The following is a 56,647-nucleotide window of genomic DNA, read 5'->3' as shown; positions in this document are numbered from 1 at the left end:
AGCACGAAGCGGGTCTGCGGCAGCGGGCCCTCGGAGGCGTCGACGAGCAGCACGACGCCGTCCACCATCGACAGGCCGCGCTCGACCTCGCCGCCGAAGTCGGCGTGGCCGGGGGTGTCGATGATGTTGATGGTGAGGTCGCCGTGCCTGACGGCGGTGTTCTTGGCGAGAATGGTGATGCCCTTCTCGCGTTCGAGGTCGTTGGAGTCCAGCACGCGGTCGTCGACGTCCTGGCCCGCGCGAAACGCCCCGGACTGCCACAGCATGGCATCGACCAGGGTGGTCTTGCCGTGGTCGACGTGCGCGATGATCGCGATGTTCCGCAGGTCGTCGCGGCTGTGCAAAGGCATGATTCAGTCTCGTTCTGGTCGTGGGGTTGGTCCGCGCCTCGGTGCCCGCTGGAGGTGAATCGGGGCGTGCAGAAACCGGGCCGCCTTCCCATTTTACTTGATCGTTATCGCGCTCGAATGCCGTAATCGGCGCGTTCGCCCGTCGCCGCCGATCGGACGCCCCCGCGCCGCCGCACCCGCGACGCCCTCGGTACCCTCGGACCGTGCCACTCGCTCCCGTGTTCGGCGCCATGATGCGCACCTCCGACGGCGTGCGGATCGACGCCGGGCACATCCCCGGCCGCTCCCTCGATCTGGGGATCGTCGTCGCGCACGGATTCACCGGATCGTGGCGGGAACGGGCGAGCCGCCGCATCGCGCACGCGCTGAGCGCCTTCGGCGGCGTGCTTGCGTTCGACTTCCGCGGCCACGGCCGCTCGTCGGGCCTGTCCACCGTGGGCGATCTGGAGATCCTCGACATCGAGGCGGTCGTCCGGCACGCCCGCGTGGTGGGATACCGGCGGGTGGTCACGGTCGGGTTCTCGATGGGGGCGGCGGTCGCGGTACGGCACGCCGGCCTGATCGGCGGGGTGGACGCGGTCGTGGCGGTGAGCGGCCCGGCCCGCTGGTACTACCGGGGTACCCGGCCGATGCGGCAGGTGCACTGGGCGATCGAGCAGCCGGTCGGGCGGCTGGCGGCGCGGCTGGTCAAGCGCACCCGCATCGGCGTCGGGCCGTGGGATCCCGTGCCGGTGCCGCCGCATGAGGCGGCGGGGCTGATCGCGCCGACGCCGCTGCTGATCGTGCACGGCGACGCGGACCGGTTCTTCCCGCTGGAGCACGCGCACCAGCTCTACGAGGGCGCCCGCGACCCCCGTGAGCTGTGGATCGTGCCCGGGTACGGCCACGCCGAGACGGCGGCCACCCCCGATCTGATCCGGCGGATCGGGCGATGGGCGGCGGAGCAGAAAAACTTTCACGAAAACTGAGAACTTTTCCCCCGCGGGCGTCGTCTACACATGCGGTTGAGACACAGCCGGCTGACAGGCACGGCGCGGGGGCGTTCGGGTGTTGCACGGTACGCGGCTGCCGTGCAACACCTGAACTATTTGTGCTACTGAGGCGGAAGTTCCCAAACTGCACTTTTGGGGCATGAGTTCGTCCGTTCCGGTGGCAGGGGTGAAGATCATCTTCTATAGTTCCCTCCGTCTGAGGAGGGGAGAGCGGCGTGAAACCAGGCCGGGTCCTCGCTCTGGCCGTCGTCCTCGCCGGGCTGGCCGCGGTCGCCGGCACGCCGGGCGCGCAGGCCGATCCCGATCGGCAGGCCAAGCTGAATCAGCTCACCAAGCAGTCCAAGGCGCTGTCCAAGGCGTACCGGGGCGAGATCCAGAGTCTGGAGGAGGCCAAGCGCGCCGCGCGCAAGGCGGACGCCCGGGCCAAGTCCCTCAAGAGCAGCGTCGCCAGCGCGGAGACCAGCCTCACGATGTACGCGCAGACCTCGTACATGAACGGCGGCCTCGACCCGACCCAGATGTTCACCTTCGGCAACGGCGACCTCAACCAGGCCGCCAAGCTCAACTACCTGGCGACGGAGCGGGCCGCGCGGCTCAACCGCCTCGCCGCGCTGCTCAAGGAGGCCAAGCAGGCGGAGAAGGCCGCCGACGACAAGATCGACGAGCTCGAGGACAACATCGAGGAGCTGCGGAAGAAGCGGCGGCAGGTGGAGCGGCTGCTCGCCCGCTTCGGCTTCCAGACCCCCGACGCGGGAACCGGCCTCACCCCGCGCATGATCAGCATCCGCAACCAGATCATGCAGAACTTCCCCATGCCGTACGGCGTGGGCTGCCTGCGCCGCGGCGACCCGGGCGAGCACGGCGTCGGCCGGGCCTGCGACTTCATGATGAGCCCCGGCGGCCGGCCCGCCGCCGGCGACGACCTCGAACGCGGCAACGCCCTGGCCGAGTGGTGCATCAAGAACGGCCGCCAGATCGGCATCATGTACATCATCTGGCAGCAGCGCTACTACGACATCCGCACCGGCGGCGGCTGGCGCATGATGGCCGACCGCGGCAGCCCCACCGCCAACCACTACGACCACGTGCACGTCTCGGTGCTCTAGCGTCTCCGGGCGCGGGCCCTCAGCCGGAGCGGCGGGCGATCTCCTCCCGGTACCAGTGGTAGGACGCCTTCGGCGTGCGCCGCTGGGTGGCGTAGTCCACGTGCACCAGGCCGAAGCGCTGGTGGTGGCCCTCGGCCCACTCGAAGTTGTCGGTGAGCGACCAGACGAAGTAGCCGCGCACGTCCACGCCCTCGGCGCGGGCGGCGTCGAGGGCCGCCAGATGGCCGTCGAGGTAGGCGATCCGCGCCCGGTCGTCGATCGTCCCCCGCTCGTCGGGGACGTCGGGCTGGGAGCAGCCGTTCTCGGTGACGTAGATCGGCGGGAGGGCCGGGCCGTACCGGGCGCGCAGGCCGGCGAGCAGCTCGCGCAGGCCGTCGGGGACGACCGGCCAGCCGAAAGCGGTCGTGGGGTACCCGGTGATGCCGGCGTCTTGGAAGGGCAGGCCGGGGGCGTCCGGGGCGGCGATGCGGGTGGGGTTGTAGTAGTTGACGCCGAGGCCGTCGAGCGGGGCGGCGATGAGCTCCAGGTCGCCGTCGCGGACGACCGGGGCGAGGTCCGTGCCGTAGGCCGACAGGTCGGGGTAGCGGCCGAGCAGGACCGGGTCGTTGAACAGGCGGTTGTGCAGGGTGTCGTAGGCGTCGGCGGCGGCGAGGTCCTCCGGGGCCCGCGACGCGGGCCACACCGGCGTGCAGTTGTTGGTGAGCAGCACGCGGCCGGCGTTCCTGGCCCGCAGCTCCCGTACGGCGAGGCCGTGCGCGAGAAGCTGGTGGTGGGCCGTGGGCAGGGCGTCGGTGAGCAGGGCGTGGCCGGGCGCGTGCAGGCCCAGGGCGTAGCCGTAGGCCATGTGCACGAACGGCTCGTTCAGCGTGATCCACAGCGGGACCCGGTCGGCGAGCCGGTCGGCGACGATCCCGGCGTAGTCGGCGAAGTACGCGGCCGTGTCCCGGTTGAGCCAGCCGCCCTTCTCCTCAAGCGCCTGCGGCAGGTCCCAGTGGAACAGGGTGAGCGCGGGCGCGATCGACCGCTCGCACAGCGCGTCCACCAGCCGGTCGTAGAAGTCCAGGCCGGCGTGGTTGACCGCGCCCCGGCCCGTCGGCAGCACGCGGGGCCAGGAGACCGAGAACCGGTAGGCGTTCACCCCCAGGCCCGCGAGCAGCTCGACGTCCTCGCGCCAGCGGTGGTAGTGGTCGCACGCCACGTCGCCGTTCTGGCCGTCGCGGATGTGTCCCGGCAAATGGGAGAAAACGTCCCAGATCGACGGCCCCTTGCCGTCCTCGTCGGGGGCGCCCTCGATCTGATACGCCGCGGAGGCGGCACCCCAGAGCATGTCGTCGAGCACCATGGCGAGCGCCTTTCCATCAACACGAGTTTGGCTCACGTTACGCGCCGGGTGCCGCGGATGTACATAATGGGCCTCGTGATGAAGGTCTCCACAGGGACGCTCCGGCGTCGCCCGGCCCAGCGGCGCAGCCTGGAGCGGGTCGAGCGCATGCTGGACGAATGCGCCCGGCTCCTGGACGAGGTCGGCTACGACGCGTTGACCACCAAGGAGGTGGCACGCCGGGCGGGAGTGCCGATCGGCACCTTCTACCAGTTCTTCTCCGACAAGCAGGGGCTCGTGCGGGCGCTCGCGCTGCGCAACCTGGACGCCTTCTTCGACCGGGTGAGCGCCCGGCTGGCGCGCGTGGAGCTGGCGCACTGGACGGACGCCGTCGACCTGATGATCGACGAGTTCGTGGACATGAAGCACACGATGCCCGGCTTCGGGGTGATGGACTTCGGCGAGGTGCTGGTCACCCCCGGCGGCCCCGCGCTGCGCGGCACCGAACGCCTGCTCGCCGGGGACATGGAGAACAACCTCGTCGTCGCCGACCGCCTGCGCGTCTTCACCGTCGAGCTGCTCGGCGCTCCGGCGGGGCCCGAGCTCGACCGTGCGCTCGTCGTCGCCGTGGAGGCGGCCGACGCGGTGCTCAAGCTGGCCTTCCGCGTGCGTCCCGACGGCGACCCCGACCTGATCGACGAGTGCAAGCGCCTGGTTCGCCGCTATCTGGAGGACCACCTCCCCTGACGGCGGCGGTGATCCGGCGGCGGTTCGGTCCGGGAGCGGCGCGACAGTGGAACGGAGGAGCGGATGGGCGAGCGCACGATCACCCGGGAGAACGGCACCTACACCCCCGGCCAGGTGGCCGACGAGACCGGGTTCAGCCTCGACACGCTGCGCTACTACGAGCGCATCGGCCTGCTGGAGCGCGTCCGCAGGAACTCCGCGGGGCAGCGCAGGTTCACCGACGATGACCTCGGCTGGCTCGGCATGCTCCGCTGCCTGCGCGACACCGGCATGCCGATCGCCGAGATGCTCCGCTTCGCGGAGCTCACCCGCGCCGGCGACCACACGATCCCCGACCGCGTCGCCCTGCTGGAGGCCCACGACCGCAACGTCGAGCTCCAGATCGCCAACCTGCGCGAGAAGCAGGGCGCCATCAAGCGCAAGATCGGTTACTACCGGGACCTGATGGCCCTCGACGGCGGCGGCTCCTCGTCGGCCTGACGGCCGATGGTCAGGCCCGGCGTCCGTCCTGAGGCGCGGGAACGGCGGAGGAGTCGGTGCCGTACGCCTGGGCCTGCAGGTTGTAGAGCTCGGCGTAGAGGCCGTCGAGGGACATCAGGCGCCGATGGGTGCCCTCCTCGACGACCTTGCCGTGGTCGAGGACGTAGATGCGGTCGGCGTAGCGGACGCTGGCGAGGCGGTGGGTGATGAGCAGGACCGTCCGGCCGCCGGAGTGCCGCCGGACGCGCTCGAAGAGGGCGTGCTCGGCGCGGGCGTCGAGCGCGGCGGTGGGCTCGTCGCAGATCAGCAGCGGGGCGTCGCGGTAGAAGCCGCGGGCGACGGCGACGCGCTGCCACTGGCCGCCGGACAGCTCCTCGCCGTCCTTGAAGCGCCGGTCGAGCAGCGTGTCGTAGCCGCGGGGCAGCCCGGCGACGACCTCGTCGGCCCCGGCCACCCTGGCCGCGTCGAGGATCGCCGCGTCGCCCTTCTCCAGGCCCATCGTGATGTTGTGGCGGGCGGTGAGCGGCCACCGGGTGTGGTCCTGGGCGATGACGGCGATGTGACGGCGCCGCTCCTCGGGATCGACCTCGGCGAGGTCCACCCCGTCCCAGCACACGCGGCCCGAGTCAGGCTCGTACAGGCAGGCGAGGATCTTGGACAGGGTGGTCTTGCCCGAGCCGTTCTCGCCGACCAGGGCCACCACCTCCCCGCGGCGCAGGCGGATCGACACGCCCCTCAGCGCGGGCGCGTCCGCGCCCGGATAGGTGAAGGCGACGTCCTCGACGGTGATCTCCTCGAAGGACTCCGGCGCGGGCCGGGTGCGGTCGGCGTGCACGCGCCGCTCGGCCTCCTCGCAGAAGGCGATGAAGTCGGTGAAGTAAAGCCCGTCCTCGTACAGGCGGTTGGTGGCGAACATGAGCGTGGACAGCGAGCTCTGGCCCGAGCGGATGGCGAGCACGGCCGTGCCCGCCACGGCGAGCGGGACCTCCCCCACCGCGAGCAGCACGCCCAGCGCGACGTAGACCAGCGCGGTGCCGACGCCGCCGAGCGCCTCGCCGACCAGCCGGGCGACCGTCTCGCGGCGGGCCAGATCGAGCATGACCTTCTGCTCGGCGCGGGCGACCCGGTCGTACATCGCCAGCAGGAAGCCGCGCATGGTGAACGACCGCACCTCGGCGGCGGGCTCGCGGGTGCTGAGCAGCTCGCCGATGATCCACTTGCGGCGGCGCGCGGGCATGATGCCGAACACCGCGGTGTAGCGCTCGCGGGCCGAGCGCACCGCCGCCCAGGCGTCCGGCACCACCGCGAGGACCAGCAGCGGAAGCAGCACCGGGTGCAGCACGCCGAGCACGCCCGCCACCGCCGCGATGCCGATCACGCCGGTGAGCACGTCGACGGTGGTGCGCACCACCGAGTCCGACATGTGCACGCCGCGCGCGTCGGCCCGCTGCAGCGCGTCGTGGAAGTCGGGGTCGTCGAAGGCGGCGAGCTCCACCCTGCTGGTCAGGTCGTACAGGCGCATCTCGGCGATGCGCGCCACCTGCGGGGCCAGGCGCGACTGCGCCCACCCGGCGGCGGCCTGGAGCGAGGTGCGCACGGTCGCGGCGATCGCGACCAGCAGCAGGCTGGGCAGCGCGGCCCTGACCCGGTCCGGCGTGGGCTGGGCGGAGAACAGCGCTTGGAGCACGCCGGTGGTGGCGAGCAGGCCGAAGGCGGTGAAGACGCCGCCGAGCAGGCTCAGCGTGATCGTCGCCACGGTGTCGCGCGGGCCGGCCGCCCAGGCGATGCGCACGGCCTGGGCGATCAGGGCGGGCAGCTTCCGCGCCACGGTGAGGAAACCGACGTCGGCCAGCGCGTCGGCGTGCGCATACCACTTGGGCATGTCGAGCTCGCCGAGCTCGTCGGGATCGCCTGCGGTGCCCGCCGTGCCTGCGTGATCCTCTCCGGGACGGTCGGCGGGTCGCTCGCCGGGCGAGCCCGGCCCGCCGGATGAGCCGCCGTCGCCGGGACCGTCCGGCTCGTCGTGGGGGTCTCGGTCGTCTGGGGGGCCGTCTGCGGGGCCGTCCGGGCGGTCGTCAGGGGGGTTCGTGGGGGTGGTGGCCATGCCCTCAGTCTGAACGCCGCCACCGACAATCCGCGATCGGTTAACGCCGGAGAGCGACGTACCCGGGCGAAGAGGAGCAGCTCGATTAACCGCTACAACGGCGATGATGTGCGGGTATGCCGAGACGTTACATGAAACGTTCTTGACTGTGTGCCTGCGGAGTGGCTTCATTGGCGGAGGTGACAACGTTGTCAACCCGTACATCGAAACCTGCGGGGAGTTTCGTGGCCGGGTCATGGAGGAGTCCGAAGGGATATGGCAATGCGGAGACGATGGATATCGGCCGCCGCGATCGGCCTGGCCGGCATTCTGGCCCTCGGCGCCTGTGGTGGCGGGAGTTCGGGAGACGGCGGCGGTGGCGGCGGGCAGAGCACCTCCCAGAAGCGGGTCGAGGTGTTCTCCTGGTGGACCGGGCCGGGTGAGGCCGACGGCCTCAAGGCGATGCGGGAGATCTTCGAGCGGCAGAACCCGAACTTCACCTTCTACGACGCCGCGGTGGCGGGCGGCTCAGGGGACCAGGCCCGCGCGCTGCTGTCGAGCAAGCTGCAGGCCAACCAGCCGCCGGACACCTTCCAGGGCCACGCCGGAGCCGAGCTGCAGGGCTACATCAAGGCCGGCAAGCTTGAGCCGCTGAACTCCCTGTACGACGAGCTCAAGCTCAAGGACGTCTTCCCGCAGCAGCTCATCGAGCAGATCACGGTCGCCGGGAACATCTACTCGGTGCCGGTGAACATCCACCGGTCGAACATCCTGTGGTTCAACCCCAAGGTGCTGAAGGACGCCGGGATCGCGGCCGCGCCGAAGACCATCGACGAGTTCATCGCCGACCTGGAGAAGGTGAAGAAGTCCGGGAAGATCCCGCTGTCGATCGGCTCCCAGTGGACCCAGGTCCACCTGCTGGAGAGCGTGCTGCTCGGCTCGCTCGGCACCGACGCCTACAACGCGCTGTGGACGGCGAGCGCCGACTGGTCCAGCGCCGAGGTGACCAAGGCGCTGGAGAACTTCAAGAAGATCATGTCGTACGCCGGCACCCCGCAGGAGGACTGGCAGCCCGCGGCCAAGCAGGTCGCCGACGGCGAGGCCGCCTTCAACATCATGGGCGACTGGGCCTACGGCTACTTCCACAACCCGCCGGACGGCGGTCTCGGCAAGACCTCCAAGACCGACTTCGACTGGGTCCCCTCGCCGGGCACCGACGGCACGTTCATGTGGCTCTCGGACAGCTTCACCCTGCCCAAGGGCGCCCCGAACCGTGACGGCGCGATCGCGTGGCTCAAGGTCGCGGCGAGCAAGGAGGGGCAGGACGCGTTCAACCCGCTGAAGGGCTCGATCCCCGCCCGCAAGGACGCGGACAAGTCCCTGTACAAGGACTACCTCGCCTGGAACCTGGAGCAGTGGGCGAACGACAAGCTCGCCGGCTCGATCCAGCACGGCGTGGTGGCCAACGACGCCTGGCGTACCGCGATCAACGACGCGGTCGGCCTGTTCAGCCAGGACCAGGACGTCGCCAAGCTGCAGACGGCGCTGGCGGACGCGGCCAAGGCCAGCGGCCAGTAGCCGGTGCCGACACGTCCCGCCGCCGTGCCCGCCCGGGCGCGCACGCACCCCGGGTTCGCGTGGGGCACGGCGGCGGGTCCGTACCCGAAAGGTGAGTTGTGACTGCCAAAACGGCACCCCCGAGGGCGCGGCGCGCGCCCAGGTGGCTTCCGGGCCTGCTGCTGGTGTCGCCGTCGATCGTGGCGATCGCCGTGTTCGTGTACGGCATGCTGGGCTGGAACTTCAAGGTCGCGCTCAGCGACCAGCACGACGAGATCACGCCCGGGAGGTTCGTGGGCGTGGAGAACTTCGTCAACCTGTGGGATGAGACGCGCTGGGGCATCTCGGTACGGCACGCGATCGTGTTCACCGTGGTGTTCGTCGGCGGCGCGCTGGTCCTTGGCTGGTTCCTGGCGTTCCTGATGGAGAAGGGGATCAAGGGCGAGGGCGGCTTCCGGGCCGTCTACCTGTTCCCGATGGCGATCTCGTTCATCGCCACGGGCGTGGTCTGGCGCTGGCTGATGAACAGCGCCACCGGAGAGCGTGCGGTCGGCCTGAACGCCCTGTTCGGCCACCTGGGGCTGGACTTCCTGCAGTGGCAGTGGTTCCGCGACCAGGACTGGGGGATGGCCGCGATGGCCATCCCTGCCATATGGCAAATGTCTGGATATGTCATGGCGTTGTTCCTCGCCGGGTTCCGCGGCGTGCCCGAGGAACTGCGCGAGGCGGCGCGGGTGGACGGCTGCAACGAGTGGCAGGTCTACCGCTATGTGGTGTTCGCGTTCCTGCGCCCGGTCACGCTGTCGGCGCTGATCATCCTGGGCCACATCTCGCTGAAGGTCTTCGACCTGATCGTGTCGGTCTCCGGCAAGCAGATCATCACCGACGTACCGGCGATCTTCATGTGGACCGCCGTGTACGACTCGCACGACCCGGCCAAGGGCGCCACCATCGCCGCCTACATCGTGTTGTCGGTGGCGGTCTTCGTGGTGCCGTACCTGATCTGGAACGCCCGCAGGGAGAAGCGACAGTGACGACGATCGCCAAGGCCCCGCCCACCGAGGCGCGGCCGCAGACCCCGGCGCCGAGGCCGAGGGACCGGGCGGCGCTGTGGCGCGGCGTGCGCCTCGCCCTGCTGCTCGTGTTCGCCGTGATCTTCCTGATCCCGGTGTACGTGCTGCTGGTGACGAGCTTCAAGCCGCTGTCGGAGGCCGACCCGGGCCAGGCGTGGAACCTGCCGCAGGTCTGGACGACCGAGGCGTGGCAGGTGGCCTGGGAGAAGCTCGCGCCGGGCGTGTGGAACAGCATCCTGCTCGCCGTGCCCGGGTCGATCCTGTCGGCGATGCTCGGCTCGATGAACGGCTTCGTGCTGTCCAAGTGGCGTTTCCCGGCCGCGGACGTGGTGTTCACGCTGTTCCTGTTCGGCATGTTCATCCCGTACCAGGGCGTCATGATCCCGCTGGTGCGGCTCATGGTGGGGTTGAACGACCTGACCGGCACGCAGCTGTTCTACGGCGCGATCCCCGGCCTCACGCTCGCGCACGTGGTATACGGTATTCCGATCTGCACGCTGATCTTCCGCAACTACTACGTGACGATCCCGGACGAGCTGATCGAGGCGTCCCGGGTGGACGGCGCGGGCATGCTGCGCACCTACTGGTCGGTGGTGCTGCCGGTGTCCGGCCCCGCGTTCGCGGTCGTGATCATCTGGCAGTTCACCTCGCTGTGGAACGACTTCCTGTTCGCGGTCTTCCTCACCGGCCCGCAGAGCTGGCCGACCACGGTCATGCTCAACAACATCGCGGGCGCCCAGACGGTGCCGTACAGCCAGCAGATGGCCGCGGCGATCCTCGCCTCGATCCCCACGATGATTATTTATGTGCTGCTGGGACGGTTCTTCATGCGCGGCCTCATGGCCGGTGCGCTGAAGGGTTAGCGAGCGAGTCGCCGAGCGGCGTGCGGTGGTAGAGCACGCTGCGGCCGGTGCGCACGCCGGCGATCAGGCCCGCCTCGCGCAGCGCGGCGATGTGGTCGCCGGTGCCGCCGATGCTGAGCCCGAGGCGGGCGGCGAGCTGGGTGGTGGTCGCGGGCACCTCAAGCTCGGTGAGGATCACGGTCCTGGTCCGGCCGATCAGCCGGGCCAGGCCGTTCGCCCCGCCCTGGGCGGCCGCCACGCCGCGCGCCGGGTAGATCAGCGCGTACGGCCAGGCCAGGTGAGCGCCGATGCCGTGCATGTAGGCGCTGGGCGTGTAGGCGCTGGGCACGAAGACGCTGGGCAGGAACAGCAGCCCCCGGCCGCCGAGGCGGTGCACGCCGTCGGCGGAGCCCGTGATCTCGATGTGGCCGCCGGTCGCGTCGCCGTCGCGCCAGCGCACCCGGGGGTTGAGGTCGTCAAGGGCGGCGCGCCAGCCGTACGTGGCGAGCTGGCCGGCGCGCTGCACCACGTCGCGTTCCAGGATGGCGTTGAAGCGCGGCCACTCGGGGGCGACGATCCGGTGCCAGACGGCCTCGAGCGCATCGGCGAACATCGTGACCACGTTACGGTCGCGCAGGACGCGCATGATCGGCTCGGGGGGCGGCTGCCGGTTCTGCAGGGTCCTGGCGATCTCGGCGTGGGTCGGCTCGGGCGGGGTCGCGCGCATCGCCTTGAGCTCGTCGTCGAAGGTGACGTTCACGCCGGTGGGCGGGGGCGCGATGACGTCGGCGCCGTAGTACCGGGGCACGTGCAGGGCCGCCAGCGCCCGCAGCGCGGGCTCGGTCTCGGACAGGCGGGCGTACGCCTCGCGCGAGCGGGCGACCCAGTTGCGCAGCGCGCCGGCCTCCTGTCTGCCGGCGAGCGCCCAGACCGCGTGCATGGTCTCGATGAGCGGTGAGATGGCGAAGCGGCTCGCCACGGCGTCCTGCGGGTCGACCTCGATACGCAGCATCTGATCACCACTCTTCAGGCAGGTGCGTAGAGCACAGTGTGCCTGGATCCGGACTCTTCGCGCCGTTCTAGCCCAAATGTTTCTGATTTTTCCGGAGTGGTGACCCGCTAGGCGGCGCGGGCGGGCGGCGGGATCTCCCCCGATCCCCGCGGGATGATCCGGGTCGGCAGCAGGATCCGCTCGGCCGGACCCCGGTGCCCGGCCAGCCGCCGGAAGAGCAGCTCGGCGGTGGTTTCGCCGAGCCCGGCCGGATCCTGGGCCACCACGCTCACCCCCGGCACGAGCAGGTCGGCGAGCTCGAAGTCGTCGAAGCCCAGGAGCGCGGGCCGGTCGGTGCCGCCGGGGCGCGCGGCGAGGGTGCGCAGCACCTGCGTGGTGAGGCGGCCGTTGCCGGTGAACAGGGCGGTGGGCGGGTACGGCAGCGCGGCCATCGCGTCCAGCGTCGCGCGCAGCCGCGCGGCGTCGGCGCCGCCCATGCTCACCAGCGCCTCGTCGTACGGCAGGTCGGCCTCGGCCAGCGCGTCGCGGTAGCCGCGCAGCCGTTCCCGCGCGGTGAAGATCGACGGGGCGTCGCCGAGGAAGGCGATCCGGCGGTGCCCGTGCCGGATCAGGTGGGCGACGCCCCGCGCCGCGCCCCCGACGTTGTCGGTGAGCACGGTGTCGGCCTCCAGGCCGGGGCCCGGCGGCCGGTCGGCGAAGACGACGGCGACACCCGCGGTGAGCTCGGGGCGCAGGTAGTCGTGGTCGGTCCCGGCGGGCACGATGATCAGGCCGTCCACGCGGCGGGCGCAGAAGGCCATGACGATCTCGCGCTCCAGGTCCGGGTCCTCCTCGGAGGAGCCGGTGAACAGCAGGTGGCCGTGCCGCCGCGCGACCGTCTCCACGGCCCGGCTGAGCCCGGAGTAGAACGGGTCGGAGACGTCCTCGATCACCAGGCCGATGCTGGACGTGCGGCCCTCGCGGAGGAAGCGGGCGCTCTCGTTGCGCCGGTAGCCGAGCCGCTTGATCGCCTCGCGCACCCGGTCCGCGGTGACGGGGTTGACGCCGGGTTCGTTGTTCACGACCCGGGAGACGGTCTTCAGGGCCACTCCCGCCGCGGCGGCCACGTCGTGCATGGTCGGCCGCCCACGTCTGGTGTCTTCCACGCTTCAGATCATCCCCCAGGATCGACAGTTAGACAACGTTGTCAAAGGGCGGCATGATCATGGGGCCCTCTGGAGAGTTTCGTGCCATATGAGATTATTAGTCGCCTTTGTCGTTTCGCAGCGGTGGCAGGGTGGCTTTTGTGATAGTCAGCCCCCTGTAAGAACAAGATGGGTGGCGAGCGGGCACGGCGGCCCCTCGGACGACCCCTGACCTCCGAAGGACGGCCCGATCGTGCGAACCGTACGGGACGCGGCATTCGACGTGCTGCGCCACACCGGCATGACCACGATTTTCAGCAACCCGGGATCGACCGAGATCCCGCTGCTGGCCGGGCTGCCCGACGACCTGACGTTCGTGCTGGCGCTGCACGAGGGCTCGGTCGTCGGCATGGCGACCGGCTGGGCGATCGCCCGCGAGCGGCCCGCGCTCGCGCTGCTGCACACCACCGCGGGGCTCGGCAACGCGGTCGGGGCGATCGCCACCGCGCGGGCCAACCGCGCCCCCCTGGTGATCGTGACCGGCCAGCAGGACCGGCGGCACCTGGCGCTTGAGCCGTTCCTGGCCGGGCGGCTCGCCGGGCTCGCCGGGGAGTACCCGGTGTGGACCGATCAGCCGGTGCGGCCCCAGGAGGTGCCGGGCGCGATCGCGCGGGCCTGCCACGAGGCGGTGACCCGGCGCGGGCCCGCGATCGTGGTCGTGCCGATGGACGACTGGTCCGCGCCCGCCGAGGACACCGTGCTCGCCGCGCCCGCCGCTGTGGTCCGCCCGGCCGCCGTGGCCGACGAGGACGTCGCCGAACTGGCGCGGTTGCTCGCCGGGGCCCGGTCGCCCGCGCTGGTGGTCGGGGCCGGGGCCGACTCGCCGGAGGCGTGGCGGGCGCTCGTGGCGCTGGCCGAGCGGCTGCGCTGCCCCGTGTGGCAGGAGGCGTTCGGGTCGCGGGCCGGGTTCCCGCAGGACCATCCGCGGTACGCCGGGGTGCTGCCCTCCGAACGGGAGGGGCTGCGGGCGCGGCTGCGCGGGCACGACGTGGTGCTCGTGGTCGGCGCTCCGGCCTTCCGGCAGTACGTCTACCGGCCGGGGCCGCTGGTTGACGCGGGCACCACGGTCGCCGTCGTCGCCGACGATCCCGACGAGGTGCACCGCAGCGCCGCCGCGCTCGCCCTGCTCGCGCCGCCCGCGGCGGTGTGCGAGCGGCTCGCCGCGCTGGTGCCCGAGCGGGCCGACACGGTTGCTTCCGGGACGGCCGCTTCCGGGACGGCCCCCGAGATGGCCCTCGAAACAGCACCGCCGTACCGGCCGGGTGAACCGCTGCGGGCCGTACACGTGCTGGGGGAGCTGGCCGCGCGGCTCGCGCCCGAGACGATCCTGGTGGAGGAGACGCCGTCGTCGCGGCCCGATTTGCACCGGCTGCTCCCGGCCCGCAGGCCGCTGGGGTTCGTGGCGGCGGCGGCCGGAGGGCTGGGGTTCGCGCTGCCCGCGGCGGTCGGGCTGCGCATGGCCGCGCCCGGCCGGCCGGTGGTCGCCGTGACCGGGGACGGCGCGGCGCTCTACTGCGTCCAGGCGTTGTGGAGCGCCGCGCACTACCGGGTCGGCGCGCTGTTCGTCGTGCTCGCCAACGGCCGGTACGCGGTGATGGACCGGCTCGCCGAGAGCGGCGGCGCGGGCAAGGCGCCGTGGCCGCCGTTCACCGAGGTCAGCGTGGCGGGGCTGGCCCGTTCGCTGGGCTGCCCGGCGCGTCGGGTGGAGACCTTCGAGGACCTCGCCGCCACGCTGGACGAGGTCGTGCCCACGCTGCCCGCACGCGACGAACCGCTGCTGCTCGACGTCGCCGTCGTGCCCGACCCGGAGTATCGCTTTTGAACGGAAAAATCTGGACGCGGGCCCTGCTGGTCGCCGCGTTCACGCTGGCGGCGCTGAACCTGCGGCCCGCGATCGCCGGGATCTCGCCGCTGCTCATCGAGATCAGGGCCGACCTCGGCCTGAACGCGGCGGCCGGCGGCGCGATCACCACCGTCATGGTCCTGTGCCTCGGCGTGGTCAGCCCGCTCGCGCCGGTGCTGGCCAGGCGGTTCGGGCTCGACCGCACGCTGCTGTTCGCGCTGCTGGTGCTGGCGGCGGGGGTCGCGCTGCGCGGCGCCGACGGCGTGTGGTGCCTGTACGCGGGGGCGGTGGTGGTCGGCACGGCCATCGCGGTCATGAACGTGATCATGCCGGGCGTGGTGAAGCAGCACTTCCCCGAGCGCGTGGGCCTGTTCACCGGCGTCTACGTCTCGGCGCTGGTCGCGGGCGCGGCGGCGGGTTCGGCGCTGATGGTCCCCTTGGCGGAGGCGTACGGCTGGCGCCTGGCGACCGCGTCGGCGGCGGTGCTCGCGCTCGCCGCGGCGGCGCTGTGGTGGCCGCAGGTGCGGCCGGGCGGGGCGACCGGCGTCGGCGCGGCGCGCGGGCGGTACAGACGGCTGCTCGGGCGGCGGATGACCTGGTACGTCACCGGCTACATGGGCGTGCAGTCGATGGCGTTCTACATCATGCTCGCCTGGCTTCCGACGATATTTCGGGACGCGGGGCTGTCCGCGGTCGATGCCGGGAACCTGCTCGGGCTGACGAACTTCTGCCAGATCGCCGTCACCCTCCTGGTGCCCGCGTACGCCGCGCGGTCCCGTACCCAGGCCCCGCACGCCGTGATCTCCTCGCTGCTCACCATCGCCGGGTTCACGGCCATCATGATCGCCCCCACCACCGTGCCCTGGCTGTGGATGATCGTCCTGGCGATGGGCCAGGGCTCCGCGATCTCCCTCGCCCTGCTGATCATCACGTTGCGCGCGCCCGACCCGGCCTCGGTGACGGCCCTGTCGGCGGTCGCCCAGTCGATCGGGTACGTCTTCGCCGCCGCCGGGCCGGTGCTGATCGGCCTGCTGCACGGCCTGACCGAGGACTGGACCCTTCCGCTCGCGGTCGCGGTCGGCCTCAGCGTCGTGCAACTGGTCGTCGGCGCCCTCGCCGGACGCCCCGCGGCCGAATCCGTACGGCGGGTCAGCGTTTCGTCATAGGCCGATCCCCGGACGGCGAGGCGTCGCCCGAATGGACGGAGAAGGCGGTAGATATCCAGGTAGTTGCCGTCATATGGGCAACGGTCCGGCACTGGATATCGGCCGATAATTCGGGGGATCAGCGGCGGTGTGACCGCTTCGGGGAATATCAATGCCTGCATATGCTTTTCGGGTTTCCGGGCCGCTGATCGTGGCCCTCGTCGCCTGCGCCATATCGCCCGCTCCGTCGCCCGCCGCGTCATCCGCGGCGGGGTGCCGCATCGCGAGCTACTACAAAATCGACTCCTTCCGGCGGCGCGATTTCTATATCCCGGGCACTCGGTACATCGACGGACCCGGCGGACAAATGCGGGTGTGGGTGATGCGCTCCTACACCGTGAAGTCGGAGTTCGAGATCGAGGACTGGCGGGAGAAGGAGCGGCGCCGGTTCTTCCACGCCCGGGGCGGGCCGCGGGACATCACCGCCGAGACCCGCCGGGAGGTCGAAACCGAGCTGGTCAGGGAGCGCGCCGAGGAACGGTCCGCGAAGGCCGGACGGGAGGTCACGCGGGAACGGCCCGGTGACGGCGAGGCGGGCGGGGACGTGTCGGAGGAGCTGAAGGCGAGCCGGGACAAGGAGCGCAAGGGGTCCGAGGCCGGGCGGATCAAGATCAAGGAGAGCCACGTCAGGCTCACCAAGGAGGAGGAGCGGGAGCTGCTCAGGGCGATGCGCCTGATGATCAGCCCGCTGATCAGCGACGACCACACGGTGGAGGCCGGGCACGAGTACGTCCGGAAGATTTCGCGCGGTAAATACGGATATTTGCGCTATCGCGTTTTCGGTTACCGGGTCGGTTTCTCGAAATGGTGGCGCGGCGACGACTGCCGCGTCCATCGGGCCGCGTCCGGCGTGGCGGGAGTGCCGGCCCGCGTCGAAGGCTGGGTATATCGTGAGAGCAAACGCCCAAATCCGAAATGGCTGGGCGCCCGCTGATCGGGAAATCGCTCATTCTCCGCCCTGATGTCGGTCGCGATGATTAATGTGCCCCTGGGACGGCAGAGAGGGGTGGGCCGGAATGAGGAAAAGACCGATGGCCGGGGCGCTGGCCGTGGTCGTGGCAGCCGTATTCGTGGGAACCGTGGTCGTGGGAGGGGCGCTGCTGACGATCGCCCGGCAGGGGAGCGCGACCGCCGGGCATCCGGGGGCCGAGCGCGGGCGGGCGGCCCGCCCGATCGTCATCGGCCATCGCGGGGCGAGCGCCTTCCGGCCCGAGCACACGCTGCCGTCGTACGAGACGGCGATCCGCATGGGCGCCGACTACATCGAGCCCGACCTGGTCTCCACCAAGGACCACGTGCTCGTCGCCCGCCACGAGAACGAGATCTCCGGCACCACGGACGTGGCGGACCACCCCGAGTTCGCCGCCCGCCGGACCACCAAGACCATCGACGGCAAGCGGATCACCGGCTGGTTCACCGAGGACTTCACGCTCGCCGAGCTGCGCACCCTGCGGGCGCGCGAGCGCCTCCCCGGGCTGCGGCCCGGCAACACCGCCCACGACGGGACCGCTCGCGTCCCCACGTTGGAGGAGGTCGTCCGGCTCGCCCGGCGGCACGGCGTGGGCGTCTACCCCGAGACCAAGCACCCCACCTACTTCGACTCCATCGGGCTGTCGCTGGAGGAGCCGCTGCTCAAGGTCCTCGGGCGGCACGGCTGGAAGGACCGCGACGATCCGGTGTTCATCCAGTCCTTCGAGACGGGCAACCTGCGCGCCCTGCGCAAGCGCACCCGCCTGCGGCTCGTCCAGCTCATCGGCGGCAAGGGCGCGCCGTACGACCTGGTCGCCGCGAAGGATCCGCGCATGTACGACCACCTGATCACCCGGGCCGGCCTGCGCGAGATCGCCTCCTACGCCGACGGCATCGGCCCGGCCACCAGCCGGATCTTCCCGACCGGTCCCGACGGGAGGCTGCTGCCGGCGACGACGCTCGTGCGCGACGCGCACCGCTACGGCCTGGTCGTGCATGCGTGGACGGTACGCCCGGAGAACGCGAAACTGCCCCTGGAGTTCCGGCGCGGCGACCCGGACGAGCCCGGCCACCGCCGGGCGCGCGGCGACGTGGCCGGCTGGCTGGAGCTGCTGTTCGAGGCCGGCGTCGACGGCGTCTTCGCCGACGACCCGGCCGCCGCGAGAGCCGTACGCGACGCGTTCGCGTGGCGCCTTTTCTGAGCGCGCCGGGTCCGCGGCCCGGTCTTTGTCGGTGGCGCCTAATAGGGTGGTCTGATGCCTCAGCCTCGCAAGCGCGCGACGATCCGTGAGGTGGCCAAGGCGACCGGGCTGTCCCCGGCCGCCGTGTCCTACGCGCTGCGTGGGCTGCAGGTCTCGGAGGAGACGATCGAACGGGTGCGGCGCGTCGCCGCGGAGCTGGGCTATGAGGCCGATCCGATCGCCCGCGCGCTGGCCAGCGGGCGCACCGGCATGGTGGGCCTGCTGTGCGGGTCGCTGGAGGACCTGTGGCAGCAGTCGCTCGCCGTCAACATCGGCCGGGCGCTGCGCGACCGGGACCGCTACGTGCTGATCCTCGACGCCGCGGGCGACCCGGCCCGTGAGCGGCGCCTCGCCCAGCAACTGCGTGACCAGCGGGTGGACGGGCTGATCGTGCAGCCGGTGGATCCGGCCGCGCCGCACTGGGCCGCTCTCGCGGCCGAGCTGCCGGTCGTCACGATCGGCGACGCGCTGCGGGACGCGCCGACGGCGGGGGAGGTGGTCTTCGACAACCGGCGAGGGGTGACGCTCGCGCTGGAGTATCTGCGCGAGCGCGGCCATCGGCACATCGCCGTACTGACGCCCACCTGGCCGAGCACGCCGGACCGCCCGGCGGACGTGCACGTCACCGCCGAGGGGCGGCGGCTCAATCTGGACATCGAGGTGGTCACGGCCCCGCAGGCGCTCAACGCGGCGACCGAGGTGGCCCGCCGGGTGCTCGCGCCCGGCCGCCCCCGGCCCACCGCGGTCTTCTGCTTCTCCGACTCGATCGCGTACGGCGTGTACGCGGCGGCGGCCGAGCTGGGGATGTCGATCCCGGGGGACCTGTCGGTCATGGGCTACGACGACCACCGCATGTCGGCGCTGCTCACCCCCGGCCTCGCCTCGGTCAACTGGAACCTCGACGGCATCGTGCGGGCCGCGGTGCGCCTGGTGGTCGCCGCCATCGAGTCAACGGCGCGCACGACCCACCGACGGCGCATCGTGCAGGCCCCCGAGCTGCGCGAACGGGGATCGGTCGCCCGGCTCAGTCGTCGCCCAGGATCAGGGTGAGCAGCCAGCTGATGATGCCGACGATGATCGCGCCCCAGAACGCCGCGACGAACCCGTCGACGTGGAAGGGCACCGTGAGCCGCTCGGCGATCCAGCTCGTCAGCAACAGCAGCGCCGCGTTCACCACCAGCGCGAACAGGCCGAGGGTGAGGATGTAGAACGCGCAGCCGATGGTCTTGATGATGGGCTTGAGCACCGCGTTGATCACACCGAAGATCAGGGCGACCACGAGGAGCGTGCCGACCTGCCGGGTGGTGTCGGTGGTGTCGACCGAGATGCCGTCCACCCACTGGGTGGCGGCCCACAACGCGGCGGCGACGACGAGGACCTTGATGATGACCTTCACACCATCGATCCTTCCACTTGCCGCGACGCGCCGCGAGACACACTCCGATCACGGCACCGGCGGGTGGGATCACGGCACCGGCGGGTGGGATCACGGCACCGGCGGACGGTGAAACATGCACGGAAACAATCGGGACACGGCGTGGAATTCACCCTGAAACGCAACGTGGGACGCAGGGTGCGGCACGTGAGGGAACACGCGGGACACCCACGACCGGCGACGGCCTAATTGGAGGAACGCGCCGCGAAGGTGGCGCGTTTCGTGTAAAGACACTTGTGTGCGTTAATGAGGCGGTTATCTGGGAGAGCGGCCCGGAGCGCACCATTGTCGCCGGGGCGAGCGTGCGCACGACGCCGATCACGCGAGTGACAGCGCACGCGAGTGACAGTGCACGCGAGTGACAGTGAAGATGGCTCAATCGTCGAGGGGAGTGCATGGTGTTCACCCGTCCCGAGCCCGTCCACACGTGGGGATCCCTCGGGGGTCCGCTCCTCGCCCACGAGATCCATCTCGCGACCCGCCCCCACGGCCTGCCCGAACCCGGGGACTTCGCCGTGGTGACCGTGGAGCTCGCGCCGCCCGGCCCCGGCGAGATCCTCGTCCGCAATCTGTACATGTCGGTCGAGCCGTATACGCGGGTGCGCGGCCGTACCACCGACCCGGTATCCTCGGCCCCGCCCTTTCCGGTCGGCGAGGCGCTCGACGGCCCGGCGGTCGGCGAGGTCGTGGAGTCGATGGCCGACGGGCTGCGCCCCGGCGACCTGGTGCTGCACGGGTACGGCTGGCGCGACCAGGCGGTGATCGACGCGCGGAACACGCACCGGATCGACCCGATTCCCGGGGTGCCGCCCTCGGCGTACCTGGGCGCGCTCGGCATGACCACGCTGTCGGCGTACGTGGGCCTGCTCGACGTCGCCGGGTTCCGGCCGGGCGACGCCGTCTTCGTCACCGGGGCGTCCGGGGCGATCGGCAGCATGGTGGGGCAGATCGCCCGGTTGAAGGGCGCGTCGCGGGTCGTCGGCAGCGCCGGTTCCCAGGCCAAGGTGGACTACCTCACCCGGCGGCTCGGCTTCCACGCCGCGTTCGATTACCACGAGGGCTCGGTCGCCGAGAACCTCGCCCGGGTGGCCCCGCGCGGCATCGACGTCTGCTTCGACAACGTCGGCGGCGAGCATCTGGAGGCGGCGATCTCCGCGCTCAACCTGCACGGCCGGGTGGCGATGTGCGGGGCCGTGTCGGTCTACAACTCCCCGGAGGCGGCCGCGGGACCGCGCAACATCTCCCTCGTCATCGGCAAGCGCCTGTCGCTGCGCGGCTTCAGCGTGCACGATCACATGGGCCGGATGCAGGACATGATGGAGGAGGTCGGCGCCTGGCTGCGTGAGGGCCGCATCGTCTACCAGGAGACCGTCGTGCACGGCCTGGAGTTCGCCCCGGCCGCGTTCGCCGGGCTCATGCGCGGCGAGACCGCCGGCAAGATGATCGTCCGCATTCGCCCCTCGACATAACCGCGGCCCGGCCGGGAACAGGGCGGGCATGACCGAACCGAGTCCGTTGGAGGAGCTGCCCTCCCGGGAACTGCACGATCGCGCCATCGCCTACGCCGTCAGACACGGGGACATCGGTTTTCTGTGGGACCTGCTGCGGGCGATCCCGGCCGCGCAGGCGGCCGGCGGGCACACCGACGAGGCGGCCGGGGACCTCAGCCGGGTCGCCGCGCTGCTCAGCGACGCCATCGGCTCCGGCGAGGGGGAGCTGGGGGAGGCGCTGCGCCCCGTGTATCTCGATTACCTTTCCAAGCATCCTGATGCCTGAATACTCTTGAATTGTCCCCCTCCAAGCTAAAGGTGCCCACCATCGAGACCCCCGCCCGCCTGCTCGTCGTCGACGACGAGCCGCAACTCCGCAACGCCGTGTCCCGCGCCCTCCGCATGGAGGGGTACACCGTGGGGATCGCCACCGACGGTCCCACGGGTCTCGCCTCCATGGCCGCGGAACGGCCCGATCTGGTCGTGCTCGACGTCATGCTGCCGCGCATGGACGGCTTGGAGGTGTGCCGCCGCATGCGCCGCAGCGGCGACACCACGCCGGTGCTCATGCTGACCGCGCTCGACAGCGTCGGGGACCGGGTGGCGGGCCTCGACGCGGGGGCCGACGACTATCTGGTCAAGCCGTTCGCGCTTGAGGAGCTGTTCGCGCGGGTCCGGGCGCTGCTTCGCCGTACGACCGCGGGGGAGGGCGAGGGCGACCTGACCTTCGCCGATCTGGCCCTGCTGCCCGGCAGCCGCCAGGCGCGGCGCGGCGATCGCCGCTTCGACCTGACCCGCACCGAGTACGCCCTGCTCGACCTGCTGATCCGCAACGGGGGTCAGGTGCTGACCAGAGAGATCATTCTTGAGCGCATCTGGGGATACGAGTTCACGCCCGGCTCCAACTCGCTCGAGGTCTACATCGGCTACCTGCGCCGCAAGACCGAGGCGGGCGGCGAGCCCCGGCTGATCCAGACCGTGCACGGACTCGGCTACACCATGCGGGAGCCCACATGACGGACGGCACGACGGTTCACGGGCGGGTCGCGCGGACGAGGGGGACGGCATGAGGCGGCTGCCGCTGGTGTGGCGGATCGCGCTCGGCGCCGGCATCGCCGCCGCGATCAGCGTGCTCTCCGTGCTCGCGAGCGCCTACTTCGTGGCGTGCCGCAGGGTGGAGGCCCACTTCGGCTCCGGCGGCTCCTACGGCTCCGGCGGCTTTTTCGGCTCCGGCGGCTCCGATGGCTACGCGGGCTCCGACGGCTACGCCGGGGGTCCGCCCTGGGGCTCCGGCCCGCCGCCCTGGGCTCCCCAAGGAGGTCCGGGGGGCGGCGACTCGCCGCGCGGGGTGCTCTCGGCCGTCGCCGAGCTGCAGTCCGAGCTGGGCTGGCCGTTCCTCGTGGTGGCGCTCGGCGGCCTGCTGCTCGCCGCCGTACTCGGCTGGATCGCCGCCCGCGCGGCGCTGCGGCCCGTGGCGACGCTGACCGGCGCGGCCGAGCGGGTGGCCGCCACCCGTGACCTGGCGCTGCGCATCGAGGTGGACCGCGACGACGAGCTCGGCAGCCTGGCCCGCAGCTTCAACACAATGCTCGACGCCCTGGAACGCTCGGCGAAGGCCCAGCGCCGGCTCGTCGCCGACGCCTCGCACGAGCTGCGCACCCCGCTCGCCGCGCTGCGTACCAACGTCGAGCTGATGCTCCGCGCCGACGAGCTTGACGCCCGGGACCGGGCCGAGCTGGCGCAGGCCACGATCGAGGGGCTGGAGGAGCTCACCGCGCTCGTGTCGGACGTCGTGGAGCTGGCCCGCGACGAGGAGCCGATCGTCCTGCAGGAGGACGTGCGCCTCGACGAGATCGCGCAACGCGCGGTGGCCCGGGCCGCGGCGCACTGGCCGCGCATCCGCTTCGAGGTCGATGTACGGCCCGCCGTCGTGCACGGCGTCCCCGACCGGCTCATCCGCGCCGTCGCCAACCTGCTGGACAACGCCGGCAAGTACAGCCCCGACGGCTCCACGGTGGAGGTACGGCTGCGCGGCGGGGTGCTCACCGTGCGGGACCACGGGCCGGGCATCGACGAGGAGGACCTCCCGTACGTCTTCGACCGGTTCTACCGCGCGCCCAAGGCCCGCTCCATGCCCGGCTCCGGGCTCGGGCTCGCCATCGTGCGGCAGGTCGTGGACAGCCACGGCGGCACGGTGGCCGCCATGCCGGCGCCCGGCGGCGGCACCACCGTACGGCTGCAGCTGCCCCTGTCCCAGCCGCCCGCGGGGGCGCCCGCGAAGCCCTCGGCGCGGGTTCCCGCGCACGCCGGGGCCTGAAGGGACCTGGGGGACCTGGGGGGTCCGCGTCCGATAAAGGGGAGCCTGGGGAAGGCTCGACCTTCCTGGGCGAATCGACCTCGAAGGTATGCGTTGTCCGCACCGGCCGATGACGAGTTGTTGGCGTCCGCGTCTGTAGTGTTGAAGCAGGTCATGGGGCCTGGGGGCGCGGACCGGCGTCACCCGTAGGGACTTCTTTCCGAAAGGACGTGGAGGGGGAACCACGTCCGAAGCGGGACCCGCCCGGCGCTTTGGGGGAGGCGTCGGGACTGGGCCGCCTCAATCGGGGCCGGGCAGTAGGGGGAACTGCCCGGCCCCGAGTCATGCCCGGAGCCGTGTGCGCAAACTGGGTGCCCGAACTGTTTGCCCGAACTGTTTGCCCTAACTGTGCGCCCCGAGCCATGTGCGGGCCGTGATATCACTCACTCTCGCCGAGGGCCGCGCTTTACCTTTGCGGACCCGCCTTCGTCATCCGACAGGCCCGGCGTCGATCTTCGATACGCCGTGGAATTCGGCGGTTCGACGCGTTCTCGCAGATCACCGGGGGTGGTCTGCGTCCCGTGGCTTAGGTAGATCTTCTGGGCGTTTTGGGTAGTTCTCTTTGCGTATGGGTGACTTTGTCGCTAGTGTCATGTCCCGTTATCGGATGGAGACCTGGACTCCACGTGGGAGTTCGGACATCCGGACGCCGAGTCCCGCGGGCGCCACGAACGCGCTCCGGGAGCCGGGGACCCAGTTGCGTGGGCCGGCGGTTCGCCGCCGTACCGCGATGGGGTGAATCCAGTGCCGCGTCGCGAGCTGGTAGGGCACTCCTAGCCCGAACCCGTCAGCTAACCCGGAAGGCGAGATAGGAGAGGAGATCCGAGTGGAGAAGAACGACTCCACGGTTTCGCCTTACCGGCGGGAGCCGTCCCACAACCTCGGCGACACAGGCTCCCACCCTCGGCGGCCACGACAGGCGCGGTAAACCGGCTGGAAACCGAGTCCGGCTCGACCACCGCCATGCGCACCGGATCCATGACGGACGCGAGGCCCACAGGCCCATAACGTCCGGAAGATCCCGGAGGCCCCAGAACCGGGGCGCTCCATCTCAGCCCGCGGCATAACCACGGATCGCCGCGAATCACGACGAACGGCCCAAGCAAACCCGTCACGGGTTCACGGCCGCCGTGTCCATAGTCTTCGCCGCGTCCAGCGGCGCGCCCATATCGACTCGTAGAGCGCCGCCTCATCCGTCATCCGGCCGACACGCCCCGGCCGCGCGGTGCCTCCTGCCCACGTACCCGCGCCCCATCCCGGGCCCGGCGCGGCTGGACGTGGCATGCCCTGTTGCCTCACGGAAGTCCTCCCGCTCCCATGAAGTCCCTTTTCGGCCTGAACAAAAACGACCTCAAGACGAAGTACGCCCCCCTCGCCGCCGGCCTCGCCGGTCTCACCATCGCCGGTGCGACCTTCGCGGGCCTCGCCGACGGCGCCACCGCCACCACCACCGCGGCGAACCCGACCACCGCCGCGAACGTCCAGGTCCAGGCCATGGCGATCTCCTCCGAGCAGACCGAGGAGCTTCGCGACGCCGCCGTTCAGGCACGGGCCGAGCAGTTGGAGAAGGCCAGGATCAAGGCCGAGCGCGAGCAGGCCGCCGCGAAGGCGAAGCAGGCCCAGGCCAAGAAGCAGGCCCAGGCCGAGCGGAGGCTGCTGGTCGGCACGACCAAGGCGTCCTACTTCTGGGACGACGGCTCCGGACGTCAGGGCGATACCGGCCTTCCCGCGTACGGCAAGCCCATGCAGAAGGGCCTGTTCGCCTCCCCGAGCTGGCCCCTCGGCACCGAGGGCTACGTCATCTACAACGGCAAGAAGGCCAAGTTCTTCGTCGGCGACCGCGGCCCGGGCATCCCCTCCAGCAACGGCGTCATGCTCGACATCGACGGCAAGACCTTCGCCGAGCTCACCGGCGGCACCTGGGACCCCTCCTCGCTGACCGTGCGCGGCAACGGCGGTATGGGCCACATCAACGTCAGCTACGTCATCACCAAGTGGGGCGACGGCCCCGGCCGCCCTGGCCGCCCCGTCCCCTTCTCCACCGGCGCCTACCGTGAATAGGTAGGCCGCACACCATCCGCGCGACGTCCCGACACCTCACGAGGGCGGCCGTTTCCAGGCCCGTACGAAAACCGATGTGCGGACATCCCCCCAGGACTGCTATGGTTACGGACGTCGCAGGCGCCGCTAGCTCAGTTGGTCAGAGCAGCTGACTCTTAATCAGCGGGTCCGGGGTTCGAGTCCCTGGCGGCGCACTCACAAGACACGCCCGCCCGGCGCTCAGAGGTCGTCGGCCACCCCCGTGCGGTAGGCGAAGACCACGGCCTGAACGCGGTCGCGCAGGTTCAGTTTCGTCAGGATCCGGGAGACGTACGTCCGGACGGTCTCGAAGCTGATGACCAGCTCCTCGGCGATCTCGGCGTTGGACAGGCCGCGCGCGATCAGGCGTAGGACCTCGCGTTCGCGGGGGGCCAGGGGCGCCAGCGGATCCTCGGCGGCGGCGGGGCTCTCCGGGCGGATGCGGTCGGCGAAGCGGCCGATGAGCGTGCGGGTCACGGCGGGGGAGAGCAGGGACTCGCCGCGGGCGACGGTGCGGACGCCGTTCACCAGCTCCATCAGGGGGGCGTCCTTCAACAGGAAGCCGCTGGCGCCGGCGCGCAGGGCCTCGTAGACGTACTTGTCCACGTTGAAGGTGGTCACCACGAGCACCTTCGGGGGCGCGACGACGCCGGGGCCCGCGATGCGCCGCGTGACCTCGATGCCGTCCATCAGGGGCATGTGGATGTCCATGACCACCACGTCGGGCTTCAGGTTGGTGACGGCCTCGACCGCGGCCGGGCCGTCGGCGGCCACGCCGACCACCGTCATGTCCGGCTGGGCGTCGAACGCCGTCATGTAGCCGGTGCGGACGATCTCCTGGTCCTCGCAGATCACGACGCGGATGGTCATTGGGCACCGCCCAGGGGGATCGACGCGTGCAGCCGGAAACCGCCGTCCGGGCGCTCGCCCGCGGTGAGCTCGCCGCCCAGCGCGCCTATGCGGTCGCGCAGGCCGGCCAGGCCCCGGCCGCCGGACAGGTCGTCTCTGGCGCCGACCCGGACCGCGGCGGCCGTGTTCGTCACCTCGACCTCCACGCGGTCGTCCCGGTAGCCGAGCCGCACCGTGGTCGGGCTGCCTTCGGCGTACTTGACGGCGTTTGTCAGGCCCTCCTGCACCACCCGGTACACGGCCAGCCCCACGCCGGCCGGGAGCGGGGGCGGGTCGCCGTCCTCCACCAGGTCGATCGGCTGGCCGCCGCTTCGGGTCCGTTCCACCAACTCGCGCACGTTTCCCATGACGGGCGTGGCCGACTCGCCGGTCGCCTCCAGCACGTTCAGCAGGTATCGCAGCTCGGCCAGGGCCCGGCGGCCGGAGTCGCCGATCGTGGACAGCGCCGTACGCACGCGGTCCGGCGACGTGACCTCGAACTGCGTGGCGTCGGCCTTGACGACGATGGCGGTGACGTGGTGGGTCACCACGTCGTGCAGTTCCCGCGCGATGCGCGCCCGCTCGGCGGCGGTGGCGTTCGCGGCGGCGAGCCGCCGTCGTTCGGCCTCCTGGAGGCGTTGTACGCGGACGAAGGCGCCGCCCAGCCAGCACACCGCGAAAAGCAGGTAGAACACCAGGAACCCGCTCAGCCCGACCGGTGAGCCGAGCAGGACCACGGTCACGCACAGCGCGACGTGCGCGGCCGACGCCACGACGGCGGTGACGCGCCGGAACCGCTCCTGGTGCGCGCCCGCCGAGTACAGCGCGATGTAGATGGTCACGGTGCCGAAGTGCATCGGGTACGCGAGCACCTCGTGGAGCGCGAAGGCCGTGCCGATGATCGCCAGGCACGCGGCGGGTCGGCGGGTGCGCTCGGCGAGGGGCAGCGTCTGCGCCAGGATCAGGACGATCGCGAACGCGTCGGCCCGGCGTCCGGGCAGGTCGCCGAACTGCACGCTCATGATCGACAGCGGCGGGAAGAACGCCAGGCCGGTGAACGCGACGGCCAGCAGGCGATCCCACAGCGCGGCGTCGTAGAACCGCCACACGTCCTTCAGCCTTCGCGATCGGTCGCTGACCCGGGTCCCCGACATGGCTCAGAGCCTAGCGATCTCCGATTGCCGATGGCGTCGCGATTGTCCCTCATGTGAGCTACACGGAATGTCCGCAGCACGGTGATTCGGCACAGGGCCCTCCATCCCTACCTTTTTGCCATCGGCCGAAACCACGGTCAACCACCAAGTCAGACCTCGCAACAAACGGGAATTTCGGAGGGCGGCACCATGGAGAACACGATCCGCGTACGACTCGTCGTCGCCGGTACCCTGACCGCGATCGCGGCGGCGGGAGCGGTGGTCGGCGGGCAGCCGGCGAGCGCCAAGGCGGCCGGCGCAGGCCACGTCCAGACCTCGATCAAGTGGGGCGCCTGCCCGGAGCTCCCGCAGGGCGCCGAGCGGGACCCCCGGCAGACCTGCGGCACGGTCACGGTGCCGCTGGACTACCGGCGCCCGGACGGGGAGACCCTCTCCATCGCGGTCTCCAGGATCGCCACCGCCACACCCGGCAAGAGGCGCGGCGTCCTGGTGTTCAACCCGGGCGGCCCGGGACTGCAGGGCCTGGACATGCCCGGCCGGATGGCGCGCACGCTGCCGAAGGACGTGCTGGACTCCTACGACCTGATCGGGTTCGACCCGCGCGGCGTCGGCCACAGCTCCCCGATCAGTTGCGGCCTGCCGGACTCCGCTCTGCTCACCGTGTTCCCCTATCCCGGCGCGGGCGGCTCGATCGAGGGCAACGTCGCCACCGCGCGCGCCACCGCCGAGGCGTGCGCCAAGGTCGGCGACCGGCTGCGGTACTTCACCAGCGCGAACAGCGCCCGCGACATGGATCGCATCCGCCAGGCGCTCGGCGAGCGGAAGATCTCCTACTGGGGCCAGTCCTTCGGCACCTACCTCGGCGCGGTGTACGCCTCGCTGTTCCCGCGCAACACCGACCGGATGGTGCTTGAGGGCAACGTCGATCCGACCAAGGTGTGGGCGGGGATGCTGAACACGTGGAACCAGGGCATGGACGAGCGGTTCCCGGACGCCGCCCGCGTCGCCGCCGAGAACCACGCCACCCTCGGGCTGGGCCGTACGGTCGGCAAGGTGACCCGCTCGTTCCTCGCGCTGGCCGACCGCCTCGACCGCGAGCCGGCCGCGGTGCCGGGCACGCAGGTGGTCATCAACGGCGCGGTGCTGCGCGCCATCACCTACCAGATGCTGCAGCAGGACGAGACGCTCGCCCCGCTCACCCAATTCTGGAAGGCCGCGGCCGACCTGTCCGCGGGCAAGGCCCCGACGGAGGAACAGCTCGCCGTGCTTCGGCAGATCTTCGCCGACACCCCGGCCACGAAGGGCGTGCCGGTGGACAACCAGGCCACCGTGATCTTCTCCATGCTCTGTGGGGACACCACCTGGTCCTCCGACGTGAACTCCTACGCCAAGGCCGTCGCCGCCGCCCGGGCGAGGCACCCGCTGAGCGCGGGAATGCCCAACAACGTCCAGCCGTGCGCGTTCTGGTCGCAGAAGCCGATCGAGCCGCTGGTCAAGGTCACCTCGCACGGCCCGCGTAACATCCTGATCCTGCAGAACCGTCGCGACAACGCCACCCCGTGGGCCGCGGCCCGGGGCATGCGCAAGGCCCTGGGCGACCGCGCCTACTTCGTCGGCGTCGAGCAGGGCGGCCACTTCGCCTACGGCACCGGCTCGGCCTGCGCCGACAAGACCACCGCCACGTTCCTGACCAAGGGCATCCTGTCGGCCAAGGATCTCACCTGCGCGGGTCGCCGTTCCTGACCTCACGCCCCGGCCCTCGCCCCCGGTCCACGACCGGGGGCTGAGCTCTGTCCGGGCCTACGCGGGTTCGAACCAGTGGTCGTGCACCTTGAGCGCGGTCACCAGGGCCTGCGCCGCCGTCCGCAGGGCGGGCGCCTCCCGCTGGCGGCAGAACACCGCCGTGTCCCACCACAGCGGGTCGCCGGCGAGCGGCGTCCACACGTAGCCGGGGTGGGGCTCGGCGCGGTGCCGCACCCCGAACATGACGGCGCCGTCCTCCGTCAGCAGGGACTGCCACATCAGGCTGTCGGTGAGCCGGACACCGTGTCTGATCTCGTGCGGGTGGTAGCCGCCCCTCCGGCAGGCGTCCAGGATCGCGTCGTAGAGGCCCGGTGCGATCTCGCGGCGGAACATCAGCAGCCGCTGGCCGTTCAGCTCGGACAGTTCGATGGGGCGGTTGCGCGTGGCGAAGCGATGGTCGGCGGAGGTCACCACGCCGAGCGTCTGCCTGAGCGGCACGCTGGCCCAGAGCCCCCGCTGCGTCAGCGGAAGGCGCATCACGGCCAGATCGATCGTCCCGTCCACGAGCAGGGCCTGCAGCTCGGCGGTGGTCGCCTCCCGCCAGTCGAGCTCGCGCCCGTCCCGGCGCAGCGCGGCGATCAGCTCGTTGACGACCCCGGGGGAGGTGTCGCTCGGGAAACCGGCGCGGATGACGCGGGCGTGCGCCCGCATCCCGTCGCCGACCGCGTCGAAGGCGCGGACGGCCGCCCGCGCCAGGGGAACGAGCGTCTCCCCCGCGGGTGTGAGCGCGACCTTGTGGTGGTCACGGGTGAACAGCCGTAGGCCGAGCTCGCGTTCGAGGGCGGCGATGCGCTGGGAGAGCGGCGGCTGGGTCATGTGCAGCCGGGCGGCCGCCCGGCCGAAGTGGAGCTCGTCGGCGACCGCGAGGAAGTACCGCAAATGCCTAATCTCCATAGCGATGACCATATCAAGCTGATATCGCTATAGGTCGCAAATAATGTTGGACGGTTCCTCGGCGGCGCACCTAGTCTCGCGGCAATCGAGCGGTGCGGTGAGAGGAAGATGACGATGGCTGAGCCGCGTGGACTCGGAAAAATCACATCGAAGCGATGGGGCGGCCTGATAATCGGACTGGCGACGGCATTGGTCGCGACGGGGGCGTGCGGCGGCACATCGGGCACCGACGGCGATCTGATCGCCTCCATGAAACAGGCCGGCTGCGCCACCGTGGCGCTGGCCGAGGCTCCGCCGTTCAGCACGATCACGACCGACGGAAAGGCCGGCGGCTATGTCCCGGCGGTCACGCAGGAGGTGCTCGCCAAGCTCGGCGTGCCGGGCCTGTGCGTCAAGCCGGCGACGTACGACGCCATGATCCCCGGGCTGCAGGCGGGCACCTTCGACGCGCTGCCCGGCGGGCTCAACATCACGCCCGAGCGCTGCGCGGCGATCGCCTTCTCCCAGCCGGTGACCGCGCAACACGAGGCCCTGGCCGTGCCCAAGGGCAATACGCACCGCATCACGGACTACGCCGGCCTGGCCCGAAACCCGGAACTCAGGCTCGCCGTCTTCAGCGGCTCCAGTCAGGAGGCCTTCGCCAAGAAGAGCGGGGTACGGCAGAGCCAGCTGGTCACCGTCCCGGACTCCCAGACCGGCATCTCCGCGGTCAAGAGCGGGCGCGCCGACGCCTTCGGCGCGGGCCAGTTCACCCTGCGGCGCGTGGCCGACGACTCGATGGAGGTGATCGTGGACACCTCGTCGCCCGTCTCGATGATCGGCATCGGCTTCCGCAAGAGGGACACCGCCGCGCGGGACGCGTTCGACGCCCAACTCGAGCAAATGCGCAAATCGGGCGCGTTGGGTGCACTGTACGCGAAGTTCGGCTTCCCGAACCCCGAAGAGATCAAGGACATCAGCCGCTCCTCGGTGTCCCAGGCCTGCGCGTAGGGGCCGGACGATGGAACAGCTCACCCCGTACCTGCCGAAGATCGTCGAGGGGTATCTGACGACCGTGCGGATCGCGATCCTCAGCATCCTGCTCGCCGCGGTCGTGGCGGGCGTGCTGGGCAGCATGCGCGTGGCCCGGCCCCGCGTCCTGCGGCTCTCCAGCGGCGCCGGCCTGGAACTGCTGCGCGGCACGTCGGTCATCGTCCAGTTGTTCTGGGTCTACTACGCCCTTCCGCTGCTGCCCGGGAACCTGGCGGTGGACCCGGTGGTCGCGGCGACCCTGGTGCTCGGGCTCAACGGCGGGGCGTACGGCGCGGAGACGGTCCGCTCCGGGTTGCGATCGATCCCGAAGGCCCAGCACGACGCCTGTCACGCCCTCGGGCTGCCGGGATGGGTGGCGCTGCTGCGGGTCCGGCTGCCCCAGGCGCTGAGCCAGATCGTGCCGGCGTTCGGGAGTATCGCCGTCGATATGGTGAAATGGACGTCGATCGTCAGCTTCGTGACCGTGCAGGACCTGCTGTACTGGGGGAACACCGCACGGGCGCACACCGGCCAGACCATTTCCGTCTATCTCCTGGTCTCCGCGCTGTATCTGCTGTTGTGCGTCGCCGTCGCGGGGATCTTCCGGGCGATCGAGTACGTCCTGCCGATGACGCGGAGCGTGCGCGCCGCTCGCGTGCGCGTCGTCCCCACGCCGGCGCCGGTCGGAGGTGGCCGATGACGTGGGACTGGGAGTACGCCTGGTCGATCGTGCCGGCCCTGCTGGCGGGCCTGCGGGAGACGTTCCTGGTGACGTGCGTGAGCGGCGCCCTGGCGCTGGTGCTCGGCATGGTGATCGCCGTCGCCGGATGGTTCGCGCCGCGACCGGTGCGGCTGCTCATCCGGGGCCTGGTCGAGCTGGGGCGCGGACTGCCGATCCTGGTGCTGCTGTTCTTCACCTTCTACGCGTTGCCGCAGTACGGCGTCGTGCTGCCGCCGTTCGCGACCGGGGTGCTGGTGCTCGGCGTCGTGTACGCCGCGTACTGCTCGGAGGTGTACCGGGGCGCGATCGTCAGCCTGCCGCGCGGCACCTGGGACGCGTGCGCGGCGCTGAACCTGCCGCGGTGGACGACCTGGACCCGGGTCATCCTGCCGCTGGTGTTCCGCAACAGCGTCGGCGCGCTGGGCGGCTATCTCATCGTCATCTACAAGCAGACGGCGCTCCTGGTCACGATCGGAGTGCCGGTGCTGCTGACGGCCGCGCAGACCGCGGGGTACGCGTCGTACCGCTACTTCGAGCCGTACACCCTGGCCGGGTTGCTGTACCTGCTGCTGAATCTGCCCTCGATCTGGCTGGTCCGCGTTCTGGAAAGGAGAGTCGCACGTGGCGGATTCTGAATCCGGGTCGCCTGCCGCGCAGGCCCGGCCCGCGCTGGAGTTCGACGGCGTCGGCAAGAGGTTCGGCAAGCACGTCGTGCTGGACGATTTCACCCTCACGGTGAACGCCGGCGAGACCGTGACGCTCATCGGGCCCAGCGGTTCCGGCAAGACCACCGTGCTGCGCCTGGCCATGCTGCTGGAACGGGCGGACCACGGCGACATCCGGGTGTTCGGCGAGAGCGTCATGTGGGAGCCGGGGCCCGGCCACCGGCCCATCTCCGCCAAGCGGTCGCGCCGGCTCGCCGGGCGGCTCGGCATGGTCTTCCAGCAGTACAACCTCTTCCCGCACATGACGATCGTGCAGAACCTCGACCTCGCCCAGCGCACCGTGCTGAAGCTGGGCCGCGCCGAGGCCACCGCCCGCTCGTTGGAGCACCTGGCCATGGTCGGGCTTGAGGACAAGGCCGCCTCGTACCCGCTGCAGCTTTCCGGCGGGCAGCAGCAGCGGGTGGCGCTCGCCCGCGCGCTGACGCTCCGGCCGGAGATCCTCCTGCTCGACGAGATCACCAGTGCGCTGGACCCCGAACTCGTCGGCGAGGTGCTCGAAGTCGTCCGCAAGGTCACCGCCGAGACCGACATCACGACCCTGCTGGTGACGCACGAGATGCGCTTCGCGCGGGACATCTCCGACCGCGTCGTCATGATGGACGAGGGCCGCGTCGTCGAGGAGGCTCCGCCCGGCACGCTCTTCACCAAGCCGTCGTCGCCGCGTACGCAGGCGTTCATCCGCAGAATCCTCGACCACTGAGCACTCGCAACCTGAGCACTCGCATCTGAGCACTCGTACATCTGAGTTCGACATCGAACCGACCGCAGGACGGGAGGCCCTTCGTGGGCGACATCCTCGCGCGCCGGGAATCCGGCACGCTCATCATCACGATCTCCGCTCCCGAGCGGCTCAACGCCTGGACCAGGGCGATGCGCGCGGACCTCGCCGCCGCGCTGACGGACGCGGCGGCCGACCCTGACGTGTCCGCCGTCGTGATCACCGGCGACGGTTCGGCGTTCTGCGCGGGCCAGGACTTCAACGAGGTCGTCACCTGGGGCTCGGACACGGAGTGGATCAGCGAGATCCACGACCTGTACCGCCGGGTGCTGACGTCGCCCAAGCCGTCCGTCGCCGCGGTCAACGGCGTGGCGGCCGGCTCGGGACTGCAGTTCGCCCTGCTGTGCGACTACCGAGTGGCGTCACGGGACGCTCGCATGGGGCAGACGGAGGTGCGCTGGGGCATGGCCAGCGTCACCGGCACGTGGCTGCTGGAGGAGGTCGTCGGCCCGCTGCGCGCCCGGACGCTGGCGCTGAGCGCCGAGTTGCTCCCGGCGGATCGACTGCTCGCCGAGGGGATCGTCGACGCCGTCGCCGAACCGGACCGGGTGCTCGATGCCGCGCTGGCCCAGGCGTCGCTGCTGGCGTCCTATCCGGCGGCCTCCTTCGCCGCGACCAAGCAGTGGTGTTACGAACGGCTGCGGCCCCGCCTCGACCAGGCCTTCGCCGACGCCCACGTGCTGCACCACGAGGTCTTCGCGGCGGGCGTGTCCCGCGCCGGTGCCGAGAGGTTCCTCGCCCGCCACGAATCCCGGACCGCATCGCCTACCAAATAGCGGACAAGGCAGCGGACAAGATTAGGAGCAGATCATGTGGGACCAGAACCCTCCGCAGGCCCTGGTGATGTCGCCGGGCCGCCGCTACTACGGCATCGACATCGGCGTCCTCGTCCTGGACGCGGAAGTGCCCCGGCCGGTCGGGGATCTCGGCAACGCGCGCACGTTCGATTTCCCGGTGCTGTATCACACGGTGACCGGTGCCGACCCGGAGCTGATCGTCGAGCGGGACCCCCACGCGCTGCTGGAGTCGTTCCGCCGGGCCGCCGCCGAACTGGTCCGCAGCGGAGTCGCGGGCATCGTGACGACCTGCGGCTTCCTCGCCTCGATCCAGCCGGAGCTCGCGGCCGACCTCCCCGTTCCGATCATGACGTCCAGCCTGATGCAGATCCCGGCGGCGCTGCGATCGGTGGGCGCGGACCGGCGGCTGGCGGTCGTCACGGCCAACGCGCGTACGTTGGGCGACGCGCACTTCCGGGGCGCCGGCGTCACCCCCGCCGAGCGGGAACGTCTCACGCTGGTCGGCGTGGAGGACTGCGAGCTGCTCTACCCGCACCTGATGAATCGCTCGCCCGGACCGCTGGACGTCGCGGGTGTGACCGCGGAACTCGTCGAGCGATGCGCACAAGCGGTGGCCCGTGATCCGCAGATCGCCGGGTTCGTCTTTGAATGCGTGAACCTGCCGCCGTACGCGGCGGCCGTGCGGGCCGCGACCGGGCTGCCCGTGTGGGACGCCGTGAGCATGACGGTGCAGCTCTGGCTGGCCGTCCGCCGGCCGTACTGAGCCCCGATTGACCGTTACCGAGGCAACGACCCCTGGAGGACTTCCTTCATGCTGACGAGAATCGAGGCGTTGGAGAAGATGGCCGCGAGCGACCCCGACCGGGTGTTCTGCGGCTTCGAGGGCGAGATCCTGACGCACGGCGCGTTCGTCGACCGTGTCGAACGGTGCGCCGCGGGCCTGCGGGAGCACGGCGTCCGCCCGGCGGACCGGGTCGCGGTGATGTTGCGCAACCATCTGGATCACATCGTCGTCGGGTACGCGCTGGCCTGGATCGGGGCGGTGCACGTCCCGGTCAGCATCCACCTCAAGCGAGCCGGGATAGCGTTGCAGCTCGATGACGTGCGACCGGCGGCGGTCATCGCGGAGGCCGACTTCGCTAAAGAGTTCGCGGGGGAGTTGGCCGAGGAGATCCTTGGCTCGTCGAACGGTTCCGAGCCATCCATGCGAACCTTCTGGCGTGGAGCAGGCCCCTTGGCCGACCGCGCCGGCGTACCGCTGGACGCGGTGCTGAAGAGCACGGCGCCCGGCTTCCGGCCCGAGCCGTACGACCTCGACCGCGAAGCCATGATCTCCTACACGTCGGGCACGACGGGACGTCCCAAGGGGGCCGTGCTCAACGAACGCTTCCTGCAGCTCGGCGCGGCGAGCGCCGCCGCCCTGGCGGAGGTGGACCGCGACGACACCCTGTTCCTCTGGGAGCCCTTCTACCACATCGCCGGCTGGATCACCGTCTACATGGCCGTCAACAGCGGCGCCCGGGTGGCGATGGTCGAGCGGTTCAGCGGGACGAGATGCTGGGACCAGATCCGCGCGTCCGGCGCGACCAAGCTGCACTATCTGGGAGGCGTGCTGAACATCCTGCTCGCGCAGCCGCCGCGTGACGACGACCGTGACAACCCGGTGACCATCGCCTGGGGGGCGGCGGCGCCGCGCGACCGGTGGCGCGAGTTCGAGCGGCGTTTCGGCGTCGAACTGCGTGAGGGATACGGCCTGACCGAGGCCGCGAACTTCGCGCTGCTCAATTTGGACGGACGGCCCGGCTCCATCGGCAGGCCGATCCCCGAGTTCGACGCCTGGATCGCCGACCCGACAGGGCGGGGCCCCGCCGCGCCAGGTCAGGTCGGTGAGATCATCTTGCGGCCGAAGAGGCCCGGGCTGACGATGGTGGGGTTCTTCGGTGACGAGGCCAAGACCCGCGAGACGCTCATGCACGGCATCGTCCGAACCGGGGACCTCGGTTACGTGGACGACGACGGCTACTTCTACTTCGCCGGCCGTGCCACCGACAGCCTGCGGCGACGGGGCGAGAACGTCTCCGCCTGGGAGGTCGAGCGCGTCGTCAACGAGTGCCCTGGCGTGGCCGACAGCGCCGTCATCGCCGTCCCGTCGCCGCTCGGCGAGGACGACATCAAACTCGTGGTCCGCACCGCCGAACCTCACACGCTCACCGCCGCGCGGGTCTACGACTGGTGCGCGGAACGACTCGCCTACTATCAGGTGCCGCGCTACATCGAACTGGTTCGCGAGTTGCCGTACGGACCCACGCAGCGGGTGCGCAAGAGCGGGCTGTCCCGCTCGGTGGAGGGCCTCTTCGACGCCGAGGCCCGGTACGAGGCCCGAGGCCCGGTAGCGTACCGACGCCGATCAGGCCTGGGCGGGCGTGAGCGTCTCGGCCGCGCCGCGCCGCCTCCGGACGAGGGCGTCCACGGACCAGGCGCCCGGGCCGAGCACGGCGATGAGGAAGAACGACCAGCAGAACAGGGCGGGGAGCTCGCCGCCGTTGGACATCGGGAACAGGTCCTTGGGCGCGTGGACGACGAAGTACGCGTACGCCATCGAGCCGGAGCACAGCAGCGCGCTGACGCGGGTGAACAGGCCGGCGAGGACGAGCCCGCCGAAGACGAGCTGGATGGCGCCGGCCCACCAGCTCGGCCATACGCCGAACGGGACCGCCTGGCCGGTGCCGCGAGCGCCGCCGAGCACGCCGAAGATGGACGCGAGTCCGTGGCAGAAGAACAACAGGCCCGTCACCATGCGGAAGAGCGAGAGGACGGGAGCGCTGATCTGGTCGAATTTCATGTGTCACCTCATGATCTCGTGGCGGCCCCACGGCGCGCGCGCCGAAGGTCGCCGGGGTGGGCGGAGTCGCCGGATGACATGCGCCGGAGAACCGGCGCCGAACTGAAACCGTGATGATCAGTTGGTCGTGCCGTGAACGCATACCGCAGCGGACCGACGAGGTGAGGGCGCTGTCATTCTGCTCGTCCCGTGATGTCCTTGGCCGTGGGACCGCGCGGGGCGAAGGTCGTGCGAGCTCGGGGACCAGCATCGTCGCTGGTCTGAGGTGCGATCGCGCCATGGCCATGGCGGCCCGGCCGGTTCGCCGGTGGGCGGGGCCGGGTCGGCGTGGCAACAGATTGCTCGCAGGGGTGCGGGGAGTCAAGAGATGCTGTAATGAACAGAAGGGCAAAGCGGGACGTAGCGTGGTGTGAGGGCGGGAAGTGCCCTCTGACCTGCCATTACTTCTTTTTCTTGGCCGCCGTCCCGCGCCTGACTACCGCCGGTGTGCCGAAACATTCATGCCGGCCCCGGCTCGTCGCGCCCGGGGACGTGGTGACGGCCGATGGGGATGATCATGGGGGTGCCGCTCACCGGGTCGCTGGTGACCTTGCACCGCAGGCCGAAGACGTCCTCCACGGTGGCCTCGGTGATGACCTCGGCGGGCGTGCCCTCGGCGGCGATGCGGCCCGCCTTCATGGCGATGACGTGGTCGGCGTAACGGCACGCCTGGTTCAGATCGTGCAGGACCATCACGATCGTACGGCTCTCGCGCCGGTTCAAATCCATGATCAGATCCAGCACGTCGAGCTGATGCGCGAGATCGAGATAGGTCGTCGGCTCGTCGAGCAGCAGCACCGGCGTGCCCTGGGCGACGGCCATGGCGATCCACGCGCGCTGCCGCTGCCCGCCGGACAGCTCGTCCACCGCCCGGTGCGCGAGGTCGGACATCCCGGTCGCGGCCAGCGCCGCGTGCACCGCCTCCTGGTCGGCCTTGGACCACTGCCGCCACCACGTCTGATGCGGCGAGCGCCCCCGGTTCACCAGATCGAGCACGGTGAGCCCCTCGGGGGCGACCGGGCTCTGCGGCAGGATCCCCAGCCGCCGCGCCAGCTCCCTGCTCGGGATCGACTGCAGCGCCCGCCCGTCGAGGTGCACGGCCCCCCGGCGCGGCGCGAGCAGCCGGGCCAGCGCCCGCAGCAGGGTGGACTTCCCGCAGGCGTTCGCGCCGACGATCGCGGTGATGCGTCCGGGCGGGACGAGCAGGTCGAGGTCCTCGACGACGAGACGGTCCTCGTAGGCGAGGTGCAGGCCGGTGGCCCGCAGCTCGGGTTCGGTGCCGGGCATCGGCGTCAGCCTCCTGATCCCGCGCGGTTGGTACGGATGAGCAGCCACAGCAGGACCGGCGCGCCGAGGACGCCGGTGACGACCCCGACCGGCAGCTCCATCTCGGCGATGAGCGTCCGCGCGATGAGGTCGCCGACGAGCACGATCACGGCGCCGGTCAGGCCCGAGGCGATCGGCGGCGGCCAGGCCGTACGGGCGAGCCGCTGGGCGATCTGCGGGGCGGCGAGCGCCACGAACGCGACCGGGCCCGCCGCCGCGGTGCCGAAGGCCACCAGCCCGACCCCGGCGATCAGCAGGGCGAAGCGGACCAGCTGCACCCGGGTGCCGAGCCCGACGGCGACCTCGTCGCCGAGCTGCAGCGTGCGCATCAGCCTGCCCAGCCCCAGCACCGCCGGGACCAGCACCGCCATCGCGTACGCCAGCGGCACCGCCGCGTCCCAGTCCCGCCCGTTGAGGTTGCCCACGAGCCAGCCGAGCGCGGCCTGCGCCTGGAACCGCGCCCCCACGGCCACCAGGTAGTCGGTGGCGCTGGTGCACACCCAGGACACCCCGATGCCGACCAGGATGATCCGGTAGCCGGTGGTGCCGCGCCGCCAGGCCAGCGCGTACACCAGCAGCGCCGTCGCCAGGCACCCCAGCAGGCCGAACGCCTGCAGCCCGAGCGTGGCGTCGAACCCCAGCACGATCGCGGCGGTGACCGCCGTGCCCGCCCCCTGCGTCAGGCCGATCATGTCGGGGCCGGCCAGCGGGTTGCGGGTCATCGTCTGGAACACCGCGCCGGAGATCCCGAACGCCACGCCCACGAGCAGCCCGACCGCGGCGCGCGGCAGCCGCAGCTCGCGTACGACCACGAGCGTGCCGGGATCGCCCGAGCCGCCCAGCGCCGCCATCACCTCGCCCAGCCCGATCGGATAGTCGCCGATCGTCACATTCCAGCTCAGCGTCAGGAAGGCGACGACGGCCAGCGCCGCCGACACGGCGATCAGGCGCGGGCGCACGAACCCCGAGAACGGCGGCATCCGGAAGTACGGCGGCGACCAGACGGCGGTGCGGACGTCCGTGCGCGACATGGTCACACCTCCGCGAGCCGTCGCCGCCGGACCATGGCGATGAAGAACGGCCCGCCGATGAAGGCGATGATGACCCCGGCCTGGATCTCCACGGGCCGCGCGACCAGCCGCCCGGCGATGTCGGCGGCGAGCAGCAGGCACGGCGCGAGCAGCGCCGACAGCGGCAGCAGCCACCGATGGTCGGGCCCGATCCCGGCCGCCTGCGCCAAGGCCCGCGCGACGTGCGGCACCACCAGGCCGACGAACACCAGCGGCCCGACGGCCGCCACCGCGGTCCCGGTCAGCAGCATGATCGCGAGCACGCCCTGGAACCGCACGAGGCCGAGCCGACGGCCCAGCGCGGCGGCGACGTCGTCGCCGAGGGCGAGGCTGTTGAGCGCGGGGGCGCAGGCGAACGCCAGCGCCGCGCCCACGGCCAGCAGCGGCAGGATCCCCAGCACCACCTCGCCGTTCTGGTCGGCGAGGGAGCCCGCCGACCAGAACCGGTAGCGGTTGAGCGCCTCGGGGTCGGTGAGCACGATCGCGCTGGTGATCGAGGACAGCAGCGCGGTCACCGCGACCCCGGCGAGCGCCAGCTTCACCGGGGTCAGCCCGGAGCGCCCCAGCCGGCCAAGCGCGTACACCACGACGCTCGCGATCAGCGCCCCGGCCAGCGCGAACCAGATCGACCCGAACAGCGTCCGCACCCCGAGCCACGCGACGGCGACGACGATCGCGAACGCGGCCCCGGCGCTCACCCCGAGCAGCCCCGGGTCCGCGAGCGGGTTGCGGGTCAGCGCCTGCATGAGCGCGCCGGACAGCCCGAGGGCCGCGCCCACCGCCAGCCCCAGCGCCGTGCGCGGCCCGCGCGCCGACCACACGATGTTGTCCACCTGCGCGCTTTCCGGCTGGCCGGTCAGCGCCCCGATCACCTGGCCGGGGGAGATGCTCGCGGCGCCCAGTGCGATCGACAGCAGGCAGGCGAGCACGAGCGCCGCGCCGATCAGCGTCAGGAGCAGCACGGGGCCGAGCACCGTGCGTCGGCCCGCCGCCGAGGCGTCCGTCGGCGTCAGGGTGTCCATCGGCGTCAGGACACCGCCTCCACCTGGGTGGCCGGGTCGCCGTCCACGGCGTCGGCGAGCTGGGGCACCAGCCGGTCGAGCAGGTACGGCAGGCTGAGCACGGTGACGAACGAGAACGCCGCCCCGTGGTGGGTGCCCTCCCCGACGTACACCTCCCGGCCCTCCTTGACCACGCCGAGGTCCTTGTAGAGCGGGTCCTCGCGCAGGGCGGCGCTGTCCTTGGCGATGTCGGGGACGGTCCACACGATGACGTCCTGGTCGAGCAGGTCACCGCGCTCCTTGCTGATGTTGGCCCCGAACCGGTTGCCGATGACCTTGTCCAGGTCGGCGGGCAGCTTGAAGCCGAGCGCGGCGAGCGTGCGCGAGCGCGGGTCCTGCGAGCCGTACACGAAGAACCCCTCGTACGGCGTGGCCACCACGCCGGTGGCCGCGGCGAACTCCGGATGCTTGGCGCGGGCCTGCGCGAACCTGTCCTCCACGCCCTTGACCAGTTTGTCGGCCTCGTCGGGCTTGCCGAGGACCTTGCCGACGATCCGGGTCTGCTCCTGCCACGGGATGCCGTAGTCGTTGTACGCGGCGGGCTGGGCGACCACGGGCGCGAACTTCGACAGCGCCTCGTACTGCTCCTTGGTCAGGCCCGAGTACAGCGCCAGGATGAGGTCCGGCTTCAGCGCGGCGATCTTCTCGATCTGCGGGCCGGTGCCGGTGTCGGTGAGCACGGTCGGCGTCGCGCCGCCGCCGAGCGCCTGCGTGGCCCACGGTCCGATCGCGCCCTTGAAGCCGCCGAACCACTCGGTGGTCGCCACCGGCACCTTGCCCAGGGCGAGCACGGCGTCCTGGTCGGTCAGCCCGACCGTGACGATGCGCTGGGGCTCGGCGGTGACGGTGGTGCTGCCGAACTTGTGCTCGACGGTCACCGGGTACGCCGCCGCGCCGCCCGAGGCGGCGCCGCCCGTTGGGGCGCCGGTCGCCGCCGGGGCGCCGCCGGAGCCGCACGCGACGAGCGTGGTGACCAGGAGCGCCACGGTGGCCAGCATCGCCGAGACGCGAACGCCTCGCACTGGACCTTGCGGCGAACCTTTCACGGTACGGAGCATCAGGGGGTCCTATCTCGTCCGGTTCCGCGCGACCGCGCATCCAAACTTAGGTAAGGCTACCCTGTGCTCGCGATCCGGACATAGGGCCCCCAGGTATGCGATATTTAGCTCGATTCAGCCGCCGAGGGTGGCCCCCCGGCCGAGCGGGCTGACGGTGCGGGCGTACACCGACAGCCATCCGCAGCCCGCCGAGGGCGGCGCCGCCGGGAGGGCGGCGCGGCGCTCGGCGAGCACGGCCTCCGGGACCTCCAGGTCGATCGTCCGCGCGTCCACGTCGACGCTGATGATGTCGCCGTCCTCGACCAGGCCCAGCGGGCCGCCGATCGCCCCCTCGGGGCTCACCTCGGCGACGACCAGTCCCTTGTTGACGAGCCCGGACATCTGGCCGTCGGTGACGACGGCGACCTCGGCGCCGAGGCCCGCGCCGTCGAGGGCGAAGATGAAGGCCGAGGTGAGGCCCATGCCCGGGGCGCCGCGCAGGCCAAGGCCGGTGAGGACGAGGACCTGGCCGGGGCGTACCTCCCCGGCGCGGATGGCGGCGATGCCCTCCTCGCGGGAGCGGAAGACCTTGGCGGGGCCGCGGAACCGGTGCGGCGCCTCGTCGGCGACGGTGCGTTTGACGATGGCGCCCTCGGGGGCGAGGGTGCCGCGCACGATGACGAGGCCGGGGTGGTGGGCGAGCGGGGCGTCCAGCGGGCGGATCACGTCCGACTCGGGCGGGGCGACCGACGCCAGGACCTCGCCGAGCGACGGCCCGGCGACCGTGCGGGCGTCGAGGTCGAGCAGCGGGGACAGGCGGTGCAGCAGGACGGCGGCGCCGCCCGCGTCCTCGAACTCGTCGATGCGGCGCTCGCCATTCGGCTTCACCGCGGTGAGCAGCGGGACCTTCGGGGCGAGCTCCTCGAACAGGGCGTAGACGTCGACGTCGCAGCCCGCCTCGACGGCCACGGCCTGCAGGTGCTTGAGCGCGTTGACCGAGCCGCTGATGGCGAGCACGGCCGTGACCGCGTTGCGGAAGGCGGCGGGGGTGAGGATGTCGCGGGGCCGCAGGTCCTCGGCGACCATCCGCACGATCCGGCGGCCCGCCTCGGCGACCGTCCGCCACATCTTCGGGCTGCGCGCGAGCACGGGGGTGCTGCCCGGCAGGGCCATGCCGAGCGCCTCGGCGGCGATGTGCATGGAGTTCGCGGTGCCCATCCCGGCGCAGACGCCGGGGCCGGTGATCGCGCAGCCGCTCATCTCGGCGAGGTCCTCGACGGTCATGCGCCCGGCGGCGACGTGACCGGCGTACAGGAACACGTCCTCGAAGTCGACGTGCTCCCCGCGGAAGACGCCGGACGGCTGGTAGCCGCACGCCACGACGATCGTCGGGATGTTGAGGCGGCCGGCCGCCATCATGTGGGCGGGGGTGGTCTTGTCGCAGGACGACAGGCAGACCATGCCGTCGAGCAGCGCGCCCTCGGCCGCCACCTCGATGTCGTTGACGATCAGGTCGCGGGTCGGCAGGATGTACCGCCCGGCCGCCCCCGCGCTGGTGATCGCGTCGCTGGGCGCGGCCGTGCGGATCTCGAATCCGATGCCCCCGGCCTCGCGGATCGCCTGCTTCAGCGGGCCCACGATCGAGTCCAGATGGCTGAAACAGCTCGCCAGGTCCGACGAGGTGTTGACGATCGCGATCTTGGGCTTCTCCATGTCCTCGGGGGTCAGCCCGAGGGCGGTCCACTGGGCGCGGCGCATGGCCCAGCGGGTGGTGCCCGGCTCGAAGTTGCTGCGCAGCGTCACGAGACCTCCCGGCCGAGGTAGACCCCGCCGCGTTCGAGCCTGGTCTGCAGCTCGGCGACGTCGATGTCCGCGCAGTCCACCCCGGCGTCGATCGCCATGCCGGCGGCGACGCCTGCCGCCTCGCCCATGGCGAAGCACGGGCCGGTCACCCGGGCGGCGGACTGGGCGTCGTGGGTCATCGACGCGCAGCGGCCGGTCACGTACAGGTTCCGCACGCCCAGTGGCAGCAGCATGCGGAACGGGAGCTGGTTGAAGCCGCGCGGGTTCTCGCCGCGCGGCCAGCGGAACTCGACGGTCCCGGCGACGTGCGCCTCGATCGGCCAGCCGTTCACGCCGATCGTGTCGGGGAAGTCGGCGCAGTCGCGCACGTCGCCCTCGGTGAGCCGGTAGCGGCCGATGACGCGGCGGGTCTCCCGGATGCCGATCTGCGGGGCGATGTCCACGATGTACGAGTCGCCGAATCCGGGGGTGTTGTCGCGGATGAAGGTGAAGGCGTCCAGCACCTGCTGGCGTCCCTGCAGCTCGCCGTGGGTGAGCTCGTCCACGTTCGTGCCGTCGATCGCGCCGCCGTCGGGGGTGCTGAGCTGGGTGAGGTTGGCCCGCCACTCCAGCGGGTTGCGCTGCGGGCGCACGATCGGCTTCTTGCGGGGGAACCGGTGGGTGCCGGCCCGCTCCGCCTCCTCCATGAGGCGCTCGACCGTGCGCCACGGCGCCTCGCCCGCCGCCGCGGCGTCCACGCCGTTGATGCGGAACATCAGCGACGGGTAGAGCATGCCGTTCAGCGCCGGGGCCTTCTCGAACGGCGCGCCCGCCCACCAGGCCACGTCGCCGTCGCCGGAGGCGTCGATGAACACCCGCCCCCGTACGGCCGCGCGGCCCGACTTGGACTCGATCAGCACCGCGTCGATGACGCCCTCGTCGGACATGCGCAGGCCGCAGGCGTAGGCGTGGAAGAGCAGCCGGGCGCCCGAGCCGACCACCAGCTCATCGGCGGCGATCTTGTAGCTGGAGATGTCGAACGCCTGGGCCAGGATGCCGTCGTTGATCGTCAGGTGCGGCGTGGACAGGCCGTCGAGCTTCTCCAGCCGGTCGAGCAACTCGTCGGCGAGGCCGTGGATGACCCGGCGGTGCTCGCCGTACACCTTGGCGTGCAGCCCGCAGAACGTGCTCAGGCCGCCCGCGGTGCCCGCGCCGCCGAGGAAGCCGTAGCGCTCCAGCAGGATCACCGAGTGCCCGGTGCGCGCCGCGGCGCTCGCCGCCATGATGCCTGCCGGTCCTCCGCCCACGACGACCACGTCGAACTCGCCGTACACGGGAGTCTCGCGGCTGGGCTCAATGATCGTTGCGGGCTTTTCCACGAGGGGGCCTTTCCTCACTCTCGTTCAGTGCGCGGTCGTGCTCTTCGGCAGCACGATGTGGTCGAGGGCGTACGGGGTGGGTTCGAGGGCGTCGGACATGATCGCCTGCATGACCGGGAGCGGCACCAGGCAGTCGGCGCAGGCGTCGGGCCCGGCCTCGATCCGCACGACGACCTTGTCCTGCGGGGTCAGCGACCAGTCGAGGGTGTAGCCGTCCGCGGCGAGCATCTCGCGGAAGCGTCCCAGGGCCTGGTCGATCCGGGGGTCCACGGCGGCGTCGGAAGCGCTCATGACAGATCCTTCACGGGAGCGATGGAGGGGGCGTCCCCTCGGGGGCCGAAGGTCTCGATGATGGTGGACACGCCGGCGTTGTTCGCGCCCGCGACGACCACGTTGATCGCGTCGGGGGAGGTGATGGCGGGCACCCGGTCGGGGGTGTCGCTCGCCGACGCCGCGTCGGGGATCGCGTCGGGGTGGTCGGCGGGGACCCGCCAGCGGGTCAGGCGGGAGATCGCGTCCTTGCCGACCGCGGCGAGCTCGGCGCGGCTGTTGACGGCCTTGTCGAACAGGAACCGCCGCAGGTCCGCCTTGCTCCACCCGGCGCCCGCGAACACCTGGGCGTGCTCGGGGCCGAGCACGAGCAGCCCGCCGTTGGTCTCGTGGATCAACGCCCCGGTACGGCGCAGCGTGTCGGCCAAATCCAGCCCCAGTTGTTCCGGGTCGCTGGTGTGCCGGGCCTCGATGTGGATGCACGAGCGGATCGTGTACCCGGTGACGGCGCTGTCGGCGGCGTCCAGGCCGTGCTCGACGTGGAAGGGCTCCCAGGGACTCTCCTCCTCGTTCTCGGCGATGCACGCCGAGTACTTGCCGAGCGTGGCCTGGGTGGCCTGGTCGAGCTGGTGCGGCCGCAGCCCGAACACGTTGATCGCGGTGAGCCGGATCGCCCGGCCGATCGTGGCGTTGGCGCGGAACCCCGAGCCGAACACGTTGCCCTTGCCGTTGAGCCCGATCCGGCCGCGGACCGGCCCGTTGACCAGCAGTAAGGGCGCGGTCCCGGTGGTGGACTGCCAGATGCCCTTGACCGGGTAGGGCTCCTTGCGGAGGGCGTCCCAGCCCGCGAGCACGACCGGGAAGTACTCCGGCAGGCAGCCGGCGAGACCGGCGTTGATGGCGGCCAGCCGTACGGTGAGGGACCGGTTGAGATGCGGCATCGTGAAGATGACCTCATCGGGGTCCCGGGAGGTGGTGGCGAGGAATTCGGCCAGGTAGGACTCGGTGACCGGGACGACCGGCAGGCCGTCGGTCCAGCCCTTGGCGGCGTAGAACTCCAGGACCGCGCGGATCTCCTCGGCGTCGGCCTCCGGAGTGTCGACCGTGATGCTCATATGTGGTTCGTCAGCCCCTTTGGGATGTGCCGTCAGGATTCGATGCCCAGGATGCGCTGGATGTCGGGGAGCACGTCGTCGACGCGCTCGCGGAGGCGGGCCTCGTCGAGGCTGGCGACCGGGTGGTGCACGGCCACGAACTCGTACCCGGCGAAGCCCTGGACCTGGGCCATGGCGCGGCCGGAGACCAGGAAGGAGTCCGAGACGATGGCGACGGCCGGGATGCCGGCGCGCTCGAACATGATGCCGTCGGCGACGGTGGCGGCGCTGCACGAGCCGCAGTCGCCCACGGCGGTGACGGCCACGTCGCATTCGTCGGCGATCCGCTTGAGGATGTCCTCGGTCATGGGGGTGCCGAAGTAGCTTTTGGCGTAGAGCCGGGCCTCGCCGGCGCCGTGGCGTTCGCGCAGCCGGTCGGCGACCTGGCGCAGCAGCACGGCCGCGTTGGGCTTGGTGTTGTCCAGCAGGCCGATGGTCAGCCCGCGCAGGCTGCCGGGTCGCGGAGCCAGGGTCGTGTCGGCGGCCTTCGCGTCAAAGCCGGTGGGATCGAGAAGTCTCTCGCGTACTGCCATGTCCCCGACGCCTCCAGAAAGGGATACCTCATCGCGTTTCAGCTAAGCATGACGCCAGACGGATGACAAGATTGTGCACAATATTGCCAGCTAAGTTATTGCCATCCTGCTCGCCATGCTCACGCCGTCAGCGACCCGGTGCGGCGTCCCGGTTGTGGAGTAGTTCTCGCAGGATATCGACGAGGTCCGGGGGTTCCACCGGCTCGGGCAGGGCCGCCACCTCGGCGGCGGAGAACCAGCCGAAGCCCAGAAACGTTCCCGACTCCTCCTCGGTCAGCGCGGCCGGCCGGACCGCCGGGCGGTCGCCGAAGCGGGCCAGGTAGAACGGCTCCACCTTGACGTAGTGCACGCCGAGCCAGTGGTAGTCCCGGCGTACCGGCGTCCACACGTCGAGCACGGCCTCGCCGGGCAGGCCGGTCTCCTCGGTCAGCTCGCGGCGGGCGGCCTGCAGCGGCGTCTCCCCGGGATCGAGGCCGCCGCCGGGCGGCTCCCAGAACACCACGCCGTGCACCGGGTCGTGCCAGCGCAGCAGCAACACGCGGTCGGTTCCGTCCACACACAGGACCCGGGCGGCGGGTCGATCGTCGGCCACCCGTCCATGGTGCGGCATGATGCACGTATGCGGGCCCGCCCAGTCACCCTCGACGCCCTGCTCGACGATCTGGCCGACCGCATCGCCGCGGCCCCGCCCGGCGCGTGGCGCCGGGTCGCCGTCGACGGCGCGCCGCCCACGGAGCCCGCGCGGCTCGCCGACGGGCTCGTCGATCCGCTGCGGGTCCGCGGGCGTCAAGTGCTGCGGGTCTCGGCCGGGGACTTCCTGCGCCCGGCGTCGCTGCGGCTGGAGCGGGGGCGTACCGACCCGGACGCCTTCTACGAGGACTGGCTGGACGTGGCCGCGCTGCGCCGGGAGGTGCTCGACCCGCTCGCCCCCGGCGGCACCGGCCGGGTGCTGCCCGCGCTGTGGAACGCCGCCACCGACCGCTCCTACCGCCGCCCCTACGTGGATCTGCCGCCGGGCGGGGTCGTGCTGGTGGACGGCACCCTGCTGCTCGGGCTCGGCCTGCCGTTCGACCTCGCCGCGCACCTGTGGCTCTCGCCGGGGGCGCTGGCCCGCCGTACGGCCGAGGCGGAGCGCTGGCGGCTGCCCGCCTACGACCGGTACGAGCGCGAGGTGGCCCCCGCCCGGGCCGCCGACGTCGCCGTGCGCGTCGACGACCCGCGCCACCCCGCGCTCATCACTCAGGCGGCCTGAGCCCTACCAGCCGACCGCGACCAGCAGGTGGCGGGGGTCGGCGTGGGACACGAAGGACGACTGGTCCGCCGAGTCGTCGTACGGGAATCCGTAGGCCAGGTTCCGGATCCCGTGGTCATGCCAGAACTTGGCGTAGTAGTTCGCGGGCGCGGCCCGGTAGAACCGGGCCGGGTCCGCCTGCTCGGCCGGCGACAGCCCGGCGACGTGCCGGTTCAGCGCGGCGCACAGCGTGGGGTTCTCCCGCAGCGGCCCCGAGCAGCCCGCGACCTCCTCGGTCGTGGCGTTGACCCCGTGCTGGGCGGCGTACGCGGTGAAGTAGTTCTGCTGCGCGCCGCCCGGCCGGAAGAGCGCGGAGTGGTGCGGCGCCGGGATGCGGTACGGGGCCTCGATCTGGCCGAGCTGCTTGAACTCGGCCGGGACCTCGTTGACGAACTTCTGGAACGTGGCCGACCGCGACTCCTGGAACGTGGGGTAGTCGTCGCCGACGACCACGTCGTAGCCGTCGTGGGCGCGCAGCCGCAGCGCGAGCTTCAGCCCGAACCCGTCCACCCGGGTGGTGTTGCCGTTGAAGTGGTCCGGGCCGACGGTGAACTCGATGAAGTCGAAGTACCGGCTGTTCGGCGAGCCGAGATAGAAGTACATGCGGCCCGCGGTGTTGGCCGGCATGTCGATGTAGGGCTGCTCGGCGATCGAGTGCGTCTGCCCGCCGAAGCTCCAGTAGACCTGCGAGTCGGGGTACTGCCCGTTGGTCCGGTTGAGCACCTTGACCATGAGGACGTTCTGGGCGGCGGGGATGGAGGACAGGTCGCCCCAGAAGGACTCCGGCGGCGTCGTCGGGTCGCCGACCCCGCCTCCCTCGGCGCGGACGACGAGGCTCCACAGCGAGTAGCCCCAGGGGGTGCCGCGGGAGGTGCCGTACACGCGCAGGTACCGCCCGGTGCCGGAGACGTCGAGGGTCTGGGTGCCGCCGGTGCCGTTCCCGGTGGAGTAGATCGTGGTCCAGGCGTTGGCGTCGGCGGAGACCTGGATCTGGAAGGCGCTGGCGTAGGCCGCCTCCCAGCTCAGCACGACCTGGCAGACGGTGCGGACCGAGCCGAGGTCGACGCGCAGCCACTGCGGGTCGCTGAACGCGCTCGACCAGCGCGTCGCGGGGTCGCCGTCCACCGCGGCGGAGGCGGGAAACGTCGCGTTCTCCACCGAGGAGGCGGTGGCGGGCCGGCCGCGCGCCACGTCGGCGGGGTCGCAGGCGGCGGCCGCCCGCGCCGGTACGGCGACGCCCGCCAGCGCCGCGACCAGCGCGATCACGGCGAGCATCACGGCGGGGACGGATGGCCGGGATGGTCGGGGGAGGGAGAGGGACGAACGAGTTGTCATCGTGTGGCTCCTGCGGATGGTGGGGGGTGACAAGGCACCGCGAGAGATCACTACACAAACGATCATCTACTCGTCAGTAGCTTCAGTCAACTCCCAACCGGGACGTGTCGCCATTTTCCGTTTTCCGGGTTCTTTTCGGGTTGCTCCTTGGGTGGCCTCGCCAGCAGGCTGAAATGGGTGCCCGAAGCGGCTGAAGGCCGCCCTGGCGAAGGAAAGTTCCGTGATCTTCGAACCGTTCTCGATTGGCGACGTCACATTCAAGAACCGCATCGTCCGCTCGTCCATCGGCGGCCGGATGGCGTATTATGACGGAACCGTCAACAATGCGTGGAAGAATTTCGAGCTGCGCTTCGCCAAAACGGGCGTGAGCGCCATCGTGTCGGCCACGCTCAACGTCAATCCCATCCGCTGGTCGCCGCTCGAATACCCGCAGATCAGCGACGACAAATTCGTCCCGCCGCTGCGCGAGGCGATCGCCGCCATCCAGGCCGAGGACTGCCGGTACATCATCCAGATCGGCGACGGCGGCTCGCACGTGCAGACCAGCCTCTTCAGCCAGCCCCAGGACGGCTACGGCCCCTCGCCGGGGTTCGATTTGCTGTACGGCTATCGCACCCGGCGTACCGAGATGACGGTCGCCGACATCGAGCAGACCGTGCACGAGTTCGGCCAGGCGGCCCGGCGCGTCCGCGAGACCGGCGCCGACGGCATCGAGATTACCGCCTCCAAGGGCTACCTGATCCACCAGTTCCTCAACCCGGCGATCAACCGCCGCCGCGACCGGTACGGCGGCTCGGTGGAGCGGCGCTTCCGGCTGCTGCGCGAGGTCGTCGAGGAGGTACGCCGGCGGGTCGGCGACGACTTCCTGCTCGGCGTGCGGATCTCCGCCCGGGACCGCAACCGCCTGCCGCTCAACCTCCGCTGGCCGATCACCTGGCCGCCGCGCACGTACCTTGAGGGCAACGACATCGGCGTGTACGCCCGCTACGCCAGGTGGCTGCGCGACCTCGGCGTCGACTACCTGCACGTCAGCAACGGATACGGCTTCATCAACCCGGGCGAGACGCCCGGCCGGTTCCCCATCGACGAGGCACGCCAGTTCGCCAACTCCACCCGCCACCTGTCGGCCAAGGCGGCTTTCCGCGCGGCGATCTTCAACGTGCTGCCCCGGCCGCTGCTCGACCGGATCATGAACATCGGGTGGACCACCGGCGAGGCGGCCAACCTGGACGACGCCCGGCGCCTGCGCGCGGAGTCCGGCCTCCCGGTGATCGCCAACGGCGGGTTCCAGCGCCGTTCCGTGGTCCAGGACGCGCTCGCCTCGGGCGCCTGCGACCTGGTCTCGATGGCCCGCCCCCTGCTCGCCAACCCGGACCTCGTCGAGCTGTTCCGGCGGGGCCGCGAGGCGCCCGACCGCCCGTGCACGCTCTGCAACCGGTGCGCGATGCGCACCACGCTGTTCCCGCTGGGCTGCTACGAACCCCTGCGCTTCGACTCCAGCGCCGACATGGAGGCGCAGATCCTCGACTGGTCGGCCCGGCCCGACGTCCCCGAGGCCCTGCCGTGGGAGCCCGCGGGCACGGCGCCCCCGCCCCGGACCGGTCAGGGCGAGAAGGCGTTCGCACGAGCGCCGTCCCGATGAATCACCCGGTCAATTACCGGATCAAATACCTATCAATCGCAATGCGAGGGGAAAGCGTGTTCACAAGGAGCGCCGAATGCGTAATCTGAAGAAGCCGGAGAGCCCGGTCACCGCGGCTCGCGAGGTGAGGTGGCACGAGCGCTATGTCGGCGGCAGCCCCGAGCGTGAGCGACTGATATTCGAGAAACTCGCCCGCGATCTCATGCTGGTACAGGCGAAGGTGAGGAAGGCCACCGGCGCCACGCACATCGAAAGGGCGTTCCAGGCGAAGACCATCCTCGCAGTCGAGAACGCCCGACTGCGGTTCCGCGACGACCTCCCCGCCGACCTGCGGGTCGGCTTCGCCCGTCCGGGCGCGGAGTACCAGGTGATCGTCCGGATGTCCAACGCCGCGCCCGCCCGCCGCCCGGACTACGAGCCCGACCTGCGCAGCACGGCCCTGCGCATCCAGGCCACCCCGGACCAGGCCCATGACCTGCTGATGACCAACTACCCGGTCTCGCACGCCCGCCATGCGCGCGAGCTCGTCGCGCTGGCGCAGGTCATGGCCGGCGCCACGACCACGAAGGCCAAGGCCCTCGCCCTGTACGTCAAGCTCCCCTTGGCGATCGGCTGGTCCGCCGCCGCCCGCATGCGCCGCAACCTGCTGACGTCGACGCGGCGCCCGGTCCGCAGCCTCGCGCTTGAGGGCTACTGGAGCCGCAGCGCGATCCTGTGGGGGGACGCGGGCCCGGTGCAGTACCAGCTCCGCCCCACCGCCCGCCCGCTGTCCGCGCCGCCGCCCTCCCGCACCGACCCCGACTACCTGCGCCACGAGCTGTCGGCCCGGCTGGCCGCGGACGACGTCGTCTTCCAGCTGTGCGTGCAGCGCTACGTGGACGCCCGCCGTACGCCCATCGAGGACGGCTCGGTGGAGTGGCGGGAGGAGGACACCCCGGTCATCCCGGTGGCGACGCTGACGATCCCCCGGCAGCCCCTCGCCGCCGCCGAGGCCCGCGCCGCCGAGCGGCGCGTCGAGGAACTGGTCTTCAACCCGTGGAACACCACCGAGGAGTTCCGCCCGCTCGGCAACCTCAACCGGTCGCGCAAGATCGCCTACGACGCCAGCGGCGCGCATCGCCAGGGCCGGCGCTTCGTGACGCCGGTGCCCCGCCGCAACGTCGTGGCGGGCGCGGCGGTGCGGGCCGTCTTCCGCGCCGTCAACCGGCGGGTGCCCTGGCACCGGCTCCCGGTGCCGCTCGGCCTGCTCAACCTCAACGCGCTGCGGCAGGCGCTGCGGCGCTACAACCTCATCGACACCGAGATCAGGGAGGCGCCGCCGCAGCCCCGCCGCGTCCCTCCGCCCATCGACGAGGAGCTGCGGGTCAGGCGCAGCTACGACGGCGGCTTCAACGACCTGTCCGCCCCGGCGACCGGCGCCATCGGCTCCGCCTTCGGCCGCAACCTCGCGCCGTCCTTCCGCCCCGATCTGTTCGACCGGCCGAACCCGGTGGTCGTGGGCAAGGCGCTGCTGGAGCGGGAGTCCTTCATCCCGGCGACGACGCTGAACGTCCTCGCCGCGGGCTGGATCCAGTTCCAGGTGCACGACTGGGTCAACCACAAGCGCTACCCGGCCGGGGGCAAGACCGTCGAGGTCCCGCTCCCACCGGGGATGACCTGGCGCAACACGCCCGGCGGCAAGCCCGAGCGGGTCATGCGGTTCGCCGACAACGAGGGCATCCACTTCGTCGCGGGCGACGAGCCGCCGATCCTGTTCGGCAACACCGCCTCCCACTGGTGGGACGGCTCCGAGGTGTACGGCCCGGACGAGACCGTCGCCAAGTCCCTGCGCGAGCCCGACGGCGGCGCGCGGCTGCGCCTGGAGCACGGCCACCTGCCCATAGGCCCCGACGGCGTCCCGCTGACCGGCTTCCGGGAGAACTGGTGGCTCGGCCTCAGCGCCATGCACACCCTGTTCGCCCGCGAGCACAACACGCTGTGCGACGCGCTGCGCGCCGAGTACCCCGCGATGGACGAGGACGCCGTCTACCACACCGCCCGGCTGATCGTCTCGGCGCTCATCGCCAAGATCCACACGGTGGAGTGGACGCCGGCGATCCTCGCCACCGAGGTGCTGAAGACCGGCCTGTACGCCAACTGGTACGGCCCGCCCGCGAACTGGCTGACCCGGCTGGGCCTGTGGCTGGTCGAGGAGAACGCGACCCGAGGCATCCGCGCGTCCCTGCCCGAGGACCACGGCACGCCGTACTCCCTCACCGAGGAGTTCGTCAGCGTCTACCGCATGCACCCGCTGATCCCGGACGACTACGTGATCGCCGAGCACGCCACCGGACGGCGGCTGCGGAACGTGACCCTGCCCGAGATCCGGGGCTCCGCCACCGAGACCGCGTTCCGGGAGTTCGGGCTGGTCAACTCGCTCTACTCGTTCGGCATCGCGCATCCGGGCGCGATCACCCTGCACAACTACCCGCGCGCGCTGCGGGCGTTCGATCGCGACGGCGAGATCATCGACCTGGCCGTCGTCGATCTCGTGCGCGACCGGCGCCGCGGCGTCCCGCGCTACAACGACTTCCGGGCGGGGCTGCGCCGCCCGCGCGTCACGCGCTTTGAGGAGATCACCACCGACCCGCGCAGCGTGGAGCGGCTCAAGGAGGTCTACCGCTCGGTCGACGAGGTCGACACCATGGTCGGGCTGCTGGCCGAGAACCCGCCCAAGGGCTTCGGGTTCAGCGACACCGCGTTCCGGGTGTTCATCCTCATGGCCACCCGCCGCCTGCAGTGCGACCGCTTCCTCACGGTCGACTACCGGCCGGAGATCTACACGCCGCTGGGCCTGGACTGGATCGAACGCAACGGCATGACCAGCATCATCCTGCGGCACTGCCCCGAGCTGGCGAACGTCCTGCCGCGTACGGCCAACGCGTTCGTCCCGTGGCGGCCGGTCCTGCCCGACGGCGCCAGGCGAGGCTGAGAGGCATGGCGACATGGACATTTCCCGAGAAGTCCGGAATCTGGGATTGGGGCACGCCGAGGCCGCCGCCGAGCGCTACCGGCGCAGCACCGCCGAACGCGAGGAGGTCCGGCGGCGGCAGGACCAAGGGGACGCCTTCCCCGACGCGCCGGAGCAGCTCGCGTCCCGGGCCGCCCGGCTCATCCAGCGCAGCGGCGTGCCCGTCGAGGCGGTGATGGAGGCGACCCGGACCGAGCACCTGGACCGGCCCGCCTTCCACGAACGCGTCCTCGGCGTGTCCAAGGAGCTGCAGGCGTACAGCTTCCTGCCGAGGGGCGCCCGCGCCGCGCGGACCGTCGCCCGCGTCCTGCTGTGCGAGAACGGCCGCCTGCTGCCGATCGGCACCGGGTTCCTGGTCTCGCCGCGCCTGCTGATGACCAACCACCACGTGCTGCCCGACGCGCGGGCCGCCGCGCAGGCGATGGCGGAGTTCGACGCGCAGGTCACCGTGGACAACGTCCCGGACACCGCCACCCGGTGCCACCTGGAGCCGGAGACCTTCTTCATCGCGGACGCCGGGCTCGACTTCGCCCTCGTGCAGGTCGGCCCCTGCGACGACGGCCGCCCGCCGGGGGAGCGGTTCGGCTGGAACGCGCTCAGCGCCGACCGGGGCAAGCTGGTCATCGGCGAGCCGGTCAACATCATCGGGCACCCCAGCGGGCGGCTGAAGGAGATCGCCATCCGGGACAACCGGCTGGAGGTCCGGCTGGACGACTTCCTCCAGTACCGGACCGACACCGAGCCGGGCAGCTCCGGCTCCCCGGTCTTCAACGACCAGTGGGAGGTCACCGCGCTGCACCACAGCGGCGTGCCGCGCACCGACGAGCAGGGCCGCATCCTGCGCCGCGACGGCCAGGTCTGGCGGGAGGGCGACGGGGACGACGCCGTCGACTGGATCTCCAACGAGGGCGTGCGGATCAGCAGCATCCTCCGGCGCCTCGCCGCCCTGCGTCTCGACGACGCGCGACTCGCGCTGCTCGCCGAAATGGGCGTCGAGACGAGAATCTGCGACGGCCACCCATCCCCGCCGTCCGGCGGACCGGCCGGGCAGACGGCGACGCCCCGCGCGGCCATGCCGGCCACCACTGCGGCCACCACTGCGGCCGCAACTCCGGCCGCCGGGGCACCCCAGGGCACCGGCGCCGCACCTCACCCGGCCACCGCCACCTCTCCCGAGTTCTCCCCGGCCACCGCCCCCGTCAGGCGCCCGTCCGGCCGGCCCGCGCGACCCGGCGCCTTCGGCGGCACGCGGCATCTGGTCTTCCTGCACGGCCGGGGCCAGGAAAGACACGACCCCGAACGACTGCGCCGCGCCTGGACCGCCGGTCTGAACACCGGACTCACCCGCGCCGGCCTCGCCACGATCGAACCCGCCGACGTCTGGTTCCCCTTCTACGGCGACCGCCTCACCCAGGCCGTGCGACCGCGTGAGGCCGCCGCACGATCGCTGGAGGAGATCGCCGCCGATCCGGCCTCGGCGGCGGCGCCGCCCACGCCGTCCGCCCGCGACCTCTACGAGAACCTGATCACCCAGGCGGCCGTCCGCGCCGGCATGCCCGCCGAACGGCTCGCCCCCGCCGAGACACTGGGCGCGCCGCCCATCATCCTGCACCGGGCGCTGAGCTGGCTGGCCGCCGCCACCGCCCTGGACGGCCTGAGCATCGCCCTGATCTTCGCGGACGTCGCCGCCTACCTCGACGACCGGCAGGTCCGCGAATCGGTGCTCGCCGCCGTCATGGAGACGCTGCCCGCCTCCGGCCGGGTGCTGCTGGTCACCCACAGCCTCGGCACGGTCGTCGCCATGGACCTGCTCACCCGCCTGAACCCGGCCCTTGACGTCGAGATGCTCGCCACCGTCGGCAGCCCGCTCGGCCTGGACGGCGTCTACCGCCGCCTCCTCATCGGCGGCCCCGAACGCCCGGCCCGGGTGGCCCACTGGCTCAACGTCTGGTGCCCCGCCGACCCGGTCACCATCGGCTGCCCCCTCGCCGACGACTGGCGCGGCGAGCTCACGGAGATCTCCGTCACCAACCCCGTGGACGGAGCGCACGACATCGCGGAGTACCTGGCCCACCCGGAGGTCGCCCACGCGATCGGGGCCCGGCTCCTCCCGGCCCTCGCCGCCTCGCTGCGCTGACCGCCCTCGCCATCCGCGCGCAGCTCCCTGCCTCAGGGCACCGGGTAGTCGCCCGATGCGCTCGGCTCCATGCTCGCCGGGCAGCTCGCGAAGGAGGCGCCGAAGACGCGCAGCTCCCCGGAGGAGGAGATCGTGCACGTGGCGCGGACGGGTGCGACACCGATCGCCGCCACGGAAAGCAGCTCGAACACCACGCCGTCCGGGGTGAGCCTGCCGTGCCCGGCATAGGCGGGCAGGCCGGTGAGGCGCGTCACCCGCAGCGAGATCCCCGCGCTCGCGTCGGGGCGGGTCAGGGCCGCGTGGCTGGGGATGATCTCCCTTCTTCCCGGCAGGGTGACGGCCACCACGGCGGCGAGGAGGGGAACCTCGCGGAGTAACCCCGTCCTGCGCGGTTCCAGCACGTCCTTGTGAACGACGATGGACATGATCTGGCCGGCGCAGGGCAGCTCGTACACCTCGTGATCATGCGGCCCGATGTCCGGGAAATCGCGCCGGACGCTCTCGATCACGTCGTCCCGGCGCGGCAGCCCGAGTCGCCGGCTGTGGAACGCCGTTCCGTCCGCGTCGTCGGGCACGTCCTGGAGCCTCACCTCCGGGTCCTCG

At 71.4% G+C, this 56,647-nt stretch carries 49 protein-coding genes, 1 tRNA gene, 2 pseudogenes and 1 riboswitch (2 of these 53 running past the window's edge); of the genes and pseudogenes, 30 read left to right on the top strand and 22 right to left on the bottom strand.

What is annotated here, in order from left to right:
• A protein-coding gene (typA, locus tag AB0K60_RS09610; RefSeq protein WP_364050582.1) for a translational GTPase TypA crosses the window boundary here: on the bottom strand, positions 1 to 350 show its 5' end (the start). Its footprint begins 1,510 nt before the window's first position; only the first 350 of its 1,860 coding nucleotides appear in the window; it begins with the start codon at positions 348 to 350; its stop codon lies off the left edge, out of view.
• Positions 351 to 580: 230 nt separating this feature from the next.
• Here typA and AB0K60_RS09605 point away from each other — a divergent pair, with 230 nt between their 5' ends.
• Together AB0K60_RS09605 and AB0K60_RS09600 are read left to right on the top strand one after the other, a co-directional pair.
• Entirely contained in the window at positions 581 to 1,318 is a 738-nt protein-coding gene (locus AB0K60_RS09605) for an alpha/beta fold hydrolase (RefSeq protein WP_364050639.1), read from the top strand.
• A 239-nt stretch (positions 1,319 to 1,557) separates the two neighbouring features.
• Positions 1,558 to 2,448, top strand: coding sequence for a hypothetical protein (locus tag AB0K60_RS09600; protein WP_364050579.1), 891 nt, complete (start codon positions 1,558 to 1,560; stop codon positions 2,446 to 2,448).
• A gap of 19 nt (positions 2,449 to 2,467) precedes the next feature.
• Here the strand turns inward: AB0K60_RS09600 and AB0K60_RS09595 are convergent, their stop codons facing one another.
• Positions 2,468 to 3,790 (bottom strand): GH1 family beta-glucosidase, encoded by a 1,323-nt coding sequence (locus AB0K60_RS09595; protein ID WP_364050576.1) that lies wholly within the window; start codon positions 3,788 to 3,790, stop codon positions 2,468 to 2,470.
• Between the two features lie 78 nt (positions 3,791 to 3,868).
• Here AB0K60_RS09595 and AB0K60_RS09590 point away from each other — a divergent pair, with 78 nt between their 5' ends.
• Together AB0K60_RS09590 and AB0K60_RS09585 are read left to right on the top strand one after the other, a co-directional pair.
• Positions 3,869 to 4,516 (top strand): TetR/AcrR family transcriptional regulator, encoded by a 648-nt coding sequence (locus AB0K60_RS09590; protein WP_364050573.1) that lies wholly within the window; start codon positions 3,869 to 3,871, stop codon positions 4,514 to 4,516.
• Positions 4,517 to 4,579: 63 nt separating this feature from the next.
• Positions 4,580 to 4,996, top strand: a complete 417-nt coding sequence (locus AB0K60_RS09585) for a MerR family transcriptional regulator (protein ID WP_364050570.1) — start codon at positions 4,580 to 4,582, stop codon at positions 4,994 to 4,996.
• 10 nt (positions 4,997 to 5,006) lie between these two features.
• Here the strand turns inward: AB0K60_RS09585 and AB0K60_RS09580 are convergent, their stop codons facing one another.
• Positions 5,007 to 7,100 carry an ABC transporter ATP-binding protein gene (locus AB0K60_RS09580; protein WP_364050567.1) on the bottom strand — a complete coding sequence of 698 codons (2,094 nt, stop codon included), beginning with the start codon at positions 7,098 to 7,100 and terminating at the stop codon, positions 5,007 to 5,009.
• Positions 7,101 to 7,361: 261 nt separating this feature from the next.
• On the opposite strand from AB0K60_RS09580, the gene AB0K60_RS09575 reads away from it, so the two are divergent.
• The 3 genes from AB0K60_RS09575 to AB0K60_RS09565 all read left to right on the top strand — a co-directional run bounded on the left by AB0K60_RS09575 (position 7,362) and on the right by AB0K60_RS09565 (position 10,572).
• On the top strand, positions 7,362 to 8,657 hold the full coding sequence (locus tag AB0K60_RS09575; RefSeq protein ID WP_364050564.1) for an extracellular solute-binding protein: 1,296 nt from the start codon (positions 7,362 to 7,364) through the stop codon (positions 8,655 to 8,657).
• 98 nt (positions 8,658 to 8,755) lie between these two features.
• Positions 8,756 to 9,670, top strand: a complete 915-nt coding sequence (locus AB0K60_RS09570) for a sugar ABC transporter permease (RefSeq protein ID WP_364050561.1) — start codon at positions 8,756 to 8,758, stop codon at positions 9,668 to 9,670.
• A 74-nt stretch (positions 9,671 to 9,744) separates the two neighbouring features.
• Positions 9,745 to 10,572: a carbohydrate ABC transporter permease gene (locus AB0K60_RS09565; RefSeq protein WP_364050636.1), complete on the top strand. Its 828-nt coding sequence runs from the start codon at positions 9,745 to 9,747 to the stop codon at positions 10,570 to 10,572.
• Here the strand turns inward: AB0K60_RS09565 and AB0K60_RS09560 are convergent.
• Entirely contained in the window at positions 10,547 to 11,563 is a 1,017-nt protein-coding gene (locus AB0K60_RS09560; RefSeq protein ID WP_364050558.1) for a helix-turn-helix domain-containing protein, read from the bottom strand. The two genes, AB0K60_RS09565 and AB0K60_RS09560, sit on opposite strands and share 26 nt — an antisense overlap.
• A gap of 107 nt (positions 11,564 to 11,670) precedes the next feature.
• Positions 11,671 to 12,678, bottom strand: coding sequence for a LacI family DNA-binding transcriptional regulator (locus tag AB0K60_RS09555; protein WP_364050633.1), 1,008 nt, complete (start codon positions 12,676 to 12,678; stop codon positions 11,671 to 11,673).
• Positions 12,679 to 12,940: 262 nt separating this feature from the next.
• Between AB0K60_RS09555 and AB0K60_RS09550 the strand changes: the two genes are divergently transcribed.
• From AB0K60_RS09550 to AB0K60_RS09530, 5 genes are all read left to right on the top strand, one after another.
• Positions 12,941 to 14,569, top strand: a complete 1,629-nt coding sequence (locus tag AB0K60_RS09550; RefSeq protein ID WP_364050555.1) for a thiamine pyrophosphate-dependent enzyme — start codon at positions 12,941 to 12,943, stop codon at positions 14,567 to 14,569.
• Positions 14,566 to 15,756, top strand: a complete 1,191-nt coding sequence (locus AB0K60_RS09545) for an MFS transporter (RefSeq protein WP_364050552.1) — start codon at positions 14,566 to 14,568, stop codon at positions 15,754 to 15,756. Before AB0K60_RS09550 ends, AB0K60_RS09545 begins: the two co-directional genes overlap by 4 nt.
• A 151-nt stretch (positions 15,757 to 15,907) precedes the next feature.
• Complete coding sequence (locus AB0K60_RS09540; RefSeq protein ID WP_364050549.1) at positions 15,908 to 16,729, top strand: hypothetical protein; 822 nt, start codon at positions 15,908 to 15,910, stop codon at positions 16,727 to 16,729.
• A gap of 82 nt (positions 16,730 to 16,811) precedes the next feature.
• Positions 16,812 to 17,966 carry a glycerophosphodiester phosphodiesterase gene (locus AB0K60_RS09535; RefSeq protein ID WP_364050547.1) on the top strand — a complete coding sequence of 385 codons (1,155 nt, stop codon included), beginning with the start codon at positions 16,812 to 16,814 and terminating at the stop codon, positions 17,964 to 17,966.
• Positions 17,967 to 18,020: 54 nt separating this feature from the next.
• Positions 18,021 to 19,055, top strand: coding sequence for a LacI family DNA-binding transcriptional regulator (locus tag AB0K60_RS09530; RefSeq protein ID WP_364050544.1), 1,035 nt, complete (start codon positions 18,021 to 18,023; stop codon positions 19,053 to 19,055).
• On the opposite strand, the gene AB0K60_RS09525 is transcribed toward AB0K60_RS09530, so the two are convergent.
• On the bottom strand, positions 19,030 to 19,401 hold the full coding sequence (locus AB0K60_RS09525; protein WP_364050541.1) for a phage holin family protein: 372 nt from the start codon (positions 19,399 to 19,401) through the stop codon (positions 19,030 to 19,032). The two genes, AB0K60_RS09530 and AB0K60_RS09525, sit on opposite strands and share 26 nt — an antisense overlap.
• 434 nt (positions 19,402 to 19,835) lie before the next feature.
• On the opposite strand from AB0K60_RS09525, the gene AB0K60_RS09520 reads away from it, so the two are divergent.
• From AB0K60_RS09520 to AB0K60_RS09495, 6 genes and pseudogenes are all read left to right on the top strand, one after another.
• A complete protein-coding gene (locus AB0K60_RS09520; RefSeq protein ID WP_364050538.1) occupies positions 19,836 to 20,909 on the top strand; it encodes an NADP-dependent oxidoreductase in 1,074 nt (357 codons plus the stop codon).
• A 28-nt stretch (positions 20,910 to 20,937) separates the two neighbouring features.
• On the top strand, positions 20,938 to 21,216 hold the full coding sequence (locus AB0K60_RS09515; protein ID WP_364050535.1) for a hypothetical protein: 279 nt from the start codon (positions 20,938 to 20,940) through the stop codon (positions 21,214 to 21,216).
• A gap of 32 nt (positions 21,217 to 21,248) precedes the next feature.
• Positions 21,249 to 21,947, top strand: a complete 699-nt coding sequence (locus tag AB0K60_RS09510; RefSeq protein WP_364050532.1) for a response regulator transcription factor — start codon at positions 21,249 to 21,251, stop codon at positions 21,945 to 21,947.
• Between the two features lie 49 nt (positions 21,948 to 21,996).
• Positions 21,997 to 23,247 carry a HAMP domain-containing sensor histidine kinase gene (locus AB0K60_RS09505; protein WP_364050529.1) on the top strand — a complete coding sequence of 417 codons (1,251 nt, stop codon included), beginning with the start codon at positions 21,997 to 21,999 and terminating at the stop codon, positions 23,245 to 23,247.
• A gap of 676 nt (positions 23,248 to 23,923) precedes the next feature.
• Positions 23,924 to 24,108: riboswitch (cyclic di-AMP (ydaO/yuaA leader) on the top strand.
• A gap of 831 nt (positions 24,109 to 24,939) precedes the next feature.
• Positions 24,940 to 25,299: pseudogene (locus tag AB0K60_RS09500) on the top strand (hypothetical protein); the annotation flags it as partial.
• A 168-nt stretch (positions 25,300 to 25,467) separates the two neighbouring features.
• A tRNA-Lys gene (locus AB0K60_RS09495) sits at positions 25,468 to 25,541 on the top strand.
• Positions 25,542 to 25,566: 25 nt separating this feature from the next.
• Here the strand turns inward: AB0K60_RS09495 and AB0K60_RS09490 are convergent.
• The gene (locus AB0K60_RS09490; RefSeq protein WP_364050526.1) at positions 25,567 to 26,235 is read right to left on the bottom strand and encodes a response regulator transcription factor; all 669 of its coding nucleotides are present in this window, start codon (positions 26,233 to 26,235) and stop codon (positions 25,567 to 25,569) included.
• Positions 26,232 to 27,407, bottom strand: a complete 1,176-nt coding sequence (locus AB0K60_RS09485; protein ID WP_364050523.1) for a histidine kinase — start codon at positions 27,405 to 27,407, stop codon at positions 26,232 to 26,234. The genes AB0K60_RS09490 and AB0K60_RS09485 overlap by 4 nt, the downstream gene beginning before the upstream one ends.
• A gap of 189 nt (positions 27,408 to 27,596) precedes the next feature.
• Here AB0K60_RS09485 and AB0K60_RS09480 point away from each other — a divergent pair, with 189 nt between their 5' ends.
• Positions 27,597 to 29,150 carry an alpha/beta hydrolase gene (locus AB0K60_RS09480; RefSeq protein ID WP_364050520.1) on the top strand — a complete coding sequence of 518 codons (1,554 nt, stop codon included), beginning with the start codon at positions 27,597 to 27,599 and terminating at the stop codon, positions 29,148 to 29,150.
• 57 nt (positions 29,151 to 29,207) lie between these two features.
• Here AB0K60_RS09480 and AB0K60_RS09475 read toward each other — a convergent pair whose 3' ends face one another.
• The gene (locus tag AB0K60_RS09475; RefSeq protein ID WP_364050517.1) at positions 29,208 to 30,104 is read right to left on the bottom strand and encodes a LysR family transcriptional regulator; all 897 of its coding nucleotides are present in this window, start codon (positions 30,102 to 30,104) and stop codon (positions 29,208 to 29,210) included.
• Positions 30,105 to 30,212: 108 nt separating this feature from the next.
• On the opposite strand from AB0K60_RS09475, the gene ehuB reads away from it, so the two are divergent.
• The 7 genes and pseudogenes from ehuB to AB0K60_RS09440 form a co-directional block, all read left to right on the top strand.
• Complete coding sequence (ehuB, locus tag AB0K60_RS09470; RefSeq protein ID WP_364050514.1) at positions 30,213 to 31,094, top strand: ectoine/hydroxyectoine ABC transporter substrate-binding protein EhuB; 882 nt, start codon at positions 30,213 to 30,215, stop codon at positions 31,092 to 31,094.
• A gap of 10 nt (positions 31,095 to 31,104) precedes the next feature.
• Entirely contained in the window at positions 31,105 to 31,815 is a 711-nt protein-coding gene (locus AB0K60_RS09465; protein ID WP_364050511.1) for an amino acid ABC transporter permease, read from the top strand.
• Positions 31,812 to 32,471, top strand: a complete 660-nt coding sequence (locus AB0K60_RS09460) for an amino acid ABC transporter permease (protein ID WP_364050508.1) — start codon at positions 31,812 to 31,814, stop codon at positions 32,469 to 32,471. Before AB0K60_RS09465 ends, AB0K60_RS09460 begins: the two co-directional genes overlap by 4 nt.
• The gene (locus tag AB0K60_RS09455; protein WP_364050505.1) at positions 32,458 to 33,261 is read left to right on the top strand and encodes an amino acid ABC transporter ATP-binding protein; all 804 of its coding nucleotides are present in this window, start codon (positions 32,458 to 32,460) and stop codon (positions 33,259 to 33,261) included. The genes AB0K60_RS09460 and AB0K60_RS09455 overlap by 14 nt, the downstream gene beginning before the upstream one ends.
• 83 nt (positions 33,262 to 33,344) lie before the next feature.
• Positions 33,345 to 34,115 (top strand): enoyl-CoA hydratase/isomerase family protein, encoded by a 771-nt coding sequence (locus tag AB0K60_RS09450; protein ID WP_364050502.1) that lies wholly within the window; start codon positions 33,345 to 33,347, stop codon positions 34,113 to 34,115.
• A 34-nt stretch (positions 34,116 to 34,149) separates the two neighbouring features.
• A complete protein-coding gene (locus AB0K60_RS09445) occupies positions 34,150 to 34,899 on the top strand; it encodes a hypothetical protein (protein WP_364050499.1) in 750 nt (249 codons plus the stop codon).
• Between the two features lie 48 nt (positions 34,900 to 34,947).
• Positions 34,948 to 36,420 (top strand): annotated as a pseudogene (locus AB0K60_RS09440) (AMP-binding protein); the annotation flags it as partial.
• A gap of 123 nt (positions 36,421 to 36,543) precedes the next feature.
• Here AB0K60_RS09440 and AB0K60_RS09435 read toward each other — a convergent pair.
• The 11 genes from AB0K60_RS09435 to AB0K60_RS09385 all read right to left on the bottom strand — a co-directional run bounded on the left by AB0K60_RS09435 (position 36,544) and on the right by AB0K60_RS09385 (position 47,221).
• A complete protein-coding gene (locus tag AB0K60_RS09435; RefSeq protein ID WP_364050630.1) occupies positions 36,544 to 36,933 on the bottom strand; it encodes a DoxX family protein in 390 nt (129 codons plus the stop codon).
• A gap of 543 nt (positions 36,934 to 37,476) precedes the next feature.
• Positions 37,477 to 38,304 (bottom strand): ABC transporter ATP-binding protein, encoded by an 828-nt coding sequence (locus AB0K60_RS09430; RefSeq protein WP_364050496.1) that lies wholly within the window; start codon positions 38,302 to 38,304, stop codon positions 37,477 to 37,479.
• A 5-nt stretch (positions 38,305 to 38,309) separates the two neighbouring features.
• Positions 38,310 to 39,374, bottom strand: coding sequence for an iron chelate uptake ABC transporter family permease subunit (locus tag AB0K60_RS09425; RefSeq protein WP_364050493.1), 1,065 nt, complete (start codon positions 39,372 to 39,374; stop codon positions 38,310 to 38,312).
• Positions 39,375 to 39,376: 2 nt separating this feature from the next.
• Positions 39,377 to 40,435 carry an iron chelate uptake ABC transporter family permease subunit gene (locus AB0K60_RS09420; protein WP_364050490.1) on the bottom strand — a complete coding sequence of 353 codons (1,059 nt, stop codon included), beginning with the start codon at positions 40,433 to 40,435 and terminating at the stop codon, positions 39,377 to 39,379.
• A 5-nt stretch (positions 40,436 to 40,440) separates the two neighbouring features.
• Positions 40,441 to 41,472 (bottom strand): iron-siderophore ABC transporter substrate-binding protein, encoded by a 1,032-nt coding sequence (locus AB0K60_RS09415; RefSeq protein ID WP_364050487.1) that lies wholly within the window; start codon positions 41,470 to 41,472, stop codon positions 40,441 to 40,443.
• A gap of 174 nt (positions 41,473 to 41,646) precedes the next feature.
• Positions 41,647 to 43,314: a dihydroxy-acid dehydratase gene (ilvD, locus tag AB0K60_RS09410; RefSeq protein WP_364050484.1), complete on the bottom strand. Its 1,668-nt coding sequence runs from the start codon at positions 43,312 to 43,314 to the stop codon at positions 41,647 to 41,649.
• Entirely contained in the window at positions 43,311 to 44,672 is a 1,362-nt protein-coding gene (locus AB0K60_RS09405; RefSeq protein ID WP_364050481.1) for an FAD-dependent oxidoreductase, read from the bottom strand. Before AB0K60_RS09405 ends, ilvD begins: the two co-directional genes overlap by 4 nt.
• A gap of 24 nt (positions 44,673 to 44,696) precedes the next feature.
• Positions 44,697 to 44,963, bottom strand: coding sequence for a hypothetical protein (locus tag AB0K60_RS09400; protein WP_364050478.1), 267 nt, complete (start codon positions 44,961 to 44,963; stop codon positions 44,697 to 44,699).
• The gene (locus AB0K60_RS09395; RefSeq protein ID WP_364050475.1) at positions 44,960 to 46,057 is read right to left on the bottom strand and encodes a hypothetical protein; all 1,098 of its coding nucleotides are present in this window, start codon (positions 46,055 to 46,057) and stop codon (positions 44,960 to 44,962) included. Before AB0K60_RS09395 ends, AB0K60_RS09400 begins: the two co-directional genes overlap by 4 nt.
• Positions 46,058 to 46,089: 32 nt before the next feature.
• The gene (locus tag AB0K60_RS09390) at positions 46,090 to 46,629 is read right to left on the bottom strand and encodes a UGSC family (seleno)protein (protein ID WP_364050472.1); all 540 of its coding nucleotides are present in this window, start codon (positions 46,627 to 46,629) and stop codon (positions 46,090 to 46,092) included.
• A 127-nt stretch (positions 46,630 to 46,756) separates the two neighbouring features.
• Complete coding sequence (locus tag AB0K60_RS09385; RefSeq protein WP_364050469.1) at positions 46,757 to 47,221, bottom strand: NUDIX domain-containing protein; 465 nt, start codon at positions 47,219 to 47,221, stop codon at positions 46,757 to 46,759.
• Between the two features lie 27 nt (positions 47,222 to 47,248).
• Between AB0K60_RS09385 and AB0K60_RS09380 the strand changes: the two genes are divergently transcribed.
• The gene (locus AB0K60_RS09380; protein ID WP_364050466.1) at positions 47,249 to 47,881 is read left to right on the top strand and encodes a uridine kinase; all 633 of its coding nucleotides are present in this window, start codon (positions 47,249 to 47,251) and stop codon (positions 47,879 to 47,881) included.
• A 3-nt stretch (positions 47,882 to 47,884) separates the two neighbouring features.
• Here AB0K60_RS09380 and AB0K60_RS09375 read toward each other — a convergent pair whose 3' ends face one another.
• Positions 47,885 to 49,255 (bottom strand): beta-1,3-glucanase family protein, encoded by a 1,371-nt coding sequence (locus AB0K60_RS09375; RefSeq protein ID WP_364050463.1) that lies wholly within the window; start codon positions 49,253 to 49,255, stop codon positions 47,885 to 47,887.
• Between the two features lie 220 nt (positions 49,256 to 49,475).
• Here AB0K60_RS09375 and AB0K60_RS09370 point away from each other — a divergent pair, with 220 nt between their 5' ends.
• The 3 genes from AB0K60_RS09370 to AB0K60_RS09360 all read left to right on the top strand — a co-directional run bounded on the left by AB0K60_RS09370 (position 49,476) and on the right by AB0K60_RS09360 (position 56,044).
• Positions 49,476 to 50,897 carry an NADH:flavin oxidoreductase gene (locus AB0K60_RS09370; RefSeq protein ID WP_364050460.1) on the top strand — a complete coding sequence of 474 codons (1,422 nt, stop codon included), beginning with the start codon at positions 49,476 to 49,478 and terminating at the stop codon, positions 50,895 to 50,897.
• Positions 50,898 to 50,973: 76 nt separating this feature from the next.
• The gene (locus AB0K60_RS09365; protein WP_364050457.1) at positions 50,974 to 53,868 is read left to right on the top strand and encodes a peroxidase family protein; all 2,895 of its coding nucleotides are present in this window, start codon (positions 50,974 to 50,976) and stop codon (positions 53,866 to 53,868) included.
• A 13-nt stretch (positions 53,869 to 53,881) separates the two neighbouring features.
• Positions 53,882 to 56,044, top strand: coding sequence for a serine protease (locus tag AB0K60_RS09360; protein WP_364050454.1), 2,163 nt, complete (start codon positions 53,882 to 53,884; stop codon positions 56,042 to 56,044).
• 32 nt (positions 56,045 to 56,076) lie between these two features.
• Here the strand turns inward: AB0K60_RS09360 and AB0K60_RS09355 are convergent, their stop codons facing one another.
• A protein-coding gene (locus AB0K60_RS09355) for a hypothetical protein (RefSeq protein WP_364050451.1) crosses the window boundary here: on the bottom strand, positions 56,077 to 56,647 show its 3' portion. The gene runs 449 nt beyond the window's last position; the window shows 571 of its 1,020 coding nt (coding positions 450-1,020); the start codon falls outside the window, past its right edge; it ends in the stop codon at positions 56,077 to 56,079.

The sequence above is a fragment of the Thermopolyspora sp. NPDC052614 genome (genome assembly GCF_040678635.1).
GTDB lineage: Bacteria > Actinomycetota > Actinomycetes > Streptosporangiales > Streptosporangiaceae > Thermopolyspora.
This window is presented reverse-complemented; position numbering and strand designations above follow the sequence as displayed.

Coding starts and splice junctions, on each gene's coding strand:
- AB0K60_RS09435 (WP_364050630.1), bottom strand. CDS start 36,933: ATGGTGACGGGCCTGTTGTTCTTCTGCCACGGACTCGCGTCCATCTTC.
- AB0K60_RS09575 (WP_364050564.1), top strand. CDS start 7,362: ATGCGGAGACGATGGATATCGGCCGCCGCGATCGGCCTGGCCGGCATT.
- AB0K60_RS09365 (WP_364050457.1), top strand. CDS start 50,974: ATGCGTAATCTGAAGAAGCCGGAGAGCCCGGTCACCGCGGCTCGCGAG.
- AB0K60_RS09360 (WP_364050454.1), top strand. CDS start 53,882: ATGGACATTTCCCGAGAAGTCCGGAATCTGGGATTGGGGCACGCCGAG.
- AB0K60_RS09465 (WP_364050511.1), top strand. CDS start 31,105: ATGGAACAGCTCACCCCGTACCTGCCGAAGATCGTCGAGGGGTATCTG.
- AB0K60_RS09480 (WP_364050520.1), top strand. CDS start 27,597: ATGGAGAACACGATCCGCGTACGACTCGTCGTCGCCGGTACCCTGACC.
- AB0K60_RS09380 (WP_364050466.1), top strand. CDS start 47,249: ATGCGGGCCCGCCCAGTCACCCTCGACGCCCTGCTCGACGATCTGGCC.
- AB0K60_RS09580 (WP_364050567.1), bottom strand. CDS start 7,100: ATGGCCACCACCCCCACGAACCCCCCTGACGACCGCCCGGACGGCCCC.
- AB0K60_RS09585 (WP_364050570.1), top strand. CDS start 4,580: ATGGGCGAGCGCACGATCACCCGGGAGAACGGCACCTACACCCCCGGC.
- AB0K60_RS09485 (WP_364050523.1), bottom strand. CDS start 27,407: ATGTCGGGGACCCGGGTCAGCGACCGATCGCGAAGGCTGAAGGACGTG.
- AB0K60_RS09590 (WP_364050573.1), top strand. CDS start 3,869: ATGAAGGTCTCCACAGGGACGCTCCGGCGTCGCCCGGCCCAGCGGCGC.
- AB0K60_RS09530 (WP_364050544.1), top strand. CDS start 18,021: ATGCCTCAGCCTCGCAAGCGCGCGACGATCCGTGAGGTGGCCAAGGCG.
- AB0K60_RS09555 (WP_364050633.1), bottom strand. CDS start 12,678: ATGCACGACGTGGCCGCCGCGGCGGGAGTGGCCCTGAAGACCGTCTCC.
- AB0K60_RS09375 (WP_364050463.1), bottom strand. CDS start 49,255: ATGACAACTCGTTCGTCCCTCTCCCTCCCCCGACCATCCCGGCCATCC.
- AB0K60_RS09490 (WP_364050526.1), bottom strand. CDS start 26,235: ATGACCATCCGCGTCGTGATCTGCGAGGACCAGGAGATCGTCCGCACC.
- AB0K60_RS09415 (WP_364050487.1), bottom strand. CDS start 41,472: ATGCTGGCCACCGTGGCGCTCCTGGTCACCACGCTCGTCGCGTGCGGC.
- AB0K60_RS09390 (WP_364050472.1), bottom strand. CDS start 46,629: ATGGCAGTACGCGAGAGACTTCTCGATCCCACCGGCTTTGACGCGAAG.
- AB0K60_RS09540 (WP_364050549.1), top strand. CDS start 15,908: ATGCCTGCATATGCTTTTCGGGTTTCCGGGCCGCTGATCGTGGCCCTC.
- AB0K60_RS09605 (WP_364050639.1), top strand. CDS start 581: ATGATGCGCACCTCCGACGGCGTGCGGATCGACGCCGGGCACATCCCC.
- AB0K60_RS09400 (WP_364050478.1), bottom strand. CDS start 44,963: ATGAGCGCTTCCGACGCCGCCGTGGACCCCCGGATCGACCAGGCCCTG.
- AB0K60_RS09535 (WP_364050547.1), top strand. CDS start 16,812: ATGAGGAAAAGACCGATGGCCGGGGCGCTGGCCGTGGTCGTGGCAGCC.
- AB0K60_RS09505 (WP_364050529.1), top strand. CDS start 21,997: ATGAGGCGGCTGCCGCTGGTGTGGCGGATCGCGCTCGGCGCCGGCATC.
- AB0K60_RS09445 (WP_364050499.1), top strand. CDS start 34,150: ATGTGGGACCAGAACCCTCCGCAGGCCCTGGTGATGTCGCCGGGCCGC.
- AB0K60_RS09395 (WP_364050475.1), bottom strand. CDS start 46,057: ATGAGCATCACGGTCGACACTCCGGAGGCCGACGCCGAGGAGATCCGC.
- AB0K60_RS09515 (WP_364050535.1), top strand. CDS start 20,938: ATGACCGAACCGAGTCCGTTGGAGGAGCTGCCCTCCCGGGAACTGCAC.
- ehuB (WP_364050514.1), top strand. CDS start 30,213: ATGACGATGGCTGAGCCGCGTGGACTCGGAAAAATCACATCGAAGCGA.
- AB0K60_RS09420 (WP_364050490.1), bottom strand. CDS start 40,435: ATGGACACCCTGACGCCGACGGACGCCTCGGCGGCGGGCCGACGCACG.
- AB0K60_RS09475 (WP_364050517.1), bottom strand. CDS start 30,104: ATGGAGATTAGGCATTTGCGGTACTTCCTCGCGGTCGCCGACGAGCTC.
- AB0K60_RS09460 (WP_364050508.1), top strand. CDS start 31,812: ATGACGTGGGACTGGGAGTACGCCTGGTCGATCGTGCCGGCCCTGCTG.
- AB0K60_RS09595 (WP_364050576.1), bottom strand. CDS start 3,790: ATGGTGCTCGACGACATGCTCTGGGGTGCCGCCTCCGCGGCGTATCAG.
- AB0K60_RS09425 (WP_364050493.1), bottom strand. CDS start 39,374: ATGTCGCGCACGGACGTCCGCACCGCCGTCTGGTCGCCGCCGTACTTC.
- AB0K60_RS09520 (WP_364050538.1), top strand. CDS start 19,836: ATGGTGTTCACCCGTCCCGAGCCCGTCCACACGTGGGGATCCCTCGGG.
- AB0K60_RS09430 (WP_364050496.1), bottom strand. CDS start 38,304: ATGCCCGGCACCGAACCCGAGCTGCGGGCCACCGGCCTGCACCTCGCC.
- AB0K60_RS09560 (WP_364050558.1), bottom strand. CDS start 11,563: ATGCTGCGTATCGAGGTCGACCCGCAGGACGCCGTGGCGAGCCGCTTC.